The sequence below is a fragment of the Pseudomonas sp. EZ-C24 genome (assembly GCF_014525325.1).
GTDB lineage: Bacteria > Pseudomonadota > Gammaproteobacteria > Pseudomonadales > Pseudomonadaceae > Aquipseudomonas > Aquipseudomonas shirazensis.
The window spans coordinates 1-44,698 of sequence record NZ_JACDIU010000017.1 but is presented as its reverse complement, the minus strand read 5'-3'; the positions used below and the strand labels follow the sequence as shown (position 1 = coordinate 44,698).

The window sequence follows — 44,698 nt, the reverse complement described above, 5'->3', positions numbered from 1 at the left end:
GCGGCCCCGGTGCGGCAATCGATCAGCATGGTTTGATCCGGCACATGCTGCCGTTCTGAACAGGGTTCGCACTCGTGGTTGATGTGGTAGCAAACAAATCCGCGCCGATTATCGGCCGCCTGGTCGTGGTCGGCCTCGGCCTAATCGGCGGCTCGTTCGCCAAGGGCCTGCGTGAAAGCGGTCTGTGCCGCGAAGTGGTCGGCGTCGATCTCGATGCCCCGTCGCGCAAGCAGGCTGTCGCCCTCGGTGTAGTCGATCGCTGCGAAGAAGACCTCGCCAGCGCCTGCATCGGCGCCGACGTGATTCAGCTCGCCGTGCCGATCCTGGCCATGGAAAAACTGCTCGCCGTGCTGGCCAGGCTCGACCTTGGCAATGCCATCGTCACCGACGTCGGCAGCGCCAAGTGCAACGTGGTCCGTGCTGCCCGCGAAGTGTTCAGCAGCAATCTGCCGCGCTTCGTTCCCGGCCACCCGATTGCCGGCTCCGAGCAGAGCGGGGTAGAGGCCTCCAACGCCGCGCTGTTCCGCCGGCATAAAGTCATTCTTACGCCACTGGCTGAAACCGACCCTGCCGCACTGGCCATGGTCGACCGCCTGTGGCGCGCATTGGGCGCCGATGTCGAACACATGACGGTCGAGCGTCACGACGAAGTGCTGGCGGCTACCAGTCACCTGCCACACCTGCTGGCCTTCGGCTTGGTCGATTCGCTGGCCAAGCGCAATGAAAACCTCGAAATCTTCCGGTACGCTGCAGGGGGCTTTCGCGATTTCACAAGAATCGCCGGCAGCGACCCGATCATGTGGCATGACATCTTCCTCGCCAACCGCGAGGCGGTGCTGCGCACGCTAGATACATTTCGCAGCGACCTCGACGCCTTGCGCGACGCGGTCGATGCAGGGGATGGGCACCAGCTGCTGGGGGTATTTACCCGCGCACGGGTTGCCCGCGAGCATTTCAGTAAAATCCTGGCCCGCCGGGCCTATGTGGACGCTATGAACGCCAACGATCTGATTTTCCTGGCCCAACCTGGTGGCCGCGTGTCCGGACGGATCCGCGTTCCAGGCGACAAGTCGATTTCCCATCGCTCGATCATGCTCGGCTCGCTGGCCGAAGGCACCACTGAAGTCGAAGGCTTCCTTGAAGGCGAGGACGCTCTGGCGACCTTGCAGGCCTTCCGCGACATGGGTGTGGTCATCGAAGGCCCCAACCATGGCAAGGTCACCATTCACGGTGTCGGCCTGCACGGCCTGAAAGCCCCGCCCGGGCCGATCTACGTCGGTAACTCCGGCACCTCGATGCGCCTGCTGTCGGGCCTGCTCGCCGGCCAGCCGTTCGACGTGACCATGACTGGCGATGCTTCGCTGTCGAAGCGGCCGATGGGCCGCGTCGCCAACCCGCTGCGGGAAATGGGCGCAGTGGTCGAAACCGGCGCCGATGGCCGGCCACCACTGACCATTCGTGGCGGGCAAAAACTCAAGGCACTCAACTACACGCTGCCAATGGCCAGTGCCCAGGTCAAATCCTGCCTGCTGCTGGCCGGCCTGTATGCCGAAGGCGTGACCACCGTCACCGAGCCTGCGCCAACCCGCGACCACACCGAGCGCATGCTGCGCGGCTTTGGCTATGCGGTCGAGTCCAACGGCCCGGTCGCTTCGCTGCAAGCGGGTGGCAAACTCACCGCAACCCGTATCGAAGTGCCGGCAGATATCTCGTCTGCTGCGTTCTTCCTGGTTGCCGCGTCGATCGCCGAAGGCTCCGACCTGCTGCTTGAGCACGTCGGCATCAACCCGACCCGCACTGGTGTCATCGACATCCTGCGCCTGATGGGCGGCGATATCACTCTGGAGAACCAGCGTGAAGTCGGTGGCGAGCCGGTAGCCGACCTGCGTGTGCGCGGCGCCAAGCTCAAAGGCATCGAGATCCCGGAAGAGCTGGTACCACTGGCTATCGACGAGTTCCCGGTGCTGTTCGTCGCCGCGGCTTGCGCCGAAGGCCGGACCATCCTGCGTGGCGCCGAAGAACTGCGAGTGAAGGAATCCGACCGCATCCAGGTAATGGCCGACGGCCTGATCACCCTGGGCGTGAAGTGCGAACCGACCCCGGACGGGATCATCATCGACGGCGGCCCGATTGGCGGTGGCGAAGTACACGGCCACGGCGACCACCGTATCGCCATGGCTTTCAGCATCGCCTCGCTGCGGGCCACTGCGCCGGTGCGTATCCATGACTGCGCCAACGTTGCGACCTCGTTCCCGAACTTCCTCGCGCTGTGCGCCGAAGTCGGCATTCGTGTGGCCGAAGAGGCCAAGTCGTGAACGCCCAGGCCCCGGTCATTACCATCGACGGCCCGAGCGGGTCGGGCAAAGGCACCGTAGCCGGGCTGCTGGCACGTGAGCTCGGCTGGCGCCTGCTCGATTCCGGCGCGCTGTACCGTTTGCTCGCTTTCAGCGCGCGCAACCATGGCGTCGACCTGACCAACGAAGAGCTGCTGACGAAGCTGGCCGCTCATCTGGATGTGCAGTTCTACCCGGCCGAGGAGGGTAAGCTGCAGCGCATCATGCTCGAGGGTGACGACGTCAGCCTCGACATCCGTACCGAAGCAGTCGGCGCCGGCGCCTCGATGGTGGCCTCGCTGCCCGCGGTGCGCGATGCCCTGCTGCAGCGCCAGCGCGCGTTTCAGGAGGCTCCGGGGCTGATCGCAGACGGCCGCGACATGGGCACTGTGGTGTTCCCGGACGCGCCGTTGAAAGTGTTTTTGACCGCCAGCGCCGAGGAACGGGCGCGTCGTCGTTATTTGCAGTTGAAAGCGAAAGGCGACGATGTTAGGCTGGCGAGTCTGCTAGATGAGATTAGTGCGCGCGATGAGCGCGATACCCAGCGTGCGGTGGCCCCGCTTAAACCGGCGGCCGACGCGATTCAGCTGGACTCTACCGAGTTGTCCATCGAGCAGGTGTTGCAACGCATCAAAAGCGAGATCGCCCTGCGCGGTATCGCCTGATGATCAGGAAGGCAGGCAGGGGCACCAGTCAACGTCTTGCCGGTTTTCCTTTAAATAACGAAACCCACATTGTCTGGAGTGTGGTTAGGGGCGTCTTCTTCGCCCAAATCTACAGGAATTAAAATGAGCGAAAGCTTTGCAGAACTCTTTGAAGAAAGCCTGAAAACCCTCAATCTTCAGCCGGGTGCGATCATCACCGGTATCGTTGTCGACATCGACGGCGACTGGGTTACCGTACACGCTGGCCTGAAGTCCGAGGGCGTCATCCCGCTCGAGCAGTTCTACAACGAAGCTGGCGAGCTGACCATCAAGGTCGGTGACGAAGTTCACGTTGCGCTGGACGCGGTCGAAGACGGCTTTGGCGAAACCAAGCTGTCCCGTGAAAAAGCCAAGCGCGCCGAGTGCTGGATTGTTCTGGAAGCTGCTTTCGCTGCCGAAGAAGTTGTCAAGGGCGTTATCAACGGTAAGGTTAAAGGCGGCTTCACTGTCGACGTTAACGGTATCCGTGCGTTCCTGCCAGGTTCGTTGGTTGATGTCCGCCCAGTGCGCGACACCACCCACCTCGAAGGCAAAGAGCTGGAATTCAAGGTCATCAAGCTGGACCAGAAGCGCAACAACGTCGTTGTTTCGCGTCGCAGCGTCCTCGAAGCCGAGAACAGCGCCGAGCGTGAAGCTCTGCTCGAAACTCTGCAAGAAGGCCAGCAAGTCAAAGGTATCGTCAAGAACCTCACCGACTACGGCGCATTCGTGGATCTGGGCGGCATCGACGGCCTGCTGCACATCACCGACATGGCTTGGAAACGTATCAAGCACCCGTCGGAAATCGTCAACGTTGGTGACGAAGTTGATGTTCGCGTCCTGAAGTTCGACCGTGAGCGCAACCGCGTTTCGCTGGGTCTGAAGCAGATGGGCGAAGATCCGTGGGTAGCTATCACTGCTCGTTACCCAGAAGGTACTCGCGTACAAGCTCGCGTTACCAACCTGACCGACTACGGCTGCTTCGCTGAGCTGGAAGAAGGCGTTGAAGGTCTGGTACACGTTTCCGAAATGGACTGGACCAACAAAAACATCCACCCGTCGAAAGTCGTTCAGGTTGGCGACGAAGTGGAAGTTATGGTTCTGGACATCGACGAAGAGCGTCGTCGTATCTCCCTGGGCATCAAACAGTGCAAGTCCAACCCATGGGAAGACTTCTCCGGCCAGTTCAACAAGGGTGACAAGATCACCGGTACCATCAAGTCGATCACCGACTTCGGTATCTTCATCGGCCTGGACGGCGGCATCGACGGTCTGGTTCACCTGTCCGACATCTCCTGGAACGAAACCGGCGAAGAAGCCGTACGTCGTTTCAAGAAGGGCGACGAGCTGGAAACTGTCATCCTGTCGGTTGATCCAGAGCGCGAGCGCATCTCCCTGGGCATCAAGCAGCTGGAAGACGATCCGTTCTCCAACTTCGTTGCTGTCAACGACAAGGGTGCAATCGTCAAGGGTATCGTCAAAGAAGTTGACGCCAAAGGCGCCATCATCACCCTGGCCGACGACATCGAAGCTACTCTGAAAGCTTCCGAAATCAGCCGTGACCGCGTTGAAGACGCGCGTAACGTTCTGAAGGAAGGCGAAGAGATCGAAGCCAAGATCATCAGCGTTGACCGTAAGTCGCGCGTTATCAGCCTGTCGATCAAATCGAAAGACGATGCTGAAGAGCGTGAAGCTATCCAGAGCCTGAAACAGGCTCCTGAGGCAGCTGCTGCCGACACCACCATGGCTGCGCTGCTGCGCGAAGCAATGGCCAAACAGAACTAAGTTCTGCTTGATCGGTAGAAAAAGGGCGACTTAGGTCGCCCTTTTTTATTGCCTGCGATTTGTCGCCTGTTGTCAGAGGGTTGCGCAGCTGCCCGCGGCGTCTCAGCCCAACTGGTGCAAACCCCTCTACCCAGCGCTGCCCAACCCGGTGCACCGAAAAAGTTCCCCGCGCACCAATCTTGAATTTTTTTATTAAGTCAAGAACCGCCCTGTTCAAATCCTCCTGAGCGTGCTACAAACTGGTTAAGCAATGATCTAGCTGCTTGATAACGAAGGGAAAAACATGACGAAGTCGGAGCTGATCGAACGTATTGTCACCCATCAGGGTTTACTCTCGTCCAAGGACGTCGAGTTGGCCATCAAGACCATGCTCGAGCAAATGGCCCAGTGCCTGGCAACGGGCGATCGCATCGAGATCCGCGGCTTTGGCAGCTTCTCGCTGCACTATCGCGCACCTCGCGTAGGTCGCAACCCCAAGACCGGCCAGTCGGTAAGCCTTGAAGGCAAGTTCGTGCCGCACTTCAAGCCGGGCAAGGAATTGCGCGACCGGGTCAACGAAGAAGAGCACGAAACCGAAGCCTGAGTGCAATCAAAGGATCAGACCGATGCGTAACCTCAAGCGCGCCCTGGCGCTGCTGTTCGTCCTGCTGCTGGCAGCAGTGGTGATGTTCTTCGTGCTGGAGAACCAGCAAACCGTCGCCCTGGTATTGTTCGGCTGGACTGCCCCTGCAGTGCCTGTAGCGCTGCCGGTACTCGCCGCCTTGGTGGTGGGGTTGGCCCTCGGTCCATTGCTTGGCGCCTACGGCGTCATGCGCAGCAAACGCAGGATTCGTGCATCGGCACGTCAGGCGGCCTTGGCAGAGAGCTGAGGAAACGTCCTACAGCTTTAGCAGATATAGCTGATATGGAATCCGCGAAGAAAATGGAGTAATAGCCCGCTTCGTTTTCACCCCCTGCGCAGGGCTTCAGCAGCAGCATGACCTTTCCCGTTATCACGCACCATGGCGGCGCCCGCGGCGTCACGGGCTCCTGTCATCAGCTGCACCTAGATTCCGCCACCAGCCTGCTTGTCGATTGCGGGCTTGAGCAAGGCGCCGATGCCCGTCCTGATTCTTCCGCGCTGGGCTTCGATATCAGCGGCATCCAGGCGTTTGTGATCACCCATGTGCACCTCGACCATGTCGGTCGCATTCCGGCACTGCTGGCCGCAGGCTTTCGCGGCCCGATCTTCTGTAGCGAGCCTTCCGCGAAGCTGCTCCCGCTGGTTCTTGAAGATGCCTTCAAGCTCGGCATCAGTAGCGAGCCCGCGCAGGTAACGCGTTTTCTGCACCTGCTGAAAAGTCTGGTAGAGCCCATCGCTTTTGGTCAGTGGCACAGTCTGGTCGAGCGCGCGCACCTGCAATGTCGCATCCGCCTGCAGCGAGCCGGCCATCTGCTCGGTTCAGCGTACGTCGAGTGTGACATCTGTACCCCTGAGCAATCGTGCAGCACCCGTGTGGTGTTCTCTGGCGATATCGGCGCGCCTCATAACCCCTTGCTGCGTCCGGTCCAGCCACCGGAACGCGCCGATGTGCTGGTACTTGAAAGCACCTATGGCGATCGCCTGCATCCTGACCGCAGCGAACGTCGCCAGCGTCTGGAAGCAGCAATAGACCGCGCACTTGCTGATCAGGGAACAATCCTGATCCCCGCATTCAGCCTCGGTCGTACGCAAGAACTGCTTTATGAGATCGAAGAAATCCTCCACAGCAAAGGGCTTTTGGATGCTTCGGGCGCGGCAGCTAGTGACGACCAGATCGACTGGGCGCAGTTACCGATCATCCTCGACTCGCCGCTGGCTCAGCGCGTGACCCAAATCTACCGGGAGCTGCATCAGTACTGGAATGACGAAGCCCGGCAGCGCTTGAGCGAAGGTCGCAAGCCGCTTGGCTTCGCTCAGTTGGTGTGTGTCGACAGCCATGCCAAGCACCAACAAGTGGTCAATTATCTGAAGAGTACTGGCCGGCCAGCGATTGTGATTGCCGGCAATGGCATGTGTTCGGGTGGGCGGATTGTTAATTACCTCAAGGCCATGCTGAGTGATCCGCGGCATGAGGTGGTTTTTGTCGGGTATCAGGTCAAGGGGACACCTGGGGCGGTTTTGCAGGCTGGTGCTGAGAATGTGGAGTTGGATGGCGAGGCCTATCCGCGGCGGATCAAGGTCACGACGCTGGCGGGCTATTCGGCTCATGCGGATCAGGCTGGGTTGGTCGAGTTTGCGCTCGGCGCGGGGAGGGCGGCCAGGCGGGTGGTGCTTGTGCATGGGGAGGGTGGGGCGAAGCGGGGTTTGGCGTCAGCGCTGCGCAGCAAATCTGCGGAACTCGGGTGCGAGGTGGACGTCACAGTCCCAGCTTGACCGTTTGGCAGAGCACGCTTTGAAGCCAGTGCGGAGTGGAACTTCCCAGGCTCAGACCTCTCTATAACTGATTAATGCTAAAGACATGTAATGGGCCATGCACATTGCTGAATTGCCGCTACGCTTCATCTTTACAGGTAGCAAGCCATGGTTTGGCGAAGGTCGTACCTGTTCAGGGAAGTCTGACTTCGACGGATCCAAGGAAAATTAGAATAGATGCGCAATGAACGTGAGCGCCTGAGTGGTGAGGGTGAAATTGATCTGGTCGAGTTGGTGCAGGGTGTCTGGAGAAGGAAGCTCTGGGTTGCACTGGTTGCACTGCCGATAATTGGACTGAGCATCGCCTATGTGCTGCTCGTACAACCGGTATATGAGGCCAAGCTTTATGTTCAGCCGCCGTCGCAGAGCGAGATTGCTCAACTCAATAACGCTCGGGGTGGAGATTCAGGGTTGCCGACCTATTCCGTCAAGGATGTATACGACATTTACTTGAAGGCCCTGCAGTCAGAAGCACTACGTAACAAATTTTTCCGCACGGAATATTTGGCGCACCTCACGGATGAGCAGCGCAGTGGTTCGCGTGACGCTTTGTACAGTCACTTCAACAGTTTGATCAAAGTGTCTCAGGCTGGCAAAGACATGCCCTCTCGTTATGTCGTAACCGCTAATCTCGAAGACCCCCGTAGAGCTGCCGACTGGGTCACGACATATGTGGAAATGGCGTCTGAACGCGCTAAGCGAGAAGTGTTGAAGGGTAGCCACAGCGACCTCGCGATCATGGCTGATAACCTCGAGCGACAGATTCAAGCTGCCCAGGCCGGCGCGCGCAAGCAGCGTGAAGACCAGATTGCTCAGCTGCAGGAGGCGCTTGCTGTGGCTGAATCCATTGGGCTGAAGAAGCCACCGATTCTTGCAGGTGACTTGTCGTCAGAAATTTCAGCGGGCATGGGAGGCAGCCTGACCTACATGCGCGGGAGTGAAGCGCTCAGAGCTGAAATCGATACCCTCAAATCGCGCGTCTCCGATGATCCATTCATCAGCGAGCTCAGGTCCAGGCAGGAAAAGCTGGGTATTTATCGCAGTATCAGCATTGATCCATCCGCCATCGCGGTATATCAGCAGGATGGCGCTGTCGAGCAGCCTGATAAGCCAATCAAGCCTAAAAAGTCGTTGATCGTTCTGCTGGCTAGTGCGGCGGGCTTGGGTTTGGGGGTGATGGTCGCGCTTGCCAGAGATGTCTGGCTAAGGCGCCGTGTCATGGCTTGAGTGCTGTAACGTGGCCGGTTCTTGTCCCCAACCATTGTTGGAAATTGCGAGAAATGCAACAATGCTCGCGGTCACCGATGGCATGGAAAAGCTGGACGCGCGCATGATGCGCTAAGCAGTGCCTGTCGTGGTAATTCTCAATCTATCTATCAGGCAAAGTGCATTGAACAGCGTCACGCGTGTACCGCCCGCTATCCATACCAGCGAAATAGACCTTTTCGATCTCGTCCGGCGACTGTGGCGACGTAGAGTTTTGATCCTCGGTGTGGCTGCCGTAAGTGCCGCACTAGGTGTTGTCTATGCTCAGCTTGCAACACCGGTCTATGAAACATCGACTATTTTGCGCCCGGTTGCCCTGAACGAGCTGGACGCCCTGAACCGGTCGAAAATCTACACCTTGCCGCCGGTTGAGGCGCTCAAGCGGGTAGGCGCGACCTTGGATTCCTATGACGCGCGGCTGGCCTTCTTCCGGGCACGGCCGGAGCTGATCGAGGCGTTCGCAAGCCCGGGCCAGAGTCTGGAGCAGGCGTTCGATGCGTTCAACAGCGATGCGCTGATGCTCATGCAGCCAGACCCCAAAAAGACTGATCTGCTCAGTACTTATATTGGTCTGAAGATTCGCTACGACCGGGGGCTTGATGGAGCCAGTGTGCTCAATGACTTTGTCGCTTATGCGGCCGAGCGAGAGAGAGCTCAGTTGGTCCAGGACCTTCAGATCATCAAGGCCAACCGCCTGACCGAAGTTGATGCCAAGCTGAGTTCGGCGATGGAGCAATACAGCGCTGGCAAAGAAAGCCGAATAGCGCGCCTGGAAGAGGCCGACGCCATCAAGCGTGCGGAGTTGAACGACGAGCTGAGCGCCCTGCGTGTGCAATCGAAACTGCGCAGAGAGGCGCGGCTGGCTCAGTTGGATGAGGCAATTGCCATTGCGCGAAGCCTGGGCCTGAGCCGGCCCTCTACACCGTCCCTGATGGCCAATGCAGATTCGGAAAGCAGCAATGTCATTCGCACCGAAGTCAACAGCCAGCAAACGCCGTTGTATTTCCTTGGCTCGAATGTGCTCGAGGCTGAGCGCAATGCGTTGCGCCGACGTACTTCCGACGACTTCACCGAGCCGCGCATCGCGCAGATTCGCAAAGAGCTCGTCATGCTGTCCACTAACCGCAAGGTGCAGATGCTCAAGGCGCGGGCTAATGACGCGGCCTTTCTTGAAGGGATCGAGACCCTCCGAGCAGAAAAATCACGCCTGCTTAACCTGGATACCAGCCTGCAAGGCCTGCGTTTGATCAGTGTCGACCAGCTAGCGGTTGAGCCGGTTCGTCCGATTCGTCCACGCAAAGCGTTGATCGTGTTGGTGGCGTTGGTGGTCGGGTTGATGCTGGGTGTGTTTGTCGCGCTGATTCGCAGCCTGGTCAAGGACCGCCTGCGGCAGATCCGTGTGCTGGAGATCAAAGGCACTGCAGAGCGCGTTTCTCCTGATGCAGTGGCAGAAACCGGGACGTCCCGGCTCGATACTCCGGCAACGAACGGCGCAGCAACTTAGCAGCGTAAGTGATGTCAAATGGCCGCATCGTTGCTGCCAAAGAACTGTTGGAACCTCGATGGTTAAAGCAATATGATTGCAGCGCCTTGGATTTCCTGCAGCGCGTGACGCACGGAGGTCGGCAACGACGGCGAGCGTATGCAATAGGGCGACGGCACCGAGGTTAGTAGCGGATCGATTCACTCGGCTGGTAATGAGTCGTCCAAGTTTTAGTACCCGCTGTACTGTCTTGACGACGGGCGGAAAATTCATGGTGAGTTGGAAAATATGACAGACATTAATGCAGTGGTAGAAAAGTTCAAAAGCCGCAAGGCTTTGATTGGTATCGTCGGTCTTGGCTATGTCGGTCTGCCACTGATGCTGCGATATAATGCCATTGGCTTCAATGTACTGGGTATCGATATCGATACATTCAAAGTTGATAAGCTCAACGCCGGCCAGAGCTACATTGAACATATCTCTGCCGCCAATATTGCCAAGGCGCGCGAGAGCGGTTTTGAGGCGACAACCGACTTCACCCGTGTCAGCGAATGCGATGCACTGATTCTGTGCGTACCTACCCCGTTGAACAAATACCGCGAACCGGACATGAGCTTCGTCATCAACACCACCGACGCGCTCAAGCCTTACCTGCGCCCTGGCCAGGTGGTTTCGTTGGAAAGCACCACCTACCCAGGCACCACCGAAGAAGAGCTACTGCCTCGAGTGCAGGAAGGCGGTCTGGTGGTCGGTCAGGACATCTACCTGGTCTACTCGCCTGAGCGCGAAGATCCGGGCAATCCGAACTTCGAAACCCGCACCATTCCAAAAGTCATTGGCGGTCACACCGCTCAGTGTCTGGAAGTCGGCGTCGCCCTGTATGAGCAAGCGATCGATCAGGTTGTTCAGGTCAGTTCGACCAAGGCTGCCGAGATGACCAAGCTGCTGGAGAACATCCACCGCGCCGTCAACATTGGCCTGGTCAACGAGATGAAGATCGTGGCCGACCGCATGGGTATCGACATCTTTGAAGTGGTAGACGCCGCAGCGACCAAGCCATTTGGCTTCACCCCGTACTACCCTGGCCCAGGCCTGGGTGGCCACTGCATTCCGATCGACCCTTTCTACCTGACCTGGAAGGCGCGTGAATACGGCTTGCATACCCGTTTCATCGAGCTCTCGGGCGAAGTCAACCAGGCCATGCCGGAATACGTGCTCGGCAAACTGATGGACGGCCTCAACGATGCAGGCAAGGCACTCAAGGGCAGCCGCGTGCTGGTCCTGGGTATTTCCTACAAGAAAAACGTAGACGACATGCGCGAGTCGCCGTCAGTAGAAATCATGGAGCTGATCGAAGCCAAGGGCGGCGTGGTTGCGTACAGCGATCCGCATGTCCCGGTGTTCCCGAAGATGCGCGAGCACCACTTCGAGCTGAGCAGCGAAGCACTGACCGCTGAAAACCTGGCCAGCTTCGATGCTGTTGTGTTGGCGACCGATCACGACAAGTTTGACTATGCCCTGATCGAGAGCAAGGCCAAGCTGATCGTCGACAGCCGCGGCAAGTACCGCACGCCGACAGCGCATATCATCAAAGCCTGATTACCGACTTCGTCATGTCGATCCGCTTGCGCTTGCCGCGCGGGCGGATACTTTCGTTTTTACAGGATCAACCATGAAAAACTTCGCTCTCATCGGTGCCGCCGGCTACATCGCTCCTCGCCATATGCGCGCCATCAAGGACACCGGCAACCGTCTGGTGTCTGCCTACGACATCAACGACTCGGTCGGCATCATTGACAGCATCTCGCCGCAGAGCGAGTTCTTCACCGAGTTCGAGTTCTTCCTCGATCACGCCAGTAACCTCAAGCGTGATCCGGCCACCGCCCTGGATTACGTTGCGGTGTGCTCGCCAAACTACTTGCACTACCCACACATTGCCGCAGGCCTGCGCCTGGGCTGCGATGTGATCTGCGAAAAGCCGCTGGTGCCAACCCCAGAGATGCTCGACCAACTGGCGCTGGTGGAACAGGAAACCGGCAAGCGTCTGTTCAACATCCTGCAACTGCGTCACCACCAGGCGATCATCGCCCTGAAAGACAAGGTTGCCCGTGAGAACAACCCGCACAAGTATGAAGTCGACCTGACTTACATCACCTCCCGCGGTAACTGGTACCTGAAGAGCTGGAAGGGTGACCCGCGCAAGTCGTTCGGTGTGGCCACCAATATCGGCGTGCATTTCTACGACATGCTGCACTTCATCTTCGGCAAACTACAGCGTAACGTCGTGCACTTCACCTCCGAGCATAAAGCTGCCGGTTACCTCGAGTACGAGAAAGCCCGCGTACGCTGGTTCCTCTCGGTCGATGCCAACGACCTGCCGGAATCGGTCAAGGGCAAGAAGCCTACCTACCGTTCGATCACCGTCAACGGCGAGGAAATGGAGTTCTCGGAAGGTTTCACCGACCTGCATACCACCAGCTATGAAGAGATTCTGGCCGGTCGCGGTTACGGTATCGAAGATGCGCGCCATTGCGTCGAAACGGTCAACACCATCCGTAGTGCTGCCATCGTGCAGGCCGCTGATAACGAAGGCCATCCGTTCGTGGCAGCGCTGACCCGCTAAGGTCTCCAACACCATGGGTGGCTCTACGGGGCCACCTGTATACAGCTTGTTTGCGCAGGGTCCGTCTTCAGCGTGTCGAACAATAATTCCAATCTGCTGAACGCTGTCGGTGCGCCAAGGCAATCGACAGACATGCGCCTGGATGTCCAGGGCCTGCGCGCCGTTGCGGTATTGGCGGTGCTTGCTTATCACGCCAACAGTGCCTGGTTGCCTGCAGGTTTTGTGGGCGTTGACGTGTTTTTCGTCATCTCCGGTTTTATCATCACTGCGCTGCTGGCTGGGCGCACTGAACGTATCAACCTGTTCGAGTTTTATGCAGGCCGGATCAAGCGCATCCTGCCGGCGTACTTTGTCATGGTGGCAATTGTCAGCATCGTCTCGGCCGTATTGTTCCTGCCAGCGGACTACGGTTTCTTTGAAAAAAGTCTGAAGTCATCGGCGTTTTTCACCAGCAATCGCTACTTTGCCGACTTTGGCAGTTACTTCGCCCCGCGTGCCGATGAGCTGCCGCTGCTGCATACCTGGTCGCTGGCGATCGAGATGCAGTTCTACCTGTTCTACCCGATCCTGTTCATCTGTGTGCCGCGCAGATGGCGCTTGCCGGTGTTCGTTTTGTTGGGTCTGGCTCTGTTTGCGTGGAGCGGCCATCGCGTTGCCATGGGCAAGCAGGACTCCATGTACTTTGCGTTGCTGGCGCGCATGCCGGAGTTCATGGTCGGAGCCGTCGCCGCTTTGGCGCTGCAGCATCATCAATTGCCAGGCAAGCTGTCGGCCGCCGTGGGCGTGCTGGGCACGGTCGCGTTGATCTGTGCCTTTTGGCTCATCGATAAGCAAAACTTCCCCGGGTACTGGTCAGTCCTGCCCTGCGTCGGTGCCGGTCTGCTGATCGCTGCCCGTCGTGGCCCGGCTAGTCAGTTGCTGGCCAGCCGACCAATGGTTTGGATCGGCGGCATATCCTACTCGCTGTACCTGTGGCACTGGCCGATCCTTGCTTTCATCCGCTATTACACTGGCCAGTACGAGCTCAGTGCTGGTGGCGTGCTGCTGTTCGCAAGTAGCTCGCTGCTGCTGGGCTGGTTGTCTTATCGCTACATCGAAACGCCGATTCGGCGATCTGCCGGTCTTCGCCAACATGCGCCAAAGTGGGCACTGGCGACAGTCGTGACGGCCGCGCTGCTGGTTGCCGGCTCGCAGTTGAACCTGCGTGTGGTCGAGCCCGCGCCGGTGCAGTTGACCCGCTACGCGGCGCCCGAGCTGATCTGCCACGGCACCCAGGTTGGCGAGTGCAAGCGCGGCAAAGCCGATGTGCAGCCAAGTGTGTTGGTGATCGGCGACAGCCACGCCGCCCAGTTGAACTACTTCTTCGACGTTGTCGGTGACGAGACCGGCGTGGCTTATCGGTTGCTCAGCGGCAGCAGTTGTGTGCCAATCAAGGCTTTCGATCTGGAACGCTTGCCAGGCTGGGCACAAAAGCCGTGCAAGGCACAAATTGATGCAGTGGCGCAGTTGATGCCGTCGTTCGACAAAATCATTGTGGCGGGCATGTGGCAGTATCAAATGCAGAGCCCGGCTTTTGTCGAGGCAATGCGCACCTTCCTGCTGGATGCCAGCCATGCCGGCAAGCAGGTGGTGGTGCTGGCGCAGATCCCTATGTTTGAGTCAAACGTACAGCGCCTGCGTCGGTTCGCAGCGCTTGGTTTGTCTGCGCCGCTGTTGCCCAATAGCCAATGGCAAGATGCCAATCGGCAGCTGCAGTCGGTGGCGACTGGCATCCCGAATGTGCAGTTTATGGACTTCGCCGACAGCAGCTTTTTTGCTCACGCGCCATACCAGGATGGTGAGCTCATCTATCAGGACAACCATCACCTCAATGAGGTGGGCGCACGTCAGTACGGGCACTTTGCAAGTGCTCGGTTGCAGCGGTTTTTCGATCAACCTCAATCCAGTGTGAGTCTCAAGCCATGAGTTATTATCAGCACCCCAGCGCGATCGTCGACGACGGCGCGCAGATCGGTAACGATTCCCGGGTCTGGCATTTCGTCCACGTCTGCGCCGGCGCGCAGATCGGCGCAGGCGTATCGCTGGGTCAGAACGTGTTCGTGGGCAACAAGGTTGTCATCGGTGACCGCTGCAAGGTCCAGAACAACGTATCGGTGTACGACAACGTGACGCTGGAGGAGGGCGTGTTCTGCGGCCCGAGCATGGTGTTCACCAACGTTTACAACCCACGCTCGCTGATAGAGCGCAAGGATCAGTATCGCGACACGCTGGTCAAGAAAGGCGCCACGCTCGGTGCCAACTGCACCATCGTCTGCGGCGTGACCATCGGTGAATACGCGTTCGTCGGCGCGGGCGCGGTGATCAACAAGGATGTCCCCGCCTATGCTTTGATGGTTGGGGTTCCCGCCCGGCAGATCGGCTGGATGAGCGAGTTCGGCGAACAACTGCAACTGGATGCCAACCGCGAAGCGGTGTGTTCGCATTCCGGTGTGCGCTACGTACTTAATGGCAAGACCCTGAGCAAGGTGGACGCGTAAGCATGATTGAATTCATTGATCTGAAGAGCCAGCAGGCACGCATCAAGGACAAGATCGATGCCGGTATCCAGCGGGTACTGAGCCATGGCCAATACATCCTCGGCCCTGAAGTCAGCGAACTCGAAGAGCGCCTGGCGGCGTTTGTCGGCGCCAAGTACTGCATCACCTGCGCCAACGGCACTGATGCCTTGCAGATCGTGCAGATGGCGTTTGGCATCGGTCCAGGCGATGAAGTCATCACCCCCGGCTTCACCTACATAGCCACCGCCGAAACCGTAGCGCTACTCGGCGCCAAACCGGTGTATGTAGATATCGACCCACGCACTTACAACCTTGATCCCGCCTTGCTGGAAGCCGCCATCACGCCGCGGACCAAGGCGATCATTCCGGTCTCGTTGTATGGCCAGTGCGCCGATTACGATGCAATCAACGCAATCGCCGCCAAGCATGGCATCCCGGTAATCGAGGATGCGGCGCAGAGCTTTGGTGCTTCGTACAAAGGCAAACGTTCGTGCAACCTGACCACGGTGTCGTGCACCAGCTTCTTCCCGAGCAAGCCTTTGGGTTGCTACGGTGACGGCGGCGCTATCTTCACCAATGACGAAGAGCTGGCCAAAGTGATTCGCCAGGTAGCGCGCCATGGTCAGGACCGTCGTTATCATCACATTCGCGTGGGTGTAAACAGCCGGCTCGATACCCTGCAGGCGGCAATTCTGTTGCCGAAGCTGGCGATATTCGAGGAAGAGATCGGCCTGCGTCAGCAGGTTGCGGCATGGTATGACGTTGCACTGAAGCAGGCGGGCGTGTCGGGTACACCGTACATTGCTGAAGGCAACATCAGTGCCTTTGCCCAGTACACAGTGCAGGTGCAGGATCGCGATGCCGTGCAAGAGCGCCTCAAGGCGGCCGGAATTCCTACCGCGGTTCATTACCCGATCCCGCTGAACAAACAGCCGGCGGTCATGGATGAAAGCGCTGTGTTGCCGATTGGCGATGACGTTGCGACCAAGGTCATGAGTTTGCCGATGCATCCTTATCTGGATCAGGCTGCTGTGACGGCCATCAGCGCCGCATTGGCACTGTAAGAATGTACCTAGCCACCCGGATCGACAAATCAGTACTGCTGAACGCAGTGTTGCTGTTTGCCTATTTTTTGGCATTGGTCTGGGTGAATAACAGCTACATCTATCAGCTTTATGACTACATGGGCGCGGCAGAGCGGCCACTGGACTTCGTGCAAACGATGTATTTGTTGCTGCTTGCAGTGATCTGCGCCTTGCTGGCTGTTGGAAGGATCGAGCGACCTGGGGACTTGCTGGTCGCTTTTTTTGTTTTGGTTTTGGTACCACATGCGCTGGTGCTCAATGGTGCTAATAGGTATTCACCTGAGGCCGATCCGTTTTCGGGTGTGACGCTTGCGGTGGTGATCGGCCTGTCGATCATCGGTTTGGCAAATAAGATACGGTTTTATCCTAAACTCGATTGCGGCTCGGGTAGCCAGGGAAAGAAAATTTTATTGATATTGTCTGTGCTCAATCTGGCTGTATTGGCTTACATAGTAGCTAAAAGCGCTGGGTATTTTTCTCTCGATTTTAGCAGCCATTATGCCAGACGCGCGGTCGCAAGGGAGATCTTCGCCGCAGGTACACCGGGCGCTTATCTAGCTTCTATCGGGACTCAAGCGCTTTTTCCCGTATTATTCGCTTGGGGCGTGTACAAAAAAAAGAAGCGCTTTTTAGTCCTGGGCTCCCTCAATGTATTGATTGTATGGGGTGCCTTTGGTCAAAAATACCCGGTTGTGCTGATGTTTCTTATCTATTTCATTATGTTGTATTATCGAAAGTTTGGCAGTGTGAAGTTGTCGTGGCTGCTAATCGCACTGTTGGGTGTGCTCATGTTTGGCGCAATTGAATATGAGGTTCTCGGGTACTCTTACTTGAATGACTACCTGTTGCGGCGAGCGTTTGTAGTCCCGTCTACTTTGCTTGGAGCCGCAGACGCCTTCGTAATTCAGTTCGGAAATAACTATTATGGCGATACTCTACTGGGTGCGGTGTTCGGGCAGGGGCGTTCTGACCCCGTGACGTTCAGGCTGGGCGTGGAAATGTTTGAAAATCCGGAGATGAACGCAAACGTCAATTTCATCGCGGTGGCGTTCATGCAGTTCAAATACATTGGAGTTGTTGTAGAGACGTCACTTGTCGCTGGTATTACCGTATTGTTAAACTTTTTATACTCACGGCACCGCGCAGTCTTAGCAATTCCGGTGGCGCTATTGATCGCAACAAAGATAATTGAGCAGTCGCTTTTAACAGTTTTATTAGGATCTGGTGTATTCTTCATGCTTGTGTCCCTAATCCTCATCTCCCTCCCGCTGAGGCTGGGTGCGAGAACAAGTCCGTGAGTAAGTTATTTTTTAGCCGTATCATGCGCGTTCTACTAGGTACGCTCGGGGCGCAACTGATTACCATCGGTGTCATGCTGTTGCTGGTACGCCTTTACTCTCCGGGTGAGATAGGCGGATTCAGCGTATGGTTATCTGCTGCTACAATAATCTCGGTGCTGTTGACTGGCCGCTATGAGCTTGCTCTGTTTTCGACTGGGCAGAAGTCAGAGTTCTATGCTGTCATCAAACTTGTTATTTTCCTAGTATTGACTTTGTCGATTGCGGTTATCGGACTGTTGTTAGTTGTTCCGTATGCGACGTCTAGTCTGCCCGCTGAAATTAGTCGCTATTGGCTTGCACTCGCAGCGGTGGCCGCTGGCCTCGGTATTAATAAGTTGCTGCTCTCTGTCCTGACCTATCAGCAAGCATTCAACAAGCTTGGACTCGCACGTATAAGTCTGGCCGCCTGCATAGCGGTTTCTCAGGTGGCTGCTGGGTACCTATTGGAGGGTGAGCAAGGGCTCATCTATGGGCAGACACTGGGCGTTTTGATTGCAACCAGCTTGGCCGCTTTCTGGGTAGGCAAGGTTCTGCTTGGTAGGAGCTTGGGGGCTTCTCTCGTCGACGTGGCAGCGGTGGCGCGTAGCTATTCAAACTTCCCCAAGTACTCACTACCAGCGGATCTGATCAATACCGTTTCCAGTCAGTTACCAGTCATTTTGTTGGCCAGCAAGTTTGGCGGTGAAATTGCCGGCTGGTTTGCCTTGACCCTGAGAATGATGGGCGCACCGATATCTTTACTAGCCGCTTCTGTGCTGGATGTGTTCAAAGAGCAAGCGGCCCGCGAGTATCGCGACTCTGGTAACTGCCGCAAGCTGTTCTTGTCGACGTTCAAGGTGTTGGCGCTGCTGGCGTTGCCCCCTTTCATCATTATTGGCTTGTTCGCAGAACCTGCGTTCGCCCTGATTTTTGGCGCTGAATGGACGGAGTCAGGGCGTTACGCGGTGTTGCTGATACCGTTGTTTTACATGCGCTTTGTTGTCAGTCCGCTCAGCTACACGATCTACATTGCCCAGCGGCAGAATCTGGATTTGCTATGGCAACTGGTTCTCCTGGCCATGACCGTGGCATGTTTTATGCTGCCGGCCACCGTTGAGTCTGTCCTGACCTTTTACGCAGCGGGTTACGCGTTTATGTATTTCGTCTATTTCTGGATGTCTTTCCACTGCGCCAAGGGAGAAGCCAAGTGATCGTTGTCGTTGATTATGGTGTTGGAAACATCGCTTCGGTTTTGAACATGTTGAAACGCGTGGGCGCTAAGGCCATTGCTTCCAACGCCCGGTCAGACATCGAAAGTGCTGAAAAGCTGATTTTACCTGGCGTCGGTGCCTTCGACGCGGGTATGCAGACTTTGCGCAAAAGTGGCTTGGTTGACGTTCTGACTGAACAGGTCATGGAGAAGCGAAAGCCAGTCATGGGTATCTGTCTCGGTAGCCAAATGTTGGGCATGCGCTCGGAAGAGGGCAGCGAACCCGGCCTGGGCTGGGTCGACATGGATATTGTCCGTTTCGAACCGCGTGAGCACCGCAAGATCCCGCACATGGGCTGGAACGAAATTGTAGCGGCGCAGGAGCATCCCATCCTTGACGGCCTGAACGGCCTGGATAACCCCAGCAGGTTCTATTTTGTGCACAGCTATTACATGAGCCCGCGCGATGAAAGCAATATTTTGCTGAGCGCCAACTATGATCAGCTGTTCACCGCTGCGGTCGTTAAAGATAACGTGTTCGGCTTTCAGTTCCATCCAGAAAAAAGCCACAAATTTGGTATGCAACTGTTCAAGAATTTCGTGGAGCTGATCTGATGCTCAGAAAACGTATTATTCCATGCCTGTTGCTCAAAGATCGTGGTCTGGTCAAGACTGTCAAGTTCAAAGACCCTAAGTATGTTGGCGATCCGATCAATGCGATCAGGATCTTCAATGAGAAGGAGGTCGATGAACTAATTTTGCTGGATATTGAGGCTTCGGTGCTTAAACAGGAGCCCAATTACGAATTGATCGCCGAAGTTGCCGGTGAGTGTTTCATGCCTATTTGCTACGGTGGCGGGATCAAGACCTTGGCGCATGCAGATAAATTATTTGCGTTGGGTGTTGAAAAGATCTCGATCAACGCTGCGGCGTTAGCCGATCTGTCGATCATTCGTGAGATAGCCAACAAGTATGGCTCGCAGAGCGTGGTTGGCTCGATCGACTGTAAGAAAAGCTTTTGGGGCGGCTACACCGTGTATGCTGCCAGCGGCTCTGTAGATACCAAGCGGTCGCCCGTCGAGTGGGCTCAGGCACTGGAGGGCGCCGGCGTCGGCGAGATTTTCATCAACTCGATAGACCGGGATGGCACGCAGAAAGGCTTCGACACCACGCTGATCGACAGTATTGTCAAAAGCGTACACGTGCCGGTGATTGCCTGCGGTGGTGCCGGTGCGGTGAGCGATCTCACTGATCTACTCGAGCAGACCAGCGTCTCCGCCGTAGCGGCGGGCAGCTTGTTTGTCTTCCACGGAAAACATCGAGCAGTGCTAATCAGCTATCCAGAGATTAACATTGCCAGCCTGAAATAGCTGACGAACACGCGCACATTTTGCCCTTCAGTCCAGACGTGGGCAGAGGTCGAGAATCACAACCTGGAATCTAGCATGCAGATTTCAGGAGTAGATAGGGATTTTAGGAGAATGGCCTTGATTAAGGTTTGCAGCCGCTGCGTCATGGATACAACTGATGCTGATATAGTGTTTGATGAAACCGGTGTGTGTAATCACTGCCATAAATTCGACTCGGTACAGTCACGTCACCTCTTCTCGGGGGAAGACGGACAAATGCGCCTCGATCAGATTGTAGATCAAATCAAGAAAGAGGGCGTGGGTAAAGAATACGATTGTATCATTGGGCTCAGTGGCGGTGTCGATAGCTCCTACCTCGCGCTCAAAGTTAAGGACCTCGGACTGCGACCTCTGGTAGTGCATGTCGATGCCGGTTGGAATAGTGAGCTTGCGGTTAGTAATATCGAAAAAATTATTAAGTACTGTGGCTACGACCTGCATACTCATGTCATGAATTGGGAGGAAGTTAGAGATCTGCAGTTGGCCTACATGAAGGCGGCGGTCGCTAACCAGGACGTTCCTCAGGATCATGCCTATTTTTCAAGTATGTATCACTTTGCTGTGAAAAATAACATCAAGTACATCCTCAGTGGTGGCAATCTATCGACCGAGGCAGTATTTCCTGAGTCTTGGCATGGCAGTGCCATGGATGCAATCAATCTTCACGCCATACATAATAAGTATGGCGAGCGGTCACTGCGTGATTACAAGACTATCAGCTTTTTTGAGTATTATTTCTGGTATCCCTTCGTTAAAGGTATGCGCACAGTTCGCCCATTGAATTACATGGGTTATGACAAAGCGGCAGCTGAGGCGTATCTCAGTGAAACGGTTGGCTATCGCTCTTATCCGCGTAAGCATGGTGAGTCGGTATTTACCAAGCTCTTTCAGAACTATTACTTGCCTACAAAGTTTGGTTACGATAAGCGGAAGTTACATTATTCCAGCATGATTTTGTCTCGGCAGTTGACGCGCGAAGAAGCGATGGAGAAGCTGGCCGAGCCGCTGTATCATGCCGATGAGCTTGAACTAGATATCGAATATTTCTGTAAAAAGATGCGTATTACTAGGGAGGCATTCGACAGCCTCATGAATGCGCCTATACATGACTATACTGAGTTTGCAAATTGGGGCTCTCGTCAACGATTTGCAAAAAAGGCACAGCTTTTGGTCCAGCGAGCACTGGGCCGACGTATCAATGTCTATTCATGATGAGTCGGAGAGATTAAATGGCCAAGATCGTTCACGTAACGTCGGCTCATACTCGCTATGATGTGCGCATTTACCACAAACAGTGTAGGTCTCTAGCCCTGGCAGGGCACGAGGTATTTTTGCTCGTCGCGGACGGTAAAGGTGACGAGCAAAAAGATAATATTCGTATCATCGATGTAGGCAGGTCTAGCGGGCGCTTGGGCCGAATATTTAATACGACGCGACTTATCGGAGCTCGTGCCCTTGAGCTCAATGCAGACATTTACCATTTGCACGACCCCGAGCTGATACCGGTTGGATTACAACTGAAAAGGCGGGGCGGCATAGTCATCTTTGACGCCCATGAGGATGTGCCTAAACAGCTTCTCGGTAAGCCCTACTTGAATCGCATCGCTCGGCTCGCATTGTCCAAAGCATTTGCAATTTATGAGCGCTGGGCATGCCGTAAGCTTGATGCAGTGGTAGCGGCGACGCCCTATATACGCGATAAGTTTATCACCATGGGTATTCGCTCGCTGGATATTAACAACTACCCGATCTTGAGCGAGCTATCATTCGAAGAAATAGATTGGCAGAAGAAGAAGCCTCAAGCGGTATACATAGGTGGGCTTGGTAAGGTGCGTGGGATCCGCGAAATCGTAAGCGCTATCGGTGTGTCTACATCAGGTGTAAAGCTTGCGATTGGCGGTGTATTCACAGAACCTGCCTTTGAAGCGATTGTGACTACTGAACCGGGATGGAAAAAGGTTGAGTTCCTCGGGTGGTTGGACCGCAATGGTGTCAAGAAGGCTTTGGATGAGTCAGTTGCTGGTCTGGTGACACTGCATCCACTACCGAATTATTTGGATGCGCTGCCCGTCAAGATGTTTGAATACATGGCGGTAGGACTTCCGGTAATTGCTTCAGACTTCCCTCTCTGGCGTGGAATAATTGAAGGTAGTGGGTGCGGGTTATGCATCGACCCTCTTGATCCTGCTGCGATTGCTAAAGCTGTAGACTATCTTGTAGAACATCCACTGGAAGCCGAGCAAATGGGGCGTAATGGGCGAGACTCGGTAACCTCGCGTTACAACTGGGGCATAGAGGAAAAGAAGCTAGTAGAGTTCTATGACCAGTTGATACATCGTTGATTTAGCGCGTGTATACAAACACTGGTGTAGGTGGCGTAGAGGTGCTGCCTTGCGAGGCGTGTGGGAGGCGGTCTGGGTCGTATGTTGTGTTGAGCAACGAACTAGTTCTTGGCTGTGCCGCTATGCATGTGCTGAATGAATGCAGTCTGTTTCAGCTACCTTATGTAGGTGCTTTGTGCGTGAGCCATCTATGAAAATTATGTACATCAATCCTTATGCTGGTGGGCCGAACGTCGGTCGCTATTGGCGGGCCTATTATTTAGCTCGGGAATGGCAGTCGGCCGGTCATGAAGTGACCGTTGTATCCCCGGCTTATCATCATTTGATGGACCAGGGGGGAATGCCGTCAGGTCCCGCCACTCAGAGTGGCGTCAATTACCAGTTTTTGCCGGCGGTAAAGTATTCCGGCAATGGACTAAAGCGCCTGTTGTCCATGCTGAGTTTCGCGTTAACCTTACTGTTCTTTTTGGTGCGTTTACCTCGTGACCAGCGGCCGGACCTGATTATCTATTCGTCAGCGCATCCATTTGCTTACCCAAGTGCATTGGTCATGGCTAGATTGTTCGGTGCCAAGATTCAGTTTGAGGTGCGCGATTTATGGCCTTTGAGTTTGGTCGAGGTGGCTGGGGTAAGTGTGCGGCATCCCGTGGTTTGGTTGCTTGGCGCAATTGAGCGTCTTGCATACCGCGCATCAGATCGTGTTATATCGCTCCTGCCTGGCGCAATGCGGCACATGGCATCACTTGGTTTACGCCCTGAGAAATTTGTCTACGCACCCAACGGTTTTTCGCTGACGGCGCCCTGTAGCACTGTGCAGAACCACACCTTGTTGGACGATCTTGCAAATTACCGCGACGCAGGCGAGTTCATCTTTTTCTATGCGGGTGCGCTCGGCGAACCTAACGCAATGCACAAATTCGTGGATGCACTCGCGCACCTGCCAGCGGATGCTCATCGCAAGCTCCGCTTTGTGATCGTAGGTAAGGGAGAGCAGAGTGAAGAGCTCCTGCGTCGCTGCACTCCTTACACCTGCGTGAGCTTTTACGGTCAGGTTGACAAGAGCATTGTCCTCGAGGCGCTCAAACGTGTAGACGCAGGTTTCTTCGTCATGCACGACTTGCCGATTTATAGGTTCGGTATAAGCTTGAATAAACTTTATGACTACATGGCAATGGCGTTGCCTGTTGTCGGCGCGTACGCCGCGTATAATGATCCAGTTCTGGATGCAGGTTGTGGTCTGACCGTTGCCCCTGATCAGCCGCGCGATCTGGCGCAGGCGTTCATGTTGATGAGTGCCACTGATAAAGAGAGTCTAAAGGAAATGGGCGAACGCGGGCGCACTTTCCTTACTGAAAACTTTGAGTACAAGGCAATTGCCCGAAAGATATTGATATGACTAAGGATGCAATATGATTTTGGTGACAGGTGCTTCCGGTTTTATCGGGCGGGCCGTGTGCAAGAAGCTGACGGACATCGGGATGACCGTCCGAGGCGTAAGCCGAAGCAGTGACGCGCCTTATGGCGTCGCAGAAATTGTGCGCATGGATCTTGAGGGCAGTCCAGATCTGGATAGCATCTGTATAGGCGTTCACACTATTGTTCACCTTGCCGGGCGTGCCCACGTACTTAATGACGATTCCACTGATCCTGCGGCTGCGTTCACTAGCGCGAATGTGAGTGTTACAAAAGATCTAGCAGCGGCCGCCCTGCGCCAGGGCGTCAAGCGCTTTATTTTTTTGAGTTCAATTGGTGCTGTAGGGTCTGAAACTGATCAGGGCAAGTCCCTTTCAGAAGCGACCTCTTGCAAGCCTACTCAGCTGTACGCAGTGAGTAAGCTGAATGCGGAGCTTGAACTAACGAACCTAATCCGTGGTACTGAGATGGAACTGGTCGTGATTCGTCCACCGCTTGTCTATGCTGGGGATGCACCCGGGAACTTTGGCCGGTTGCTGAGCATAGTTCGCAGTGGGCTACCGCTTCCGTTTCTCTGGGTTAACAATCGCCGCAGTATGGTCGCACTGGAAAACCTGGTTGATTTTATCCATGCCTGCATCAGCAATCCGTTAGCGGCTAACGAGACCTTCGTAATCTCTGATGGCACTGAGCTGACAACACCACAAATCATCCGCTTGCTTGCTCAAGGTATGGCGCGGCCCGCGCGGCTCTTTCCAGTGCCGGTGTGGATGATTGGTATGGGTTTGGGGGTTCTAGGAAGAAAGGCTATGTACAGCCAGCTGTGCAGATCTTTAGTGGTTGACTCTACCAAAGCCAGCTTGCTGCTTGGCTGGACGCCGCCAATCACTTCAGAAAAAGCATTGGCTGCAGCCGGTGCAGATTTTATGAAAAAGTATGATGAAGAGCGGACAGGGGGCAAGCAGTGAGTGTCATTTATTTGTACGGTTTTGCATTCATTGCAGCACTCGTGTTAACTGGGCTTCTTCGTCGATACGCGCTCGCGAAAAGCATCATCGACGTTCCCAACGCTCGGAGTTCCCACACTGTTCCCACTCCGCGCGGTGGGGGGATTGCGATAGTCATCAGCTTTATTATCGGTCTGCTGTGGCTGCTGGTTGAAGGGAATGCTGCGTGGCAAGCCGCTGTCGCAGTAGGTGGAGCAGGTGTGCTCATCGCCATCGTGGGGTTCATGGATGACCATGGCCACATCGCTGCCCGCTGGCGATTGCTGGGTCATTTTTGTGGCGCGATATGGGTGCTTGTTTGGCTCGGAGGGTTTCCACCTCTCGAGGTATTCGGTCTTCGCTTGGAAGCTGCTGCAATTCTCGGCATTTTCGCGACGCTTTATCTAGTTTGGCTATTAAATCTTTATAACTTCATGGATGGGATTGATGGGCTGGCCAGCGTCCAGGCTATTACCGCATTATTTGGCATGGCGCTTATTTACCGGCTTATGAACTTCGACCACTTGATGGTCTTGCCTTTGATGCTCGGATTCGCGGTTGTTGGGTTTCTTTACTGGAATTACCCACCCGCAAAGATTTTTATGGGCGACGGGGCTAGCGGATTTCTGGGCATTACCTTGGGCGCCTTGTCTATACAGGGGGCTTGGGCCGCACCTGCTTTCTTCTGGTCATGGGTGATTTTGCTTGGTGTCTTCATTGTTGATGCAACCTATACGCTCGTCCGTCGACTAGCACGAGGAGACAAGGTCTACGAGGCGCACCGTAGTCACGCTTACCAATACGCCTCTCGGTTTTACGGCAGGCATTTGCCTGTGACGCTCGGCGTATTAGCCATTAATGTCATCTGGCTACTACCCATTGCCGTCGCGGTAGCCATGGACTGGTTGTCCGGCATGATTGGTGTGATGATTGCCTACCTGCCGTTGATCGGGCTCGCTATCAAGTACCATGCCGGAGAGCTTGAGCGGCCCTGAAACAGGGGTCACTAATTCCATGTAGCTGCACGTGAAGGTGTGTGTGCGGCAGTGCCATCGGTCAGTGGCTGGAAATGCCGAGACTATCAGGAGAGACGAGGGCTTTTTGAGGAAAATGGACAGTATTAGAACGCGCATGCTCGCGCTGCCACGACGGTACAAACGTGCGCTACAGGTTGTAGTCGATGTGCTGCTGGTCATTGTAGCGCTATGGCTCGCCTTTGCGGTCCGTCTCGGCATAGACGAGATGGTTAACCCACTGGTCAGTCATCCGTGGCTTTTCGTCGCTGCCCCAGTGGTCGCTATTCCGATATTCATTAGATTCGGTATGTATCGTGCGGTGATGCGGTATTTTGGCAATGACGCACTTATCGCGATTATTAAAGCGGTGAGCTTGTCCGCCTTGATTCTTGCGCTGATCGTGTATTGGTATGTCAACCATAAATTTGTGGTTCCGCGTTCCATCATCTTCAACTATTGGTGGCTCAGTCTGATCATGATTGGTGGCCTGCGGCTGATTATGCGGCAGTATTTCTTGGGTGATTGGTTTGCTGCCAAGCAGCATGTACCCTTTGCCACCCGAGATAACGGTCTGCCTAAGGTTGCGATATATGGTGCTGGGGCCTCTGGGAATCAATTGGTGGCGGCACTGCGTATGGGCCGTATCATGCGCCCCGTTGCATTTATAGATGATGATGAAGGCGTTGCCGATCGCGTTATTTCAGGGCTTCAGGTATACCGCGGTAAGGATATTCAAAAACTTATCGACAGCACCGGTGCGGAAGAGGTCCTGCTCGCGGTACCGTCCGCAAGCCGCGCTCGTCGTCGAGAAATTCTGGGCTTCTTGGAAAACTTCCCACTGCACGTACGCAGCATTCCTGGGATCATGGACTTGGCCAGTGGCCGAGTAAAGGTTGATGATATCCAGGAGGTCGACATTGCTGACTTGCTGGGACGTGATGCTGTACCTGCGCAGTATGATCTTCTCTCCCGCTGTATCTCTGGCAAGGTCGTGATGGTTACAGGTGCTGGCGGGTCGATCGGCTCCGAACTCTGCCGACAAATTTTGGTACTTAAACCCAAGACATTACTGCTTTTTGAGCATAGCGAATTTAACCTTTATAGTATTCACTCTGAACTACAGCAGCGAATTCAGCGTGAATCACTTCCCGTAACCTTGATTCCTTTCTTAGGCTCGATACGTAACCAGAAACATGTGTTCGACACTATGTCGATGTGGCGGGTTGACACCGTCTATCATGCTGCTGCGTATAAGCATGTGCCGATGGTTGAGCATAATATTGCTGAGGGTGTGATTAATAATATAATCGGCACGCTAAATACGGCGCAGGCCGCATTGCAGGCCAATGTATCTAATTTTGTCTTAATCTCCACTGACAAAGCTGTACGTCCTACCAATGTTATGGGTAGCACGAAGCGTCTTGCCGAATTGGTACTGCAAGCGTTGAGTAAAGAGGTTGCTCCAGTTTTATTTGGTGATGCTGCTAATGTGGCGCGAGTTAATAAGACTCGATTCACCATGGTCCGATTTGGCAATGTACTTGGCTCTTCAGGCTCTGTCATTCCTTTGTTTCACAAGCAGATCAAAGCGGGTGGGCCGTTAACCGTTACCCACCCCAAGATTACCCGATATTTCATGACGATTCCTGAAGCGGCTCAACTGGTAATCCAAGCCGGTTCCATGGGACAAGGTGGGGATGTCTTCGTGCTTGATATGGGAGAGCCCGTCAGGATTGCTTCTCTGGCGGAGAAGATGGTGCACCTGTCCGGGTTGAGTATTAAATCAGAGCACAACCCTCACGGTGACATCGCTATCGAGTTCACGGGTTTGCGCCCAGGTGAAAAACTCTATGAAGAGTTGCTGATCGGCGATAATGTGAGTGCTACTTCTCATCCGATGATCATGATGGCGAATGAGGATCATTTGATGTGGGAGCCACTGAAAGAGCACCTTGCCGTGCTGATGGCAGCGGTGCAGGCTGAGGATTTTAACCGAGTCCGGCAGTTACTGCGTGAAGTAGTTAGTGGGTATACACCTGACGGTGAAATTGTCGACTGGGTTTACCAACAGCGACGACAAGATGTGTGAGCGCTTGACCGGGATGGCTTACCATTCCGGCGGCCTGCCGTCAGGCAGGCCGTTATAGGCCCGCACACAAAAAAACTGACACTCTCTGCAGCGATTGATCACGATGGCCACAGCGTCATCACTTCACCCGTCTACGGGGGTCTTGTGCGGCATGACCTGGCAACGTGCAAAGAAACGGAGATAGTCGCATCAGGCGCGTTTTCCTCTCCGTGGATTTTTTCAGTGCAGGGAAACCCTACGCTGATGGCTCTTAGAAATCCATTGATCAAGACTACCCGAGATTTCGGCGGCGAAATTTATTTGGTTCCGCTCCGATGAGCGATTAGCCGGTAATGTCCGATCACCATTGTTCCTGCACCTTCACGAAGCCAAGCCGGGGCAATCTAGACATCATTGGCCCTGCGCCTGTTGACTTACCACTCCACACCATTCCTACACATGGAGTGCACTTATCCCGGAGGCCGCATCCTCTAGTCCTAGTTTCAGTTCATGTGTGTAATTTTTGGACAAGAAAGACGGGTTTTCCGCACCTCCTATGTTGTTTACCTTTTGCCTGCAGCCAAGGAACGCTGCACCAAAACGTCCCATACGACAGGAGTGTCCCCAATGCGAAATACCGTTCTTTCCTACCTTCTACTCCCACTGTTCGCAGGACTTTCATTCTCAGCAAGTGCCGCGCCAGCGGCGCCCATTGAGCCCGTCCCAATCGTCGCCCAAACCACCACAGTCCAACCCAAAACCAACCTAAACACCGCCGACGCCTCCACCCTCCAGCGCGAACTCAACGGCATCGGCCAGGCCAAGGCGCAAGCCATCGTCGCCTACCGCGAGGCAAACGGCCCGTTCCAATCAGTCGATGAGCTTCTGGAGATCAAGGGCATCGGCAACGCCCTGATGGAACGCAACCGCGACAAACTTACCCTGGAATAACCACATCAAAGATGGCCGGCCTTGCGCCGGCCATCAATCATTCATAGGTCTTTGGATTCCTTGGCATCCATCTGCGCGTTACGTTCATGCACCTTGCGCAGCTGCTCCTCTGTCAACGGCAGCTTCTTCGCCGTATCACGCAGCATCATCAAACCACCCACGATCGAGCCGATGGCAACGACCAATATCAACCAGGCATACCAAGGCATCGTCATTCTCCTACGGGCAGTAAAAAGCGTCGCTAGTACCAATTACGAGCGGACGCAACGCCCTTTGGTTCCATTATAGCCCTCGCAAGTCCTGCCATTCTCGTGACCTGCGGCCTGCAAAGCGCACCCCACTTGGTTTACAATGCGCGCCGTTTACGACCCGCCATGAGACCCTGCCAATGCCTGCTTGCCAGACGCCCCTGATCGTCGCCCTGGATTTCCCTACCCGTGAAGCTGCCCTTCAGTTGGCCGACCAGCTCGACCCTGCACTGTGCCGGGTAAAGGTTGGCAAGGAACTGTTCACCAGCAGCGCTTCGGGTATCGTCGAGACCTTGTGCGCCAAGGGCTTCGAGGTGTTCCTCGATCTCAAATTCCATGACATCCCGAATACCACGGCGATGGCAGTCAAAGCCGCCGCCGAGATGGGCGTGTGGATGGTCAACGTGCACTGCTCGGGCGGCCTGCGCATGATGGCGGCGTGCCGCGATGTGCTGGACAAGCGTAGCGGGCCTCAGCCGCTGTTGATCGGTGTGACCGTGCTGACCAGCATGGAGCGTGAAGACCTGGCCGGTATTGGTCTGGATATCGAGCCACAGGAGCAAGTGCTGCGTCTGGCGGCATTGGCAGAGAAAGCCGGTATGGACGGGCTGGTCTGCTCGGCGCTGGAGGCCACTGCACTGAAAGCGGCCCATCCGTCGCTGCAACTGGTCACCCCGGGGATTCGTCCTGCCGGCAGTGCACAAGACGATCAGCGCCGCATTCTCACCCCGCGCCAAGCACTGGATGCTGGGTCTGATTACCTGGTTATTGGTCGCCCGATCAGCCAAGCGGCCGATCCCGCCCAGGCACTTGCGGCAGTTGTTGCCGACATTCGCGGCTGAATAAAGCCCTGCACAGCCCCCCGGTAGGTGAGTTTTATTTCATAGTCTCCGGGGGGAACTACGACCAGCGCCTGAACTCCGTGCCGTTTTTTCTGTCAGAATTATCCGAAAATCCGGATTGAGGCAGACACTTTGGCGGCTACATCGGGCGGTACTGAGACTTCTAAGCCAGTCATTGGTGACTTTGCTGACGTGCGCAACATCGCCAAGGGCTCGGTCATCATCATGGCCTCGGGCAGCTCCGCCAAGGACTTCCCGCTGGAGCGCTTCGCCGGTGTGCCGGTAATCACCATGAACGGCGCCATCTCGATGTTCGCCGACACGGCGATCAAGCCGTTCTTCTATATCTGCACCGACACCAGCTTCCCCAAGCAGCAGCCCGAGTTATTCTCCCAGGCGTTGAGCAGCAGCCAGCATGTAGCCTTGTGGTCGGAGCAGATCGCCGAGGTGGCCGGTACTTGCTCTGCCAAACTGTATCCGTTGCAGAAAGCCGCTGGATTTTCCTTGAAACAGTCGATGTCGCAAGGCCAGTCCGCGTGCGTGCGCCCTCGTTTTGCCTGGAATGCGCGTGCACGCTCGATCGGTTTCAGCAAGGACCTCAGTGAAGGCTTTTTCGATGCGCGCACAGTGGCATATGCGGCGTTGCAGCTCGCTTATCATCTGGGCTTCAGTAGGGTATTCCTGGTCGGGGTAGACTTGAACCAGGCCGCTGGACGCTTCTATGAAACAGCCGATTCTGCCAAGTCGCCCTGTGGGCTTGATCAGCATTATGAAGGGCGGGTATTGCCGTCGCTCAAGCTGATGGCCGAGCGGGTGATAGATGAGCGCTTTGCCGTGTTCAACCTGTCTGCAGCGTCACGCATCCCGGCTTCGGTGATCCCAAAGATCACTGTCGAGCAAGCGCATTCGATGGTTTTCCGCAAAGGTGGTGCCAGGCCAAGGTCACTCAACGCTGAGCATCCCCAGCAGCTGATGGCGGGGTAACGCCCAAAGGCGCTTCGCCCGCCATCCAGTGGCTACTTGATCAGACCTTCAACACCAACTTGCCGAAGTTCTCGCCGTTGAACAGCTTGAGCAGGGTTTCCGGGAAGGTCTCCAGCCCCTCGACCACATGCTCTTTGCTCTTGAGCTTGCCGCTGGCCATCCAGCCGGCGATCTCTTGTGCGGCCTTGCCATACTCCTTGGCGTGGTCCATCACCACAAAGCCTTCCATCCGCGCACGGTTGACCAGCAACGACAGGTAGTTGGCCGGGCCTTTGACCGCTTCCTTGTTGTTGTACTGGCTGATAGCGCCGCAGATGACCACGCGGGCCTTGAAGTTCAGGCGGCTGAGCACGGCATCGAGGATGTCGCCGCCGACGTTGTCGAAGTACACGTCGACACCTTTCGGGCATTCACGCTTGAGACCGGCCAGCACGTCTTCGGCCTTGTAGTCGATGACACCGTCAAAACCGAGTTCATCCTGCAGGTATTGGCACTTGTCCTTGCCACCGGCGATGCCGACTACACGGCAGCCTTTGAGCTTGGCGATCTGGCCGGCGATGCTGCCAACCGCGCCGGCAGCGCCGGAGATGACTACGGTTTCGCCCTCTTTCGGTTGGCCGACGTCGAGCAGGGCGAAGTAGGCGGTCATGCCGGTCATGCCCAGTGCCGACAGGTAACGGGGCAGGGGGGCGAGATTGGGGTCGATCTTGTGCAGGCCCTGCGGCTCGCCGGTGAAGTAGTCCTGGATGCCAAGGGCGCCGCTGACGTGGTCGCCGGGCTTGAAGTCAGGGTGTTTGGAGGCAGTTACTTCGCCGACGCCGAGGGCCCGCATGACCTGGCCAATGCCCACCGGCGGGATGTAGGACTTGCCTTCGTTCATCCAGCCGCGCATGGCCGGGTCGAGCGAGAGGTACAGGTTGCGGACCTGGATCTGACCCTCGGCAGGCTCGGCGGCGGGCCCTTGCTCAAAGCTGAAGTCTTCGCGGGTGACGGCGCCGACAGGGCGTTTGGCGAGCAGGAAGCGGCGGTTGGTCTGGGTCATGGGGGCTCTCACTGAAAAATGGACACTGCCTTTGATAGAGGTACGGACAGCCGCTGGCAAGGCTTGTGCGCGGGGCGAATGGCCGATGATCCATCAGGGTGATGGCCGGTATCGGCCCCGCTGCAACCTGTGCGCGTGGCTCAACCGCGCAGGCTGGCCTTGAATGCCAGTTGCGCGGGCGCGCTGGTGAGGATCGAATAGCGCGTGGTACGAGAGACCTTGTCAGTCAGAAAGCGTTCGAAGACGGGCTCGAATACCGCTCTGTTCAAGTGCGGTTGAGTGGCTGCGAGGTACGCCTCGCTGTACGCGCGGTAGTCGTCCAGTGCGACAAAACGCTTGATCCAGAAGTGGTAGAAGTAACCCATCAGAAAGCCCAGGCTGAAGTCCGGGTCGATCACCGTGTGCGCGCAGCACTCGAAATCGATCAGGCGCAGCTCGCCGCTCGGGCTGATGAGGATGTTCTTCGGGTGCGGGTCCATGTGCACGAAGCCATCGGCAAGCATCTGGCTGAACAGCGCGAACACCTGTGGCAGCAACGTTGCCGCTGTATCGGGGTGGGCGCTGAGGCGCTCATCGACGTTGCTGTGGTCGTCGAGAAACTCGATCAGCAGGTACTCGTCGCGCAGGAATGGGAAGCGCGCCTGGTAACCAAAGGCGGCTACCCTGGGCACCAGTTGCGACTTGCTGCCGGCCACCGAGAGGTTGATGAACTCGTTGGTCAGGTCGTGCAGGCCGTAGCTCTTTTTCAGGCCCAGATAGTTTTGCAGGCGCTTTTTCCAGTGCTGCAGGCGGTTGTGCTTGAGCACCCATTTGCGTTCTCCGTGCAGCAGGTAAACGCCGCGGGTGGCTTCGGGGATATCGAGCGTCTGGTGTTGCTCGGGCGCTGCCAGAAACGCCGTGATCGCAGAGGCAAGTGGTTGGCTCTGGCCTGGATCGAGATGAAAGGTGTTGCCCTGAATACGCTGGCGCGTGAAGGCGCCAGTCAGGTGCTTGAGGTGACGCATGGAGTGCTCCGACAAACAAGTCTGAAAACGCTGCTCAGCAGCCGGCCACCTGGCCTCTAAGGAAGATCTCGCGACGATCCAGGCGCCCGATGTGCTCATGCTTGGCGTATTCATAAACCCGCCGGAAGGCGGCCTTATCAATCTCCGGGGCAAAGTTGCTCAGCGCAATGTCCACCCACGCGTCGTACTTGGCTTCGGTGATGTAACGGTAGATTTCCCGCAGGTAGAGAAAACCAAACTGGAAGCCGAGGGTTTCACTGGCGAATGCAGTGGGTACGAAGAAGCTGTTTTCCAGGTCGATGGCTACGGGTGCACCTTCCTGGCGGTCGCAGAGCATGACGTTGCCGGCCCACAGGTCCATGTGGGTGATGCCTTGCTTGTGCAGGCTGAACATCAGTTCGGTCGAGGCATCGAGCACGCGGTAGACGCTGCTGGGGTCTTGCTGCAGCACGCTGAGGCCATCGCTGTAGCCCTGCAGCAGGCGGGTGATGACGAACAGGTCCTGCACCAGCCCAAGCCGGGAGCGGGTGTAGCCAAAGCCCACCAGCTCGGGCACCGGGGCGCCGCGTTGATGGGCTTTGTAGGTATTGATGATTTCTTCGACGGCCCAGTCATAGGTGCCATCACTGCGCGCCGCGCCGCGCTGCACGCGCCACTTTTTCTTCAGGCTGTCGAGCTGCTCGCGCTTGGCGAACAGCTGGCTGCGCTCACAGTCCAGCGGTGCACTGATGCGCTTGGCGCCGGGCACGCGGGCGCGCTCGACCAGGCGTTCAAGGGCCGTACGGGTGTGCTCTGCCAATGGCGTCTGGAAGTGCAGCGTGGTCCGGCGATGCTTGAGAGTGTAGGGGTACTCTTTTGGCCAGGTACTTGGGTCCGGTGACACACTGCATCCTTGCTGAATAGATCGGTTTTACAAACATTCACACTATTTTCACATTTCTTTCAGATTTGTCCTATAGGCACTGTGCTCTTTTTTGGATCCAAGACGTTTGCTGTGTTGCCGAGCCAGCGCGACGGCGATAGCGACACTGCCCGCCAGCAATGCCATGCCGAACAGCATCAACGCCATGCGCATGCCCAGCCAGTCGCCGATCAAGCCGGTAACGATCACCGGCAAACTGAAGCCGACATAGGCCAACAAAAAGAACCCAGCAGTGGCGCGGGTCTTTTCTTCGCTGGCCAGTTCATTCACCGCGGCCAGCCCGCCCAGGTAGATAAAGCCGTAACAGGCGCTGCTGGCGGCGACGGCGCCGAGCAGCACCGCCAGCAGCGCGCCGCGTTCTGCGCCCCAGGCCAGCAGCGCATAGCTGCAGGGCAGGATGACTAGCCCGAGCAGCACCGCCGTGGCACTTGGCAGGCGCTTGGCCAAGGGCTGAAACAGCACACCGCAGCTGATCACGCAGAACGTGGAAAACCCTGACCAAGCGCTCAAATCATGCTGACGCAGTACTGCCGGCAGCAGCCCGGTGACCAGCCCGACGCAGGCCCAGGCGAGCAGAATGGCGCACCCATACACCAGGCTGCCGGGCGGGTAGCAAGGCAGGCGCAGCATGGCCGCGCGTGCTGCCTGGCATGGCTCCGGCAGGCGCCAGACCAGTATCAGTGCGAGCGCGGCCAGCAGCAGGTGCAGATAAAAGCTGGCCGGGCTCAGGCTGGGCCCGCGCAGCAGGCACAGGCTGGTCAGCGCAGCGCCCAGGCCGAAGCCCAGTGAGGTGCTGGCAGTGACCCAACTGGCGGCGTTGCTGCTGCGCTCGGCAGGCAGCAGTTCGCTCATGTACACCGTAGCGGTAGCCGAGGCGAGGCCGGTGCCGATACCCAGCAGCAGCCGCGCGACACCAATGCTGTACAGGCTGGGTAGGCTGAGTGAGAGTAGGGTGGCAATGATCGACAAGCTCAACGCGGCGATGATCATCGGCCGCCGGCCAATCCGGTCGGCAAGCCCGCCCAGAGCCAGCAGCACCGGCAGCACGCCCAGCACATAGGCGGAAAACGCCACGGCGGTAGCCGTCGCGCCCAGCCCGGAGAGGTCGGCATAGGTGGTGTAGAGCGGCGCCTGCAGGTTGACTGCAAGGGTGATGATGCACAGGGCGAAGGCGAGCAGGGCGGGGGCGTGGCGGTCGCGCATTGACGCAAGTCCTTGATTGAACGGGTACTGGCTGCAGGCTGCGCTTGCTCAGTGCGCGCAACAAGGCACAGCGGGCAGTCATTTGTGCTTAACTGTTCGTATAAAAAACGCGAACAGTTGATCTATGCACCTCACCCTCGATCGCCTCAGCGCCGTGTCGCTGGTTCAGCAACTCACCACCCAGCTGCAAGCGTGGGTCGAGCAGCAACGCCTGCGTCCGGGCGCGCGGCTGCCGTCGATCCGGGCCTTGGCGAAAACCCACGGGGTCAGCGCCGCCTGTGTGATCGAGGCCTACGATCGGCTGGTGGCCAGCGGTTGGCTGGAGGCGCGCCACGGCACCGGCTTTTTCGTCGCCGAGCGCAAGGCCGGGCTGCCTGAGCAGGACGCAGCGCTGTGGGGCGAGACGGTCGATGGTAAGTGGCGGCAGTTCGATGAAGGCCAGGAGGCACTGCTCAAGCTCGGCTGCGGCTGGTTGCCGTCGGCCTGGCGCGCCGCAGATGAACTGGCCCAGGCCATTCGCCAGGTTAGCCGTGGCAACCCGGCCGACCTGTTCGACTACGCGCCGCCGCTCGGCCTGGCCAGCCTGCGCGAGCAGTTGCACAAGCGTCTGGAACGGCTGGATGTCGCCGCAGGCACCGAGCGCATTGTCACCACCCACGGCGCCAGCCAGGCGCTCGACCTGCTGGTGCGCGCGTTGCTGCGTCCGGGCGATACGGTGCTGGTGGAAAACCCGGGGTACTACAACCTGTTCAACCTGCTGCGCAGCCACCAGGTAAACATGCTTGCCGTGCCGCGTACCGTCCATGGGCCGGATCTGGACGCGCTGCAGCGCCTGCTGGTCGAGCACCGGCCGCGCTGCCTATTCATCAACAGCCTGTATCACAACCCGACCGGCACCAGCCTCACGCCCAAGGTCGCCTACCGCCTGTTGGAACTGGCCCGCGAGCATGACCTGCGGATCATCGAAGACGACATCTATGCCGACTTTCAGGAAGGCCCGGCGACACGGCTGGCGACCCTCGACAGTGAGCAGCGAGTAATCTATCTGGCGAGCTTTTCCAAGACCTTGAGCAGTTCGCTGCGGGTCGGTTATGTGGTCGCCGATGCAGCGTTGATCGCGCGCCTGGCCGAGTTGAAGATGGTCAGCGGCATCGGCACTTCGCGGTTTGCCGAGCAGGTGCTGGCGCAGATGCTGGCCAACGGCAGTTATCGCAAGAGCACCCAGCGTCTGCGTGTGCGTCTGGGTCAGCACAGGGCCAGGCTGTTGGCTCAGCTCGAGGCATATGGCTGGCAGGTGTTCGCCGAGCCCAATGGCGGCATGTTCGTCTGGGTGCGGGCGCCCGGGCACGATTTTGCCAGCCTCGAGCGCCTGGCGCTGGCGCATTCGGTGCTGCTCACGCCGGGTGCTGCGTTCGATTATCAGGGGTACAGCAGCGACTGGCTGCGGATCAATGTCGCCTATGCTCAGGACGTGCGCGCCCAGGGGTTTCTGCGCGCGGCGGGTGAGGCCAAAGGCGACCTCGATCATGCTCTGGGCGACATCACATAGCTATTTGACACTATTGTGGCGTCAATCCCTTGTGAGGGGGCTGGCGGCGTTGTCACTCTTGGCCTTCGCAACCGGGGGATGAGCAATGACGGCGAGCAAGCACGGTGTTCTGGCCAACCTGGGCATGGCCCGCAAACTCGGCCTGGGCTTTGCCCTGGTGCTGCTGCTGACCTTGGCGGTGGCGGCGATTGGCGTGGCTTCGCTGTACAGCGTCAGCCAGCGCTTCGACAGCCTCCGGCAGATGACTCAGTTCAACAGCGACCTGCTGCGCCTGCGCCAGCATGAGCAGGGTTTTGCCTTGCGTTCCGACAGCGAGGAGGCCGACAAACTGCGCAGCGGCCTGCAAAATCTTCTTGAGCGAGCCCGCGGCGTGCCCCAGTTGAGCGCCACCGAAGCGGATCTGAGCGCCTATGGCCAGGCGTTCGACGCCTTTGTCGAGGCGGTGCAGGCCAAGGAGCTGGCGCTGGACACGGCCAGTTGGTCGGTCTCAAGCGTGGCCAACAACCTCGACGTGCTCCAGGCCGGCCTGGCTGATGACGGCGCCTACACCCTGAAACAATCCCAGGGCCAGCAAGGCAGCGAGTTCCTCGATCAGGCCACGCAGGTGGCAGCCGTCTCGCGCCTGATGCTGCAGGCGATGGACGAGGCCCGTGTGCGCCTGGAGCAAAGCCGCAAAGGCGAGGAGGTCAACAGTGGCCGCATCGCCCAGACCGTCGAGGCGGCCAGCCTGGTCGAGCAACTCAGAAGCGCAGTTGCCGACAGCGGCTATCAAGGTGTGCTCGCTGAGGTCGCCGGGCATATCGCCAGCTTTGCCGACAAGCTCAATGAATACACCGACCTGCTTGCGCAAGAGCAGGGCATCAAGGCGCAGTTGCAGGCGCGCGCCAACCAGGCCACCAGCGCGGTCGACCAGGCTTACGCCAGCCAGGAGCAGGCCATGCACAGCGAGCTCAAGCGCAACGGCGTGGCGATTGCCATTGCCACCGCGCTGGCGCTGCTGGTCGGCATGCTGGCGGCCTGGTTGATCACCCGGGCGATCGTCGGCCCGTTGCAGCGAGTCATCGGTCGCGCCCAGCGGATTGCTGCCGGTGACCTGGCCGGCGACGCCGAGGTGCCGCGCCGCGATGAGGTCGGCCAACTGCTGCTGGCGATGCAGCAGATGGCGGCGGGCTTGAGTGGCATTGTCAGCGGCCTGCAACAGGGTATCGAGCAATTGGCCGGCAGCGCCCAGTCGTTGTCGGCGGTCACCGAACAGACCAATCGTGAAGTTGGCAGCCAGCAGCAGGAGACCGAGCAGGTCGCCACCGCCATGCAGCAGATGAGCGCGACCGTGCACGATGTCGCGCGTAATGCCGAGCAGGCGGCGCAGGCGGCCGAAGTCGCCGACGGCAAGGTCGACTCGGGCCAGCAGGTGGTCCGTCAGAGCCTGCAGCGCATCGAGCAGCTGGCCGTGGCGGCAGAAGCGGCCAGCGCCGGCATCGACAGTTTGAGTGCCGAGATTCATACCATTGGCGATGTGCTTGAAGTGATCAAGAGCGTTGCTGGGCAAACCAACCTGCTGGCGCTGAATGCCGCCATCGAGGCGGCGCGGGCGGGCGAGCAGGGTCGCGGTTTTGCGGTAGTCGCGGATGAGGTGCGGGCGTTGGCCAAGCGTACGCAACAATCCACCGAGCATATTGAGCGCTTGGTCGCCAGTCTGCGCGGCAATGCCGAGCAGTCGGTGGCGCAGATTCGTGGCAGTACCGAGCTGGTGCGCCTGGCGGTTGCCGACACCTTGCAGACTGAAAGCGCCCTGGCCAGCATCGCGGTGGCGGTGTCACAGATCCAGCAGATGAACCAGCAGATTGCCGCTGCCGCCGAGCAGCAGAGCTCGGTCAGTGACGAGATCAGCCGCAGCGTCACGCAGATCCGCGGCAGCGCCGATCAGGCCGCGCTGGCGATGCAGGGCAATGCCCGTTCCAGTGTCGAGCTGGCCCAGTTGGGCGATGAGCTCAAGGGGATGGTTGGGCATTTCCGTTTGTAGGTTCTCCTGAATGGCTTGAGATCGTCGGGGCCGCTTTGCGACCCTTCGCGGGTAAACCCGCTCCCACAGAGTATTGCATTGCCCGAGAGCGGCAGGGCTCCGCGAACCTTGTGGGAGCGGGCTTGCCCGCGAAGGGCTGCGCAGCAGCCCCAGCATTGCTGACCGGCATTCAAGAAGACAGGCCGTATCAAGCCCTGCGCGGGTTGAGGATCAGCAGGGTAATCACCCCGGCAACAATCCCCCAGAACGCCGAGCCGATCGAGAACAGGCTCAACCCGGAGGCGGTGACCATGAAGGTGATCAACGCCGCCTCGCGCTCGCGTGGCTCGCTCATGGCCACGCTCAGCCCGTTCATGATCGAGCCAAACAACGCCAGTGCTGCAATCGACAGCACCAGCTCCTTGGGCAGGGCGGCAAACAGTGCGGCCAGGGTCGCGCCAAATACACCTGCAATGCCGTAGAAAATCCCGCACCAGACTGCCGCGGTATAGCGCTTGCTCGGGTCTTCATGGGCATGCGGGCCGGTGCAGATTGCCGCACTGATGGCCGCCAGATTGACCCCGTGCGAGCCGAACGGCGCCAGCAGCAGTGAGGCGAAACCGGTGACGGTGATTAGCGGCGAGGCCGGCACCTGGTATCCGTCGGCGCGCAGCACGGCCACGCCGGGCATGTTCTGCGAGGTCATCGCCACCACAAACAGCGGGATACCGATGCTGATGGTTGCTGCCAGCGAGAAGCTTGGAGTGGTCCACACCGGTGTAGCCACCTGCAGGTTGAAGTGGCTGAAGTCGAGCAGGCCCAACGCCCCCGACAACGCCGTGCCGACCACCAGCGCAGCGAGCACGCAGTAGCGCGGCGACAGGCGCTTGACCAGCAGATAGCTGAAGAACATGCCCAGCACCAGCAGGGTACGGTGTTGCGCGGCGACGAAGATCTCGCTGCCGATCTTGAACAGGATGCCTGCCAGCAACGCCGAAGCCAGCGATGCCGGGATGCGCCTGACCAGGCGCTCGAAGCTGCCGGTCAGGCCGCAGATCAACACCAGCACGGCGCAGGTGATGTAGGCGCCGATTGCTTCGCCGTAGCTGACGCCGCCGAGGCTGGTGATCAACAGCGCCGCGCCTGGGGTCGACCAGGCCACGGTGATCGGTGTGCGATAGCGCAGCGACAAACCGATGCTGCAGATCGCCATGCCGATCGACAGCGCCCAGATCCACGAAGAGATCTGCGCGGTGGTCAGCCCGGCCGCCTGGCCGGCCTGGAACATCAGCACCAGCGAGCTGGTGTAGCCCGTAAGCATGGCGATGAAGCCGGCGACCACCGCCGAGGGGGAGCTGTCTGCCAAGGGCCGCAGGCGCGCTGAGGTGGCATCGGTCATGGTGCTGTCCTTGTACATGTAAGTATTTTTTGCAGGCTAACGCGGCCAAGCTTGATCCTTGCCATACAGCGACCATTGCTTTTAGCCGTACAGTCGCCAACTATTGGCCCACGGTCGACAACTGCGCAGAGGGGAAGGGGCGATGTACAAGGTTTACGGCGATTACAAATCGGGCAACTGCTACAAGGTCAAGCTGATGCTGAACCTGCTCGGGCATGAATTTGAATGGCACCCGGTGGACATTCTCAAAGGCGAAACCGAGACCCCGGCGTTTCTCGCCAAGAACCCTAACGGCAAGGTGCCGGTGCTCGAGCTTGAAGACGGCACCTGCCTGTGGGAGTCGAACGCGATTCTCAACTTCCTCGCCGACGGCAGCGAGTTCCTGCCGACCGAGCCGCGCCTGCGAACGCAAGTGTTGCAGTGGCAGTTCTTCGAGCAGTACAGCCATGAGCCGTACATCGCCGTGGCGCGGTTCATTCAGTACTACCTGGGCCTGCCGGATGACCGCCTGGAAGAATACAAAGGCTTGCACAAGGGCGGCTACAAGGCGCTCAAGGTGATGAACAAGCAGCTGGAGATGACCCCATACCTGGTCGGCGAGCAGTATTCGATTGCCGATGTGGCGCTGTATGCCTACACCCACGTGGCGCATCAGGGCGGCTTTGACCTGGCTGGCTACCCTGCGGTGCGCGAGTGGCTGGCGCGGGTGGCCGAGCATCCGCGGCATGTGCCGATGGGGGAGTGAGGGCAGCGTAGATCGGGGCTGCGAACCAGCCCCGGCAGCCTCAGACTGTACCGAAGCGCTGATCCAGATAGGCAATGATCGCCTTGGACTCATACATCCAGGTCACTTCCCCGGCTTCTTCGATGCGCAGGCACGGTACTTTGACTCGGCCGCCGCCTTCGAGCAGCGCCTGGCGATGCTGCGGGTCGTTCTTGGCATCACGCAGCGCCACCGGCACGTTCAACCGATGCAGGTTACGCCGGGTCTTCACGCAGAATGGGCAGGCATGAAACTGGTACAAAGCCAGGCCCTTGGCCTGCTGCTCGACCGCAGCCTGGGCAGCGGCATTGCGCTTGCGCTTGGCTGGGCGGCTGATCAAGTCACCGAACACGATAAGCTGGCCGAGGCCGACCCGCAGGGCTTTGACGATCATGGGCAACTCCTGAACAAATAAAAAACCGACCCATCAGGGTCGGTTCGGGATCACCAGCCGATCACTTGATCAGGCTGAGAAACTCGCTGCGAGTCGCGGCATTGGCGCGGAACTCACCGAGCATCACCGAAGTGATCATGCTCGAATTCTGCTTTTCGACGCCGCGCATCATCATGCACATGTGCTTGGCCTCGATAACCACGGCCACGCCGGCAGCGCCAGTGACCTTCTCGATCGCCTCGGCAATCTGGCGGCTGAGGTTTTCCTGGATCTGCAGGCGGCGGGCGTACATGTCGACGATCCGCGCGACCTTGGACAGGCCGATCACTTTACCCTTGGGCAGGTAGGCTACATGCGCCTTGCCAATGAACGGCAGCATGTGGTGTTCACACATCGAATACAGCTCGATGTCCCGCACCAACACCATCTCGCTGTTGTCGGAGGTGAACAGCGCGCCGTTGGTGACCTCTTCCAGGGTCTGTTGATAACCGCGGCAAAGGTACTGCATGGCCTTTGCGGCCCGCTTTGGCGTGTCGAGCAGGCCTTCGCGGGAGACGTCCTCGCCAATCTGGCTGAGGATCTCGGTGTAGTTCTGTTCCAGGGACATGGATCTACCTGTGGGAGTAAACGCAAATACGCAAGGGTACGGCGGCAACGACGGCGCTGCAAGCGCGGCGTTATTCGTCGCGGCCGTCGAGCATGGTTCGTTTCAGAATCACGTATACCGCGCCAGTGCCGCCGTGGCGCGCCTGGCATGAGGTGAAGCCGAGTACCTGGGGGTGTTGGCGCAGCCAGGTATTGACGTGACTCTTGATCATCGGCCGCTTGCCGTCCAGGCGCGCCGCCTTGCCGTGGGTCACACGCACGCAGCGCACTTCCAGCTTGGTGGCTTCGGCGAGAAACGCCCAGAGGATCTCGCGGGCTTTCTCGACGCTCATGCCGTGCAAGTCGATGCTGCCTTCAAAGGCGATCTGGCCGAGCTTGAGCTTGCGCAGCTGGCTTTCCTGCACCCCATCGCGGCGCCATGACAGCTCGTCTTCGGCGGCTACGTCGATGACGAACTGGTCAGACATGCCGTCAACCACCAGCGGCTGATCACTGCGTACCGTGGCGGACTGGCGCAGGCCGGCCAGCTGCTTGCGGTCAGGCTTGGCTTTGCCGACCTCGGCGCGGTCATGCTTGATCGGCTTTACGCCGCGCACTTCGGCATGGAACAGGGAAAAGTCATCGTCTTGCATGCAGGCCTCCACGTGGGCCGGGGAGTTTACGCGAGTCTGCGGATCAGCGGGAGGCAGCAGGGGCGCAGCGGCCCCCAGCGTCAGTCGTGTTTCTTCATCAAGTGCGGGGCAATGTTCAGCTCACGGCCACGGCGCAACCTGATCCGGCTGCGCCGCCACAACCAAACCCCCAGCCACAGCAACAACACGCCGCCACCCAGCACGGTCGCTGCCAGCGGCCGATTGGCATTCAAATCCGCCAGCGCTGCATAGTTGCCCAGCAAACCGGCAAACCCGGCCATCATCAACAGGATGCCCAAGGTCGCGATCAGCACAGACAGGCCAGCGCCCAACCGCGCCGTCCAGTTGCGCGGCGGGCGCGAGCGCAGGCGCTTGGCGTCGAAACTGTCAGAAAGCTTCATTGCGGATTTCCTCTGCGCTATCGGCCATTCGACCCACCTGCAGTCACCCGGTTCCGCCCGCCCGGCAGGCGCCTAACCGTGCTCAGACCAGGCTGGCAGTCGGTGCAACACAGGCAAAGTTGTCGGCCATCACGGCCATTTCGCCCTGGTGAATCTGTGCCGCTGGAATGACCGTGTCCTTGAACGCCAGATCGCGCGTGGCGGAGGCATCTTCGACCAGCGTGCAACGATAACCATAGTCCTTGGCGCGGCGCACCGTGGTGCTGACGCTGGAATGGCTCATGAAGCCGCACACGATCAGGTCCAGATGGCCCTTGTTCTGCAGGGTTTCGTGCAGCGAGGTGTTCTTGAAGGCATTGGGCATGCGCTTTTCGATGACGATCTCGTCACCGCGTGGCTCCAGGCCTTCGATGAATTCGCCGCGCGGGCCTTGTGGATCGAACAGGCCGCCAACGGTGCCCAGGTGGCGCACATGGATGATCGGCCGGCCAGCCTTGCGCGCCGCGTCGAGCAACCTGGCGATGTTGGCCACGGCCTCGTCCATGCCCGACAGTTGCAGGGGACCACTGAGGTACTCCTTCTGCGCATCGATGATGATCAGGCTGGCGTTGCCCAGCTTGGCCGGCGGATAGTCGCGGCCGCTGAGGCGGAACATCGTGGTTGGAACAGACATCAAGGGCTCCTTGAGCAGGGCTTTTGTCGGGCTATTGTCCCCTGCTTGGCGGCCAATGGGAATGGTTGACATCGCAAGCGATGCAATTACTGGCATCTGTCCCACCGGCAGGGCGTTGGTGGAACATTTCAGCGGGTGGGCCTGTTAGACTTTCAGGCTGTCTGAAAAGGAGTCCCCCGTGATCACTTCACGCCTGCGCACTCTGCGCGACCATATTCGCTGGGCGGTCAGCCGCTTCCACGAGAACGAGCTGTTCTTCGGCCACGGTGCCGACAATGCCTGGGACGAAGCCCGCCTGCTGGTGCTGGGCTCGGTGCATCTACCGTGGGAAATCGCCGACAGCTACCTCGACTGCCGCCTGGAAGACGATGAGCGCGTGCGCCTGCTGCACCTGCTCAAGCGCCGCATCGAAGACCGTGTGCCGACCGCTTACCTGCTCGGCGAAGCGTGGTTCTGTGGTATGTCGTTCATTGTCGATGAGCGCGTGCTGGTGCCGCGTTCGCCGATTGGCGAGCTGCTGGAAAAGCGCTTCGAGCCATGGCTGGCGCAGGAGCCTGCGCGCATTCTCGACCTGTGCACCGGCTCTGGCTGCATTGGTATCGTCGCGGCTGACGTGTTCCCCGAGGCCGAGGTGGTGCTGGCCGACCTGTCCTTCGACGCTCTCGAAGTGGCCAACCAGAACATCGAACGGCATGGCCTCGATCAGCGCGTGTTCACCGTGCAGGGCGATGGTTTCGCCGGTCTGCCGGGGCAGCGCTTCGACCTGATCCTGTCCAACCCGCCGTATGTCGATGCCGAAGACTTCGCCGACATGCCGGCTGAATATCACCACGAACCGGAGTTGGGCCTGGCCTGCGGCAACGATGGCCTGGACCTGGTGCGGCGCATGCTCGCCGAAGCGGCCGAGCACCTGACCGACAAGGGCTTGCTGATTGTCGAAGTGGGCAACAGCCAGGTCCACGTCGAGGCGCTGTACCCCGAGGTTGATTTCACCTGGCTTGAGTTCGAGCGGGGCGGCCATGGCGTGTTCATGCTGACTGCCGAGCAGTGCCGTCAGCACCAGGAGCTGT

Annotated in this window: 41 protein-coding genes and 1 pseudogene; 31 read left to right on the top strand and 11 right to left on the bottom strand. The window is 57.9% G+C overall.

Annotation, left to right across the window (positions count from 1 at the left end; all coding sequences use genetic code 11):
• The first annotated feature begins 107 nt into the window (after positions 1-107).
• The 24 genes from IDM28_RS17025 to IDM28_RS16910 all read left to right on the top strand — a co-directional run bounded on the left by IDM28_RS17025 (position 108) and on the right by IDM28_RS16910 (position 28,964).
• Positions 108-2,315, top strand: coding sequence for a bifunctional prephenate dehydrogenase/3-phosphoshikimate 1-carboxyvinyltransferase (locus tag IDM28_RS17025; protein WP_316937015.1), 2,208 nt, complete (start codon positions 108-110; stop codon positions 2,313-2,315).
• A complete protein-coding gene (gene cmk / locus IDM28_RS17020) occupies positions 2,312-2,998 on the top strand; it encodes a (d)CMP kinase (protein WP_101321651.1) in 687 nt (228 codons plus the stop codon). The genes IDM28_RS17025 and cmk overlap by 4 nt, the downstream gene beginning before the upstream one ends.
• 123 nt (positions 2,999-3,121) lie before the next feature.
• The gene (rpsA, locus tag IDM28_RS17015) at positions 3,122-4,801 is read left to right on the top strand and encodes a 30S ribosomal protein S1 (RefSeq protein ID WP_101321650.1); all 1,680 of its coding nucleotides are present in this window, start codon (positions 3,122-3,124) and stop codon (positions 4,799-4,801) included.
• Positions 4,802-5,084: 283 nt separating this feature from the next.
• Positions 5,085-5,384, top strand: coding sequence for an integration host factor subunit beta (gene ihfB, locus IDM28_RS17010; RefSeq protein WP_101321649.1), 300 nt, complete (start codon positions 5,085-5,087; stop codon positions 5,382-5,384).
• Positions 5,385-5,406: 22 nt separating this feature from the next.
• Positions 5,407-5,670, top strand: a complete 264-nt coding sequence (locus tag IDM28_RS17005; protein ID WP_150571398.1) for a LapA family protein — start codon at positions 5,407-5,409, stop codon at positions 5,668-5,670.
• Positions 5,671-5,777: 107 nt separating this feature from the next.
• The gene (locus tag IDM28_RS17000; protein ID WP_188036531.1) at positions 5,778-7,196 is read left to right on the top strand and encodes an MBL fold metallo-hydrolase RNA specificity domain-containing protein; all 1,419 of its coding nucleotides are present in this window, start codon (positions 5,778-5,780) and stop codon (positions 7,194-7,196) included.
• 216 nt (positions 7,197-7,412) lie between these two features.
• Complete coding sequence (locus IDM28_RS16995) at positions 7,413-8,462, top strand: LPS O-antigen chain length determinant protein WzzB (protein ID WP_188036530.1); 1,050 nt, start codon at positions 7,413-7,415, stop codon at positions 8,460-8,462.
• A 163-nt stretch (positions 8,463-8,625) separates the two neighbouring features.
• Entirely contained in the window at positions 8,626-10,005 is a 1,380-nt protein-coding gene (locus tag IDM28_RS16990) for a Wzz/FepE/Etk N-terminal domain-containing protein (RefSeq protein ID WP_188036529.1), read from the top strand.
• A 267-nt stretch (positions 10,006-10,272) separates the two neighbouring features.
• Complete coding sequence (wbpA, locus tag IDM28_RS16985; protein ID WP_188036528.1) at positions 10,273-11,583, top strand: UDP-N-acetyl-D-glucosamine 6-dehydrogenase; 1,311 nt, start codon at positions 10,273-10,275, stop codon at positions 11,581-11,583.
• Between the two features lie 73 nt (positions 11,584-11,656).
• A complete protein-coding gene (gene wbpB, locus IDM28_RS16980) occupies positions 11,657-12,607 on the top strand; it encodes a UDP-N-acetyl-2-amino-2-deoxy-D-glucuronate oxidase (protein WP_181088706.1) in 951 nt (316 codons plus the stop codon).
• A gap of 132 nt (positions 12,608-12,739) precedes the next feature.
• Positions 12,740-14,572, top strand: a complete 1,833-nt coding sequence (locus IDM28_RS16975) for an acyltransferase family protein (protein ID WP_188036527.1) — start codon at positions 12,740-12,742, stop codon at positions 14,570-14,572.
• Positions 14,569-15,144: a UDP-2-acetamido-3-amino-2,3-dideoxy-D-glucuronate N-acetyltransferase gene (gene wbpD, locus IDM28_RS16970; protein WP_150571391.1), complete on the top strand. Its 576-nt coding sequence runs from the start codon at positions 14,569-14,571 to the stop codon at positions 15,142-15,144. The genes IDM28_RS16975 and wbpD overlap by 4 nt, the downstream gene beginning before the upstream one ends.
• A gap of 2 nt (positions 15,145-15,146) precedes the next feature.
• Positions 15,147-16,229 (top strand): DegT/DnrJ/EryC1/StrS family aminotransferase, encoded by a 1,083-nt coding sequence (locus tag IDM28_RS16965; protein WP_188036526.1) that lies wholly within the window; start codon positions 15,147-15,149, stop codon positions 16,227-16,229.
• A 2-nt stretch (positions 16,230-16,231) separates the two neighbouring features.
• Positions 16,232-17,548, top strand: coding sequence for an oligosaccharide repeat unit polymerase (locus IDM28_RS16960; protein WP_188036525.1), 1,317 nt, complete (start codon positions 16,232-16,234; stop codon positions 17,546-17,548).
• Positions 17,545-18,780: a lipopolysaccharide biosynthesis protein gene (locus tag IDM28_RS16955; protein WP_188036524.1), complete on the top strand. Its 1,236-nt coding sequence runs from the start codon at positions 17,545-17,547 to the stop codon at positions 18,778-18,780. The genes IDM28_RS16960 and IDM28_RS16955 overlap by 4 nt, the downstream gene beginning before the upstream one ends.
• Positions 18,777-19,394, top strand: a complete 618-nt coding sequence (hisH, locus tag IDM28_RS16950) for an imidazole glycerol phosphate synthase subunit HisH (RefSeq protein WP_150571389.1) — start codon at positions 18,777-18,779, stop codon at positions 19,392-19,394. The genes IDM28_RS16955 and hisH overlap by 4 nt, the downstream gene beginning before the upstream one ends.
• Positions 19,394-20,149, top strand: a complete 756-nt coding sequence (locus tag IDM28_RS16945; protein ID WP_150571388.1) for an AglZ/HisF2 family acetamidino modification protein — start codon at positions 19,394-19,396, stop codon at positions 20,147-20,149. The genes hisH and IDM28_RS16945 overlap by 1 nt, the downstream gene beginning before the upstream one ends.
• A gap of 117 nt (positions 20,150-20,266) precedes the next feature.
• The gene (locus tag IDM28_RS16940; protein WP_150571408.1) at positions 20,267-21,400 is read left to right on the top strand and encodes an N-acetyl sugar amidotransferase; all 1,134 of its coding nucleotides are present in this window, start codon (positions 20,267-20,269) and stop codon (positions 21,398-21,400) included.
• Between the two features lie 17 nt (positions 21,401-21,417).
• Positions 21,418-22,530 (top strand): glycosyltransferase family 4 protein, encoded by a 1,113-nt coding sequence (locus IDM28_RS16935; protein ID WP_188036523.1) that lies wholly within the window; start codon positions 21,418-21,420, stop codon positions 22,528-22,530.
• Between the two features lie 190 nt (positions 22,531-22,720).
• Positions 22,721-23,926: a glycosyltransferase family 4 protein gene (locus IDM28_RS16930; protein ID WP_188036522.1), complete on the top strand. Its 1,206-nt coding sequence runs from the start codon at positions 22,721-22,723 to the stop codon at positions 23,924-23,926.
• 13 nt (positions 23,927-23,939) lie between these two features.
• Entirely contained in the window at positions 23,940-24,911 is a 972-nt protein-coding gene (locus IDM28_RS16925; RefSeq protein ID WP_188036521.1) for an NAD-dependent epimerase/dehydratase family protein, read from the top strand.
• Positions 24,908-25,924: an MraY family glycosyltransferase gene (locus tag IDM28_RS16920; protein WP_150571384.1), complete on the top strand. Its 1,017-nt coding sequence runs from the start codon at positions 24,908-24,910 to the stop codon at positions 25,922-25,924. Before IDM28_RS16925 ends, IDM28_RS16920 begins: the two co-directional genes overlap by 4 nt.
• A gap of 115 nt (positions 25,925-26,039) precedes the next feature.
• Positions 26,040-28,034 (top strand): polysaccharide biosynthesis protein, encoded by a 1,995-nt coding sequence (locus tag IDM28_RS16915; RefSeq protein WP_188036520.1) that lies wholly within the window; start codon positions 26,040-26,042, stop codon positions 28,032-28,034.
• Between the two features lie 606 nt (positions 28,035-28,640).
• Complete coding sequence (locus IDM28_RS16910; RefSeq protein ID WP_150571382.1) at positions 28,641-28,964, top strand: ComEA family DNA-binding protein; 324 nt, start codon at positions 28,641-28,643, stop codon at positions 28,962-28,964.
• 41 nt (positions 28,965-29,005) lie between these two features.
• On the opposite strand, the gene IDM28_RS16905 is transcribed toward IDM28_RS16910, so the two are convergent.
• Positions 29,006-29,173 carry a DUF2897 family protein gene (locus IDM28_RS16905; RefSeq protein WP_103438184.1) on the bottom strand — a complete coding sequence of 56 codons (168 nt, stop codon included), beginning with the start codon at positions 29,171-29,173 and terminating at the stop codon, positions 29,006-29,008.
• 179 nt (positions 29,174-29,352) lie between these two features.
• On the opposite strand from IDM28_RS16905, the gene pyrF reads away from it, so the two are divergent.
• Entirely contained in the window at positions 29,353-30,054 is a 702-nt protein-coding gene (pyrF, locus tag IDM28_RS16900) for an orotidine-5'-phosphate decarboxylase (protein WP_150571381.1), read from the top strand.
• Positions 30,055-30,279: 225 nt separating this feature from the next.
• Positions 30,280-31,038: a lipopolysaccharide biosynthesis protein gene (locus IDM28_RS16895; RefSeq protein ID WP_262500161.1), complete on the top strand. Its 759-nt coding sequence runs from the start codon at positions 30,280-30,282 to the stop codon at positions 31,036-31,038.
• A gap of 40 nt (positions 31,039-31,078) precedes the next feature.
• Here IDM28_RS16895 and IDM28_RS16890 read toward each other — a convergent pair whose 3' ends face one another.
• From IDM28_RS16890 to IDM28_RS16875, 4 genes are all read right to left on the bottom strand, one after another.
• Positions 31,079-32,080, bottom strand: a complete 1,002-nt coding sequence (locus IDM28_RS16890) for an NADP-dependent oxidoreductase (protein WP_188036518.1) — start codon at positions 32,078-32,080, stop codon at positions 31,079-31,081.
• Positions 32,081-32,220: 140 nt separating this feature from the next.
• On the bottom strand, positions 32,221-33,084 hold the full coding sequence (locus tag IDM28_RS16885) for a phosphotransferase (RefSeq protein WP_188036517.1): 864 nt from the start codon (positions 33,082-33,084) through the stop codon (positions 32,221-32,223).
• Between the two features lie 34 nt (positions 33,085-33,118).
• Positions 33,119-33,967, bottom strand: a complete 849-nt coding sequence (locus tag IDM28_RS16880; protein WP_188036516.1) for a lipopolysaccharide kinase InaA family protein — start codon at positions 33,965-33,967, stop codon at positions 33,119-33,121.
• 48 nt (positions 33,968-34,015) lie between these two features.
• Positions 34,016-35,209, bottom strand: coding sequence for an MFS transporter (locus IDM28_RS16875; RefSeq protein WP_188036515.1), 1,194 nt, complete (start codon positions 35,207-35,209; stop codon positions 34,016-34,018).
• Between the two features lie 124 nt (positions 35,210-35,333).
• On the opposite strand from IDM28_RS16875, the gene IDM28_RS16870 reads away from it, so the two are divergent.
• From IDM28_RS16870 to IDM28_RS24270, 3 genes and pseudogenes are all read left to right on the top strand, one after another.
• The gene (locus IDM28_RS16870) at positions 35,334-36,758 is read left to right on the top strand and encodes a PLP-dependent aminotransferase family protein (protein WP_188036514.1); all 1,425 of its coding nucleotides are present in this window, start codon (positions 35,334-35,336) and stop codon (positions 36,756-36,758) included.
• Between the two features lie 85 nt (positions 36,759-36,843).
• Positions 36,844-37,920, top strand: a pseudogene (locus tag IDM28_RS24275) (HAMP domain-containing protein); the annotation flags it as partial.
• On the top strand, positions 37,909-38,781 hold the full coding sequence (locus IDM28_RS24270) for a methyl-accepting chemotaxis protein (protein WP_371411618.1): 873 nt from the start codon (positions 37,909-37,911) through the stop codon (positions 38,779-38,781). The pseudogene IDM28_RS24275 and the gene IDM28_RS24270, both read left to right, overlap by 12 nt.
• A gap of 187 nt (positions 38,782-38,968) precedes the next feature.
• Here the strand turns inward: IDM28_RS24270 and IDM28_RS16860 are convergent, their stop codons facing one another.
• A complete protein-coding gene (locus IDM28_RS16860; protein WP_188036512.1) occupies positions 38,969-40,159 on the bottom strand; it encodes a benzoate/H(+) symporter BenE family transporter in 1,191 nt (396 codons plus the stop codon).
• A gap of 142 nt (positions 40,160-40,301) precedes the next feature.
• On the opposite strand from IDM28_RS16860, the gene IDM28_RS16855 reads away from it, so the two are divergent.
• Positions 40,302-40,904, top strand: coding sequence for a glutathione S-transferase family protein (locus IDM28_RS16855; protein WP_101321604.1), 603 nt, complete (start codon positions 40,302-40,304; stop codon positions 40,902-40,904).
• Between the two features lie 40 nt (positions 40,905-40,944).
• On the opposite strand, the gene IDM28_RS16850 is transcribed toward IDM28_RS16855, so the two are convergent.
• The 5 genes from IDM28_RS16850 to IDM28_RS16830 all read right to left on the bottom strand — a co-directional run bounded on the left by IDM28_RS16850 (position 40,945) and on the right by IDM28_RS16830 (position 43,628).
• Positions 40,945-41,316: a glutaredoxin family protein gene (locus tag IDM28_RS16850; protein ID WP_188036511.1), complete on the bottom strand. Its 372-nt coding sequence runs from the start codon at positions 41,314-41,316 to the stop codon at positions 40,945-40,947.
• 61 nt (positions 41,317-41,377) lie between these two features.
• Positions 41,378-41,923 (bottom strand): GTP cyclohydrolase I FolE, encoded by a 546-nt coding sequence (folE, locus tag IDM28_RS16845; protein ID WP_101321602.1) that lies wholly within the window; start codon positions 41,921-41,923, stop codon positions 41,378-41,380.
• Positions 41,924-41,993: 70 nt separating this feature from the next.
• A complete protein-coding gene (locus IDM28_RS16840; protein WP_101321601.1) occupies positions 41,994-42,554 on the bottom strand; it encodes a Smr/MutS family protein in 561 nt (186 codons plus the stop codon).
• An 80-nt stretch (positions 42,555-42,634) separates the two neighbouring features.
• Entirely contained in the window at positions 42,635-42,955 is a 321-nt protein-coding gene (locus IDM28_RS16835) for a hypothetical protein (protein ID WP_101321600.1), read from the bottom strand.
• An 82-nt stretch (positions 42,956-43,037) separates the two neighbouring features.
• Positions 43,038-43,628, bottom strand: coding sequence for a cysteine hydrolase family protein (locus IDM28_RS16830; protein WP_101321599.1), 591 nt, complete (start codon positions 43,626-43,628; stop codon positions 43,038-43,040).
• A 178-nt stretch (positions 43,629-43,806) separates the two neighbouring features.
• On the opposite strand from IDM28_RS16830, the gene prmB reads away from it, so the two are divergent.
• Positions 43,807-44,698, top strand: an 892-nt coding sequence (gene prmB / locus IDM28_RS16825; protein WP_188036510.1) for a 50S ribosomal protein L3 N(5)-glutamine methyltransferase, incomplete at its 3' end; no start/stop codon positions are given.

Coding starts and splice junctions, on each gene's coding strand:
- rpsA (WP_101321650.1), top strand. CDS start 3,122: ATGAGCGAAAGCTTTGCAGAACTCTTTGAAGAAAGCCTGAAAACCCTC.
- ihfB (WP_101321649.1), top strand. CDS start 5,085: ATGACGAAGTCGGAGCTGATCGAACGTATTGTCACCCATCAGGGTTTA.
- IDM28_RS17005 (WP_150571398.1), top strand. CDS start 5,407: ATGCGTAACCTCAAGCGCGCCCTGGCGCTGCTGTTCGTCCTGCTGCTG.
- IDM28_RS17000 (WP_188036531.1), top strand. CDS start 5,778: ATGACCTTTCCCGTTATCACGCACCATGGCGGCGCCCGCGGCGTCACG.
- IDM28_RS16995 (WP_188036530.1), top strand. CDS start 7,413: ATGCGCAATGAACGTGAGCGCCTGAGTGGTGAGGGTGAAATTGATCTG.
- wbpA (WP_188036528.1), top strand. CDS start 10,273: ATGACAGACATTAATGCAGTGGTAGAAAAGTTCAAAAGCCGCAAGGCT.
- wbpB (WP_181088706.1), top strand. CDS start 11,657: ATGAAAAACTTCGCTCTCATCGGTGCCGCCGGCTACATCGCTCCTCGC.
- IDM28_RS16975 (WP_188036527.1), top strand. CDS start 12,740: ATGCGCCTGGATGTCCAGGGCCTGCGCGCCGTTGCGGTATTGGCGGTG.
- wbpD (WP_150571391.1), top strand. CDS start 14,569: ATGAGTTATTATCAGCACCCCAGCGCGATCGTCGACGACGGCGCGCAG.
- IDM28_RS16965 (WP_188036526.1), top strand. CDS start 15,147: ATGATTGAATTCATTGATCTGAAGAGCCAGCAGGCACGCATCAAGGAC.
- IDM28_RS16960 (WP_188036525.1), top strand. CDS start 16,232: ATGTACCTAGCCACCCGGATCGACAAATCAGTACTGCTGAACGCAGTG.
- IDM28_RS16945 (WP_150571388.1), top strand. CDS start 19,394: ATGCTCAGAAAACGTATTATTCCATGCCTGTTGCTCAAAGATCGTGGT.
- IDM28_RS16935 (WP_188036523.1), top strand. CDS start 21,418: ATGGCCAAGATCGTTCACGTAACGTCGGCTCATACTCGCTATGATGTG.
- IDM28_RS16930 (WP_188036522.1), top strand. CDS start 22,721: ATGAAAATTATGTACATCAATCCTTATGCTGGTGGGCCGAACGTCGGT.
- IDM28_RS16925 (WP_188036521.1), top strand. CDS start 23,940: ATGATTTTGGTGACAGGTGCTTCCGGTTTTATCGGGCGGGCCGTGTGC.
- IDM28_RS16915 (WP_188036520.1), top strand. CDS start 26,040: ATGGACAGTATTAGAACGCGCATGCTCGCGCTGCCACGACGGTACAAA.
- IDM28_RS16910 (WP_150571382.1), top strand. CDS start 28,641: ATGCGAAATACCGTTCTTTCCTACCTTCTACTCCCACTGTTCGCAGGA.
- IDM28_RS16905 (WP_103438184.1), bottom strand. CDS start 29,173: ATGCCTTGGTATGCCTGGTTGATATTGGTCGTTGCCATCGGCTCGATC.
- pyrF (WP_150571381.1), top strand. CDS start 29,353: ATGCCTGCTTGCCAGACGCCCCTGATCGTCGCCCTGGATTTCCCTACC.
- IDM28_RS16895 (WP_262500161.1), top strand. CDS start 30,280: ATGGCCTCGGGCAGCTCCGCCAAGGACTTCCCGCTGGAGCGCTTCGCC.
- IDM28_RS16890 (WP_188036518.1), bottom strand. CDS start 32,080: ATGACCCAGACCAACCGCCGCTTCCTGCTCGCCAAACGCCCTGTCGGC.
- IDM28_RS16885 (WP_188036517.1), bottom strand. CDS start 33,084: ATGCGTCACCTCAAGCACCTGACTGGCGCCTTCACGCGCCAGCGTATT.
- IDM28_RS16875 (WP_188036515.1), bottom strand. CDS start 35,209: ATGCGCGACCGCCACGCCCCCGCCCTGCTCGCCTTCGCCCTGTGCATC.
- IDM28_RS16870 (WP_188036514.1), top strand. CDS start 35,334: ATGCACCTCACCCTCGATCGCCTCAGCGCCGTGTCGCTGGTTCAGCAA.
- IDM28_RS24270 (WP_371411618.1), top strand. CDS start 37,909: ATGCAGCAGATGGCGGCGGGCTTGAGTGGCATTGTCAGCGGCCTGCAA.
- IDM28_RS16860 (WP_188036512.1), bottom strand. CDS start 40,159: ATGACCGATGCCACCTCAGCGCGCCTGCGGCCCTTGGCAGACAGCTCC.
- IDM28_RS16855 (WP_101321604.1), top strand. CDS start 40,302: ATGTACAAGGTTTACGGCGATTACAAATCGGGCAACTGCTACAAGGTC.
- IDM28_RS16850 (WP_188036511.1), bottom strand. CDS start 41,316: ATGATCGTCAAAGCCCTGCGGGTCGGCCTCGGCCAGCTTATCGTGTTC.
- folE (WP_101321602.1), bottom strand. CDS start 41,923: ATGTCCCTGGAACAGAACTACACCGAGATCCTCAGCCAGATTGGCGAG.
- IDM28_RS16840 (WP_101321601.1), bottom strand. CDS start 42,554: ATGCAAGACGATGACTTTTCCCTGTTCCATGCCGAAGTGCGCGGCGTA.
- IDM28_RS16835 (WP_101321600.1), bottom strand. CDS start 42,955: ATGAAGCTTTCTGACAGTTTCGACGCCAAGCGCCTGCGCTCGCGCCCG.
- IDM28_RS16830 (WP_101321599.1), bottom strand. CDS start 43,628: ATGTCTGTTCCAACCACGATGTTCCGCCTCAGCGGCCGCGACTATCCG.